Annotated in this window: 43 protein-coding genes and 7 pseudogenes; 19 read left to right on the top strand and 31 right to left on the bottom strand. The window is 58.4% G+C overall.

What is annotated here, in order from left to right:
• Positions 1-1,118: ISL3 family transposase (locus tag AOQ71_RS02085; protein ID WP_205668186.1), on the bottom strand; the 1,118-nt coding region annotated here is incomplete at its 3' end.
• Positions 1,119-1,148: 30 nt separating this feature from the next.
• Here AOQ71_RS02085 and AOQ71_RS02080 point away from each other — a divergent pair.
• Positions 1,149-1,860, top strand: a pseudogene (locus AOQ71_RS02080) (IS256 family transposase); the annotation flags it as partial.
• A 59-nt stretch (positions 1,861-1,919) separates the two neighbouring features.
• A pseudogene (locus AOQ71_RS02075) lies at positions 1,920-3,103 on the top strand (IS256 family transposase).
• Positions 3,104-3,157: 54 nt separating this feature from the next.
• On the opposite strand, the gene AOQ71_RS46955 reads toward AOQ71_RS02075, so the two are convergent.
• The gene (locus tag AOQ71_RS46955; protein ID WP_283809558.1) at positions 3,158-3,304 is read right to left on the bottom strand and encodes a transposase family protein; all 147 of its coding nucleotides are present in this window, start codon (positions 3,302-3,304) and stop codon (positions 3,158-3,160) included.
• 216 nt (positions 3,305-3,520) lie between these two features.
• Between AOQ71_RS46955 and AOQ71_RS42310 the strand changes: the two are divergent.
• Positions 3,521-4,085 (top strand): annotated as a pseudogene (locus tag AOQ71_RS42310) (IS630 family transposase); the annotation flags it as partial.
• Between the two features lie 90 nt (positions 4,086-4,175).
• Here the strand turns inward: AOQ71_RS42310 and AOQ71_RS02060 are convergent.
• The 8 genes and pseudogenes from AOQ71_RS02060 to AOQ71_RS42300 all read right to left on the bottom strand — a co-directional run.
• Positions 4,176-5,261: a cache domain-containing protein gene (locus AOQ71_RS02060; RefSeq protein WP_057741078.1), complete on the bottom strand. Its 1,086-nt coding sequence runs from the start codon at positions 5,259-5,261 to the stop codon at positions 4,176-4,178.
• Positions 5,262-5,271: 10 nt separating this feature from the next.
• The gene (locus AOQ71_RS02055) at positions 5,272-7,242 is read right to left on the bottom strand and encodes a glycosyltransferase (RefSeq protein WP_057741076.1); all 1,971 of its coding nucleotides are present in this window, start codon (positions 7,240-7,242) and stop codon (positions 5,272-5,274) included.
• Positions 7,242-8,399, bottom strand: a complete 1,158-nt coding sequence (locus AOQ71_RS02050; protein ID WP_162268300.1) for an HlyD family secretion protein — start codon at positions 8,397-8,399, stop codon at positions 7,242-7,244. Before AOQ71_RS02050 ends, AOQ71_RS02055 begins: the two co-directional genes overlap by 1 nt.
• A 1,185-nt stretch (positions 8,400-9,584) precedes the next feature.
• Positions 9,585-11,177, bottom strand: coding sequence for a putative bifunctional diguanylate cyclase/phosphodiesterase (locus AOQ71_RS02045; RefSeq protein WP_057741070.1), 1,593 nt, complete (start codon positions 11,175-11,177; stop codon positions 9,585-9,587).
• 634 nt (positions 11,178-11,811) lie between these two features.
• Positions 11,812-13,215 carry a GGDEF domain-containing protein gene (locus AOQ71_RS49560; RefSeq protein ID WP_057741067.1) on the bottom strand — a complete coding sequence of 468 codons (1,404 nt, stop codon included), beginning with the start codon at positions 13,213-13,215 and terminating at the stop codon, positions 11,812-11,814.
• Positions 13,216-13,515: 300 nt separating this feature from the next.
• Positions 13,516-13,839, bottom strand: coding sequence for a hypothetical protein (locus tag AOQ71_RS02035; protein ID WP_057741065.1), 324 nt, complete (start codon positions 13,837-13,839; stop codon positions 13,516-13,518).
• Positions 13,840-14,249: 410 nt separating this feature from the next.
• A pseudogene (locus AOQ71_RS02030) lies at positions 14,250-15,313 on the bottom strand (Mu transposase domain-containing protein); the annotation flags it as partial.
• A gap of 336 nt (positions 15,314-15,649) precedes the next feature.
• A pseudogene (locus tag AOQ71_RS42300) lies at positions 15,650-15,982 on the bottom strand (IS110 family RNA-guided transposase); the annotation flags it as partial.
• On the opposite strand from AOQ71_RS42300, the gene AOQ71_RS46945 reads away from it, so the two are divergent.
• From AOQ71_RS46945 to AOQ71_RS02015, 3 genes and pseudogenes are all read left to right on the top strand, one after another.
• Positions 15,926-16,108 carry a hypothetical protein gene (locus AOQ71_RS46945; protein WP_245316640.1) on the top strand — a complete coding sequence of 61 codons (183 nt, stop codon included), beginning with the start codon at positions 15,926-15,928 and terminating at the stop codon, positions 16,106-16,108. The pseudogene AOQ71_RS42300 and the gene AOQ71_RS46945 overlap by 57 nt on opposite strands.
• A gap of 153 nt (positions 16,109-16,261) precedes the next feature.
• Positions 16,262-16,531: pseudogene (locus tag AOQ71_RS02025) on the top strand (transposase domain-containing protein); the annotation flags it as partial.
• A gap of 829 nt (positions 16,532-17,360) precedes the next feature.
• Positions 17,361-17,858, top strand: a complete 498-nt coding sequence (locus AOQ71_RS02015; RefSeq protein ID WP_057741058.1) for a GGDEF domain-containing protein — start codon at positions 17,361-17,363, stop codon at positions 17,856-17,858.
• A 611-nt stretch (positions 17,859-18,469) separates the two neighbouring features.
• On the opposite strand, the gene AOQ71_RS46940 is transcribed toward AOQ71_RS02015, so the two are convergent.
• The 4 genes from AOQ71_RS46940 to AOQ71_RS02000 form a co-directional block, all read right to left on the bottom strand.
• On the bottom strand, positions 18,470-18,823 hold the full coding sequence (locus AOQ71_RS46940; protein ID WP_283809557.1) for a transposase family protein: 354 nt from the start codon (positions 18,821-18,823) through the stop codon (positions 18,470-18,472).
• A gap of 577 nt (positions 18,824-19,400) precedes the next feature.
• Positions 19,401-19,952 carry a GNAT family N-acetyltransferase gene (locus AOQ71_RS44650; protein ID WP_245316629.1) on the bottom strand — a complete coding sequence of 184 codons (552 nt, stop codon included), beginning with the start codon at positions 19,950-19,952 and terminating at the stop codon, positions 19,401-19,403.
• Between the two features lie 34 nt (positions 19,953-19,986).
• Positions 19,987-21,177 (bottom strand): hypothetical protein, encoded by a 1,191-nt coding sequence (locus AOQ71_RS42280; RefSeq protein ID WP_157083328.1) that lies wholly within the window; start codon positions 21,175-21,177, stop codon positions 19,987-19,989.
• Between the two features lie 9 nt (positions 21,178-21,186).
• Positions 21,187-22,671, bottom strand: coding sequence for a coproporphyrinogen-III oxidase family protein (locus tag AOQ71_RS02000; protein WP_057741056.1), 1,485 nt, complete (start codon positions 22,669-22,671; stop codon positions 21,187-21,189).
• Positions 22,672-23,680: 1,009 nt separating this feature from the next.
• Between AOQ71_RS02000 and AOQ71_RS01995 the strand changes: the two genes are divergently transcribed.
• Positions 23,681-24,247: a peroxiredoxin gene (locus tag AOQ71_RS01995; protein WP_057741054.1), complete on the top strand. Its 567-nt coding sequence runs from the start codon at positions 23,681-23,683 to the stop codon at positions 24,245-24,247.
• Positions 24,248-24,354: 107 nt separating this feature from the next.
• On the opposite strand, the gene AOQ71_RS01990 is transcribed toward AOQ71_RS01995, so the two are convergent.
• On the bottom strand, positions 24,355-25,695 hold the full coding sequence (locus AOQ71_RS01990) for an IS5 family transposase (RefSeq protein ID WP_057741052.1): 1,341 nt from the start codon (positions 25,693-25,695) through the stop codon (positions 24,355-24,357).
• Positions 25,696-26,407: 712 nt separating this feature from the next.
• On the opposite strand from AOQ71_RS01990, the gene AOQ71_RS01985 reads away from it, so the two are divergent.
• From AOQ71_RS01985 to AOQ71_RS01965, 5 genes are all read left to right on the top strand, one after another.
• A complete protein-coding gene (locus tag AOQ71_RS01985; RefSeq protein ID WP_057741050.1) occupies positions 26,408-26,629 on the top strand; it encodes a hypothetical protein in 222 nt (73 codons plus the stop codon).
• 15 nt (positions 26,630-26,644) lie between these two features.
• Positions 26,645-27,067 carry a hypothetical protein gene (locus AOQ71_RS01980; RefSeq protein WP_083513859.1) on the top strand — a complete coding sequence of 141 codons (423 nt, stop codon included), beginning with the start codon at positions 26,645-26,647 and terminating at the stop codon, positions 27,065-27,067.
• Positions 27,068-28,710: 1,643 nt separating this feature from the next.
• Positions 28,711-29,400 (top strand): response regulator transcription factor, encoded by a 690-nt coding sequence (locus AOQ71_RS01975; RefSeq protein ID WP_057741046.1) that lies wholly within the window; start codon positions 28,711-28,713, stop codon positions 29,398-29,400.
• 10 nt (positions 29,401-29,410) lie between these two features.
• Positions 29,411-30,895 (top strand): type II and III secretion system protein family protein, encoded by a 1,485-nt coding sequence (locus AOQ71_RS01970; protein ID WP_430648598.1) that lies wholly within the window; start codon positions 29,411-29,413, stop codon positions 30,893-30,895.
• A gap of 10 nt (positions 30,896-30,905) precedes the next feature.
• Positions 30,906-31,571 (top strand): CpaD family pilus assembly lipoprotein, encoded by a 666-nt coding sequence (locus tag AOQ71_RS01965; RefSeq protein ID WP_057741043.1) that lies wholly within the window; start codon positions 30,906-30,908, stop codon positions 31,569-31,571.
• A 41-nt stretch (positions 31,572-31,612) separates the two neighbouring features.
• Here the strand turns inward: AOQ71_RS01965 and AOQ71_RS01960 are convergent, their stop codons facing one another.
• From AOQ71_RS01960 to AOQ71_RS42010, 11 genes are all read right to left on the bottom strand, one after another.
• Positions 31,613-32,650: an EscU/YscU/HrcU family type III secretion system export apparatus switch protein gene (locus AOQ71_RS01960; RefSeq protein WP_057741040.1), complete on the bottom strand. Its 1,038-nt coding sequence runs from the start codon at positions 32,648-32,650 to the stop codon at positions 31,613-31,615.
• Entirely contained in the window at positions 32,647-33,468 is an 822-nt protein-coding gene (gene sctT / locus AOQ71_RS01955) for a type III secretion system export apparatus subunit SctT (protein ID WP_057741038.1), read from the bottom strand. Before sctT ends, AOQ71_RS01960 begins: the two co-directional genes overlap by 4 nt.
• A gap of 11 nt (positions 33,469-33,479) precedes the next feature.
• Entirely contained in the window at positions 33,480-33,755 is a 276-nt protein-coding gene (locus AOQ71_RS01950) for an EscS/YscS/HrcS family type III secretion system export apparatus protein (protein ID WP_057741036.1), read from the bottom strand.
• Positions 33,756-33,757: 2 nt separating this feature from the next.
• Positions 33,758-34,423, bottom strand: coding sequence for a type III secretion system export apparatus subunit SctR (gene sctR / locus AOQ71_RS01945; protein ID WP_057741033.1), 666 nt, complete (start codon positions 34,421-34,423; stop codon positions 33,758-33,760).
• Positions 34,416-35,294 carry a type III secretion system cytoplasmic ring protein SctQ gene (sctQ, locus tag AOQ71_RS01940; RefSeq protein ID WP_347336671.1) on the bottom strand — a complete coding sequence of 293 codons (879 nt, stop codon included), beginning with the start codon at positions 35,292-35,294 and terminating at the stop codon, positions 34,416-34,418. Before sctQ ends, sctR begins: the two co-directional genes overlap by 8 nt.
• Positions 35,295-35,527: 233 nt before the next feature.
• A complete protein-coding gene (locus tag AOQ71_RS01935; RefSeq protein ID WP_057741031.1) occupies positions 35,528-36,061 on the bottom strand; it encodes a hypothetical protein in 534 nt (177 codons plus the stop codon).
• Entirely contained in the window at positions 36,037-37,395 is a 1,359-nt protein-coding gene (sctN, locus tag AOQ71_RS01930) for a type III secretion system ATPase SctN (RefSeq protein ID WP_057741029.1), read from the bottom strand. Before sctN ends, AOQ71_RS01935 begins: the two co-directional genes overlap by 25 nt.
• Positions 37,392-38,015 carry a type III secretion system stator protein SctL gene (sctL, locus tag AOQ71_RS01925; protein ID WP_057741027.1) on the bottom strand — a complete coding sequence of 208 codons (624 nt, stop codon included), beginning with the start codon at positions 38,013-38,015 and terminating at the stop codon, positions 37,392-37,394. Before sctL ends, sctN begins: the two co-directional genes overlap by 4 nt.
• Positions 38,016-38,020: 5 nt before the next feature.
• Positions 38,021-38,461, bottom strand: a complete 441-nt coding sequence (locus tag AOQ71_RS01920) for a nodulation protein NolU (protein WP_283809556.1) — start codon at positions 38,459-38,461, stop codon at positions 38,021-38,023.
• Positions 38,462-38,642: 181 nt separating this feature from the next.
• The gene (sctJ, locus tag AOQ71_RS01915) at positions 38,643-39,509 is read right to left on the bottom strand and encodes a type III secretion system inner membrane ring lipoprotein SctJ (protein ID WP_057741024.1); all 867 of its coding nucleotides are present in this window, start codon (positions 39,507-39,509) and stop codon (positions 38,643-38,645) included.
• 9 nt (positions 39,510-39,518) lie between these two features.
• Entirely contained in the window at positions 39,519-40,034 is a 516-nt protein-coding gene (locus tag AOQ71_RS42010) for a nodulation protein NolB (RefSeq protein WP_245316628.1), read from the bottom strand.
• A 190-nt stretch (positions 40,035-40,224) separates the two neighbouring features.
• On the opposite strand from AOQ71_RS42010, the gene AOQ71_RS01905 reads away from it, so the two are divergent.
• Positions 40,225-40,917 (top strand): nodulation protein NolW, encoded by a 693-nt coding sequence (locus AOQ71_RS01905; protein ID WP_162268299.1) that lies wholly within the window; start codon positions 40,225-40,227, stop codon positions 40,915-40,917.
• 108 nt (positions 40,918-41,025) lie between these two features.
• A pseudogene (locus tag AOQ71_RS44645) lies at positions 41,026-41,142 on the top strand (IS630 family transposase); the annotation flags it as partial.
• 432 nt (positions 41,143-41,574) lie between these two features.
• Here AOQ71_RS44645 and AOQ71_RS01895 read toward each other — a convergent pair.
• The 3 genes from AOQ71_RS01895 to AOQ71_RS01885 all read right to left on the bottom strand — a co-directional run bounded on the left by AOQ71_RS01895 (position 41,575) and on the right by AOQ71_RS01885 (position 46,485).
• Positions 41,575-43,173 carry an outer membrane protein gene (locus AOQ71_RS01895; protein WP_245316626.1) on the bottom strand — a complete coding sequence of 533 codons (1,599 nt, stop codon included), beginning with the start codon at positions 43,171-43,173 and terminating at the stop codon, positions 41,575-41,577.
• 1,901 nt (positions 43,174-45,074) lie between these two features.
• Entirely contained in the window at positions 45,075-45,281 is a 207-nt protein-coding gene (locus AOQ71_RS01890) for a hypothetical protein (protein ID WP_057741020.1), read from the bottom strand.
• Positions 45,282-45,717: 436 nt separating this feature from the next.
• Positions 45,718-46,485, bottom strand: a complete 768-nt coding sequence (locus tag AOQ71_RS01885) for an outer membrane protein (protein WP_057741017.1) — start codon at positions 46,483-46,485, stop codon at positions 45,718-45,720.
• Between the two features lie 672 nt (positions 46,486-47,157).
• Here AOQ71_RS01885 and AOQ71_RS01880 point away from each other — a divergent pair.
• Together AOQ71_RS01880 and AOQ71_RS01875 are read left to right on the top strand one after the other, a co-directional pair.
• Positions 47,158-47,751 carry a hypothetical protein gene (locus tag AOQ71_RS01880; protein WP_083513857.1) on the top strand — a complete coding sequence of 198 codons (594 nt, stop codon included), beginning with the start codon at positions 47,158-47,160 and terminating at the stop codon, positions 47,749-47,751.
• A gap of 582 nt (positions 47,752-48,333) precedes the next feature.
• Entirely contained in the window at positions 48,334-48,681 is a 348-nt protein-coding gene (locus AOQ71_RS01875; RefSeq protein WP_057741014.1) for a hypothetical protein, read from the top strand.
• A gap of 210 nt (positions 48,682-48,891) precedes the next feature.
• Here the strand turns inward: AOQ71_RS01875 and AOQ71_RS01870 are convergent, their stop codons facing one another.
• Both AOQ71_RS01870 and AOQ71_RS01865 read right to left on the bottom strand, forming a co-directional pair.
• Complete coding sequence (locus AOQ71_RS01870) at positions 48,892-49,170, bottom strand: hypothetical protein (RefSeq protein ID WP_057741012.1); 279 nt, start codon at positions 49,168-49,170, stop codon at positions 48,892-48,894.
• Positions 49,171-49,541: 371 nt separating this feature from the next.
• Positions 49,542-49,784 carry a hypothetical protein gene (locus AOQ71_RS01865; RefSeq protein WP_157083327.1) on the bottom strand — a complete coding sequence of 81 codons (243 nt, stop codon included), beginning with the start codon at positions 49,782-49,784 and terminating at the stop codon, positions 49,542-49,544.
• 143 nt (positions 49,785-49,927) lie between these two features.
• Here AOQ71_RS01865 and AOQ71_RS01860 point away from each other — a divergent pair, with 143 nt between their 5' ends.
• From AOQ71_RS01860 to AOQ71_RS01855, 3 genes are all read left to right on the top strand, one after another.
• Complete coding sequence (locus tag AOQ71_RS01860) at positions 49,928-50,116, top strand: hypothetical protein (RefSeq protein ID WP_245316624.1); 189 nt, start codon at positions 49,928-49,930, stop codon at positions 50,114-50,116.
• 191 nt (positions 50,117-50,307) lie between these two features.
• Positions 50,308-50,484, top strand: a complete 177-nt coding sequence (locus tag AOQ71_RS50120; RefSeq protein WP_083513856.1) for a leucine zipper domain-containing protein — start codon at positions 50,308-50,310, stop codon at positions 50,482-50,484.
• Between the two features lie 979 nt (positions 50,485-51,463).
• Positions 51,464-51,844: transposase (locus tag AOQ71_RS01855; RefSeq protein WP_162268298.1), on the top strand; the 381-nt coding region annotated here is incomplete at its 3' end.

Below are 51,844 nucleotides of genomic sequence, written 5' to 3'. Positions count from 1 at the left end.
ATTTGTCGTTTGATGGCTTTGATCCTGCTGATCTGGCCTTCGACCGGACTGGTTGTCCAGGAGGTAGTTATTGCCGCTCGGACCGCATCGATGTCGCGCGCGATGCCGTTGGCGAAGCTCTTGAGCTCGCTGTTGGCTGCTTGCGTGATCCATTCATCGAGCTCGGCGATGTCGCTACCACTGAGAAGGGACACAAACCGCTTCGCTAGATCGGCCGCCGTGGCGAGTTCCGGAGCTTGCGCAAACAGATGGCCGAGGAACAGCCTGGCTTCAGCATCGATCTGATCCGGATCCTGGCTCAAGTACCAAGCACAGCGACGACGCGTGGGAGCTTTCCAGGTCAGGTGTGGTTGTACTGTTCCTCCCGCGTCCGCACGTGCACGCCTGTCCGCGGCCCATCGCGCGACGGTCACCCGACTTCCAGTATACCCCTGTTGCTGAAGCTCTCGCCAAAGCTGCTGGCCCACCTGGCAGCCGGAGGCCCACCGCGCTTCGAGCCACGCCTCGAAGGGACCGATAAGATGTGAAGGTCTGTAAGGACGCGAATGCTCCGGTTCGCCGCCAGCGGCTAGCCAGCGCTGTACAGTGCGTCTGTCGACACCGAGCAGGTGGGCGATCCTGGATGTCGGGCAACCTTGCTCGCGTAGGCGACAGATTTCATCCCAGCGTTCGCGTCGCGCAGCCTTTCGATCCGCCCGCAACTGTGCAAGGCCGGGCGGCGCCGTGGAACTGCCGGTCTTCGGTCTTTGCGCGGACGCCATGATTTGTACGGCGGCGGCTACGTTGTGACGATGGCGGCCGACCGCGTGGCGCAGGGCGTCCCCCAAACTGTTGAGCAGGTGCCAGCGGTCCGCCACCTGCACCGCGTCGGGCGCGCCGCAGCGTGTGCCATCAGCATAAAGTCCCGCACGATCGCGGGCGACGACCTTGATTCCGGGCCAGCGCTTCAGCCAGCGCGCAACACTGTCGGCGTTACGATCGGGAAGTAGGTCAAGCACGCAATTGCGCTCCAGATCGCAGATGATCGTTCCATATCGCTGGCCACGACGCCAAGCCCAATCGTCGATGCCGACAACGGTCGGGGCAACGAAATCCGGCAAGGGAGCCGAGTGAATCATTCGGAGCAAGGTATCGCCACTGACCGGCACGATCTCGTGCTGGTCGCCGCGATCGGGGTTGACGGCGAAGGCAACAAGCATCCGCCGGCTCTGGTGGAAGGGGCGACCGAGAATGCCGCAACGGTTCAGGCCCTGCTGGACAACCTGATCTCGCGCGGGCTCGACCCGACGGTGCCAAGACTGTTTATCGCCGACGGCGCGAAGGCGTTGTCGAAGGCGATCCGCCGCACCTTCGGTTCGGCCGCTGCGATCCAGCGCTGCCAGATCCACAAGGCGCGCAACATCATGGAACGCCTGCCGAAAGAGCATCATGCGGCCACCCGTCGGGTGCTGCGCCAGGCCTGGGAGCTCGATGACGCCGACAAGGCCGAAAAATTGATCCGCAATCTCGTGCGTCGACTCGACCAGCAATGGCCCGGCGTAGCGGCCAGCATCCTCGAAGGCCTCGACGAAATCCTGACTGTCGTCCGATTGAAGTTGCCGAAGGAGCTTCGTCGATCGCTCGCCTGTACCAACATCGCCGAGAACATGATGGGCACCATTCGCCGCGTCACGCGCAACGTCAAACGCTGGCGGATGCCGGTATGGCCTTGCGATGGGTCGCGGCCGGCATGATCGAAGCCAACAAGGGCTTCCGACGATTGAAGGCGCATAAGCAATTGTCGGTTCTGCGTGCGGCTCTTCAAGCTCGCCACAATCGCATGACGATCAACCCCGTTGCCCAGTCACGAGGGCCGCGTAACATTCATTCCGGCGACGTCGGCCCGACCTAGTTCAACAACGATCGGGACATCCCCGCCGATGGGTCAGGTGATCCAGATCGACGAAGCCCGGATCAAGGATCATCTTGGCGAGATGGTCCGCGGGACGGTGGAAGAGACGTTGAACGCCATGCTCGAGGCGGAAGCCGACCGGCTTTGCAGGGCGGGCCGGTACGAGCGCAGTGAAGCGCGGCAAGATACTCGGGCCGGCAGTTACGATTGGACGCTGCAGACCAGTGCTGGCGAGGTCAATCTGAAGATTCCGAAGCTGCGACGGCAGACCTTCGAGACCGCGATCATCGAACGCTACCGCCGGCGGGAGAGCTCAGTTGAGGAAGCCCTGATCGAGATGTATCTGGCAGGCATTTCTGTACGTCGGGTCGAGGACCTCACCGAGGCCCTGTGGGGCACCCGGGTCAGCCCGAGCACGGTCTCGAACCTGAACAAGAAGATTTACGCCAAGATCGAGGCCTGGCGGCGTCGGCGCATTGAAGGCGAGCATCCCTACAGTACCTCGATGGCATCGTGATGAAGCGCAGCTGGGCTGGCGAGGTCCGCAACGTCTCGCTTCTGGTCGCCAGTGCCGTCAATTCGGAAGGATTCCGTGAGATCCTGGGCGTCTGCGAGGGCGCCAAGGAAGATAAGTCCGGCTGGTCGGCGTTCCTGCGCCACCTGGTCGACCGGGGGCTCAGAGGCGTGCAACTGGTCATTTCCGACGCCTGCAGAGGCCTTGTCGAGAGCGTCGCCGATTTCCTGCCTGAGGCGCGCTATCAACGCTGCATGGTTCACTTTTACCGCAACGTCTTCAGCCATGTGCCTTCGACCAAGGTTGGCGAGGTGAGCCACATGCTCAAGGCGATTCATGCCCAGAATCGTGACGCGGCCGAGCGGAAGGCGCAAGCGATCGTCGCGGATTTGCGCACCGCCAGGATGAGCAAGGCGGCCGATCTCATCGCGCAGAATGTCCATGAGACCCTGACTTACTACGCCTTTCCGGACATCCATTGGCGGAAAATTCGGACCAATAACCCTCTTGAGCGCATCATGAAGGAAATCCGCCGCCGCACCCGTGTCGTCGGTGCATTTCCCGACGGCCAGTCCTGTCTGAACCTCGCTGCGGCTCGCCTTCGTCACATCGCCGGAACGACATGGTCGGCGAAATGCTACATGAATATGAAGCCTCTCTTCCAACCACAGACCATGCAAACCGGAGCCGTCGCCTGAAGAATGTGCGAAAGATTCTGGACACTACCGACGCGGGCATTGCGGATTCGCGCATCAAAACCGCCGCGCGTGAAGCCGGATTTCGACAACCCGCCCCTGCCACGGCAGATCGGCTAACCGTCGCACGTAGTGGCTGTGGACGCGATCCATCTGGTAGCCGCAACAGGGACAGAGTGAGACCGCTGACTTCGGCCGAGCCACGAGTACCACCCCGTCGGTCTGGGGAAGAATCTGGACAATCGAAAGCTCGGAGGAAATCAGCGAGCAGAAGGCATGGAGCAAGGCGAATCACGGGCGTCGACTGCGATTCCGACCTTATGCCCTTATTCGAACTGTCCGTGAATCCCGCACCCTGCACCAAATATGCGGAAGAACCCCTGATTGTCGCTGAAGTCTCACCCTGATCGCCGCCGCCCAACGGCCAAAGCCGCCGATGTGGTTGGCCTCTATGTCGCCCCGCCAAACAAGGCCATCGTCCTATGCGTGGACGAAAAGCCCTCGACCCAGGCCTTGGAACGAGCGCAGGGCCATCTGAAGTTGCCCAATGGCCGCGCCTTGACCGGCCAGAGCCACGACTACAAGCGGCATGGCACCACAACACTGTTTGCGGCGCTTGAAGTCGCCACCGGAAAGATCATCGCAACGCATTCCAAGCGCCGTCGCCGTGTCGAGTTTCTCGATTTCATGAACAGCCTTACCGCGGCCTTTCCGGGTCGAAAGCTTCACGTCGTCCTCGACAACCTCAGCACCCATAAGAAGAACGAAGATTGGCTCAAGGCGCATCCCCTCAAGGCGCATCCCAATGTGCAATTTCACTTCACGCCCCACCAGCGCGTCCTGGCTCAATCAGGTCGAGGTGTGGTTCTCGATCTTACAGGAGCAGTCGTTGAGCGGCGCCTCATTCACAAGCCTCAAACAGCTCGAGCAGCACATCGATGCCTACATCAAAACCTATAACGACAGAGCTGAGCGCTTCGTCTAGACCAAGAAAAAGGTCCAGCGCCCCTTCAAAAACAAACGTATCACTCAGCTATGATTCCGGGTACTAGTCTTCTCCATCCGGTGCTTGGATTCAATTGCGACCAGAGTGCCCCATCAGCTTCGACTGGATACGAGCTAGCGCGTCACTGAGCCTCGCCGCTTCGTTAAAGCGTGTCTCCGAATATGGCGGGCGGGCGGATGGATCGTGCAAGAGGGCCTCCGCTGTATTCGAGAGCCGGCGGAGCGGCGTCCTCAGCCACTGCGCCGCACAAAAGAGTAGTGCTAGTGTGGCAACGGCACAAACACCGAAACTCCTCCAGAACGATCGGATTAAATTACGGCTGGTCGCAAGCGCCTCGTCGGTACTCTGCCGAACCAGAAGAGACCAACCGAAGCTTGGAAGGTTTGCGAAGCCGACCGTCGGAACGATTACTGCGAAGTAGTCCCTGCCGTCAGGCCAGCGCTCGCGTAGAGACGCAGTCGTCACGCGACTAGCCGCAAGCGCGGAGCCGATGTTGAGCGGCTTGTTGATGAGATCGGGCGGGCCAAACAGGACGGTTCGATCACCCGAAAGCAGCAGCACGTCAATGCCGGGCACTTGCAACGAGTCCATGGCTTCTGCGACCCATTTCCAGTCAAGGTGCGCGCCGATGACCCCGGCAACGGAGCCGGCGTGGCGCAACGGCGCTGCCAGGTCGATAAAGCGATAGGGCTCACGAGATGCAGGCAACTGGGTGGCCAGCAGTTGAGCGGCATGCACATCGATAGCCGCCGGCGAGACAAGGCCCCGCTTAAACCAAGGTCGCTGTGCAACGCTTACTCCTTCGAGCATGCCGTCTTTAGCCACGAGAATGGTCCCTTCGAGATCCGCAACGCCGAGCCAAGTGTAGCGTCGATCAAGGCGGCTCAAGAAGTCGATGTGTTCTCGCGCACTCTTAAGATCTGCCGGGTCAATGAGCTCAGCGGACCGAGCTACATCCATCCAAACTCCATAGAGCCGGCGGGCCAACAGCGCGGAACTCATTTCGCCGCGAATCCTTAGCGCGTCGAATTGCAACTGCTCTCCCCGTTGCTGTAGCAAGGCCGTGTAGATCGTTGCGGTCACCACGGCAGGCACCAATATGAGCAAGGTGCCTCCACAGAACACCAAGGAGAGTAAGCTCGGTCTTTTCGGCATCTCACGCTCCTCAACTCGTTAGAGCTCGCGCCAACTCGCGGATCATTTGCAAGAGGTTCCCTCGATCGGCCCCTGGCATGGCCGATTCGGTATGAAGCTTCTTGATAATTTTCGCCCTTTGCTCAGGAGTTGGAGAGAACTTGATTCGATAGCCATCACGGGTAGTCGCAGCAACATGCGCGTCCACTCCGCCAATCCCGGGCAGGTCGAGCTTTCCTTCTGCTCCGGCGGAAAGCCCGGATGGACCGCTGATTCGAGCGCCCCCCCGGCCCAGATTGAGAAGCCATCCGCGGTGTTTCTCACCTTGGATCACCAACGTGATGGGTTCTGGGATCTGGCGCTGAGGTCGATCGTATCGCGGTCGTTCGATGCACACCACGACTGCCACGAACAGCACCAGTATGTTGTAAACTGTCCAGAACATCACGATAGCCGTGCCGTCGCCCGCTGTTGGGGACGTATTGAAGACGAAATCGGAGTTCAACGGCACGATCAGGCCGCCGAGCGTCAGTGCGAGCAGGAGTAGAAACGGTCGCATCAACGCCCATTGGACAACGACCTTGGCACGGTCGCCGCCTTTGGCCGTCACCGAGAATTTATGCGATCCGCTGGTCAGAAGCCCGAGAGCAGCTGCCCGGCTGATGGGCCAGGCCGCGATCAGTTGAGCCGTATCGTTGAGAAGCGGGACAAACAACCCTTTTGAAAGCCAGTTCAGGGACACCAGAACCATTAGGTAATAGGGTACATAATAACTGATAATTTCCACCAGCGACGCGTTCACGATGGTGATACCGAACCACCAGTACAACAGGGGGCAAATCAAGCTGGCAAGCCTGAAGGGAAAGGTGCTGAGCCAGTAGAGCAATGAATCGAGGATACCGATTCGATGCATCAGTCCAAGGCCTCGCATGCCGAAGGGGCTGTACGAGCCGCGGACAATCTGCATCAGGCCAAGGCACCACCGTCCACGCTGAGTAATATACTCTTTCAATCCTTCGGGAGCCAAACCTTCAGTTAATGCCTCGTTAAGGTACGCAGTTTGCCAGCCGTTCTCCGCAAGCTTAAGGGTGAGCAGGAAATCCTCGGTTACGCTTTGTGTTGGAATCCAGCCAATCTGCTCGACGGCCCGGACCCGCATTACGGATGATGTCCCACAGCAGATGGCAATCCCCCAAGCGTCCCGCGCTGGCTCGACGTTGTCAAAGAAATGACGTTGTTCATCCGGATATGCGGTGCTTATTCCCAGGTTATGTTGGATCGGATCAGGATTGAAGAAGTGCTGCGGTGTTTGCACGAGCGCGACGCCTGGCTCGTGAAACAACGCTAGTGTCCGCTCGATGAAGTCCGCATGGGGAACGAAATCTGCGTCAAGTACAGCGACAAAGACCGGGGGGGCAGGATCGCGGGCGCGCACGCGAAGTGCGTGGTTGATGTTCCCCGCTTTAGCGTGCTCCTTATCCAAGCGTGCGAGATATCCGATTTCGTACAGCTCGCAAAGTTGCCTCACCCAATTCCTGGCGCCGTCGTCGAGAATAAAAATCCGAAGCCGTGGATAGCGGATTTCGGTCGCGCCAATGATCGTGCGCTCGAGCACTTCCGACGGCTCGTTGTAAGTCGTGATGAAAACATCGACGCGCGGCGCTTCTCCAGGCAGCCACCATTTGGAGTACTGGTTTGCTTCTGCCGACCGCTCTTTCACCCGCGACAGTATGAAAAACGCGATGGTAGAGGAAAGCATCGTCAGAGCTTCGAGTATGGCGAATCCCCAACTGAACAGCGCGTCCGCAGTCCAGTCGAGCGGTGCCAGTGTTTCGGTGAAGCGCCAAGCCATATAACGCCAAGACAGTACGGTAGCCGTCCCCAGGAGAAGAGCGCGCCAATACCACTTCAACGGATTAAGCAACGGAAGGACGGTAAGGCGAAGCCCAATTATGAAGGCGGCGCCTGCGAAGGCAGCGACGAACGGCGACAGCAGAAGCATCAGAGTCCGTACCGCGTGATAAAGCGACGGAATTGTGCGATTGGGCCGGCTGTGAAGATAACGCGTCCAGTACGTCCAATCGCGCAGCCGAGATCTGCCTCTCCTGCAAGGTCTGGAACAGTCACGGTGACATCAAAGCGCTGGAGATGTTGTGCACTTGGACCCACAGCAAGATTGGTGTAAAGCGAGGTCGCCCCGGATCCGCCAAGGCGAGTTATGGTTCCATTGAAAACACGGTCATCGCGAAACAACCGAAATTGCACGGCAGTTCCCACCGAGAGACCGTCGTAGAGAGATTCGCTGACGCCCGCAGTGACGATCAGTGTACTGCAGTCGACGATCTTGATGAGATCCTGGCCGCGGCGCGCGTATTGGCCATCGTCTATTAGTATGTCCCAGACTAGGCCAACGACGCTGGCATTAAGAGTAGCGAAGCTCAAACTATTGACACGAAGACGCTCGGCATCGATTTGCCCGTCGAGCAGTACAATACGTGCCTTCACCTGCTCCTTGTCGACATTCAGCTCGGCCAGCCTCTGCTCGAGCTCGCGGATACGTTGGGCCGAGGAGGGAGCGTCGTTATAGGACTCCCCGATGAAGACGCCGTCGCGGGCGGACGTAAGTTCCGTCTCTAAATAATTCACTCGCTGCTGCGCACTCTCCAGTTCTTGCTGAGCGACGTCGTAAGTTGCGCGAGCGCGATCCAAATTCGCCACCGTCTGTACACCACGCGTGCTTAGCTCATTTGCACGCTTGAATTCTGCGTCCGCTTGACGAAGTCGCGCGGCCGCAGCGTCTTGAGCTGCTTTCGTTTCGGCAATTCGAGCCTCAATCTGCCGAACCCTGCCGCGCTGGTAATCAGTTGATTGAACATCGAAGCGAGACCGGGATGCGGACAAGGCCTCTCGCTGGCCAACGAGACGGTTGAGCTCGATCTGCTGATTCGTGCGATCGCGATCAAGCTCAAGAAGTCTCGCGGGATCGAAGCGTTGGTCGTTCAATTCTGCTATAAGCTCGCCGGGACTAATGCGCGCGCCGATGCTCTTTACGGCAAGCGTCACTGTTCCTTCGATCGGGGCCCGAACGATGTAGAGTCGAGCATTGAGTGTAGCATCCGCCGATGTTCCAGCGAAGTGCTCGCCGATAATAACGTACAATCCAACTGCCAACAGGGCCAAGCCGACGATTGCACGTACGAGCCTCATAAGAACATTCCAACTTCATTATGATGGGAAGGTCGCGCAGCGTATTCCCCATCCGGGATAAGCATATACTGAGCCTACGGTCGAATTGTTCTCCCTAAGCGACCCTCCGCCCTGCTTTGGATTGCCAAGTCTGGTGCCGCTCGGATGCGAATGTTAGCGGCTCAGGCCTTCATTGATCAGACTAGCAGGCTGGTAAAGAATAGCTTTGTGATCTCAGCGGTAGGAGGATCCGTATCGTCAGAAGTGACAATGGTCATAAATTCGTGCCTGCAATTCCAGCAACGCCAGAGATCTTGGACCTCCCGCGCGCCAATGCGTTCATGCCACTCGCGGTGGACCAACGCAGAGCCACATTGAGGACAGTTTTTGTGACGTGCTATTGAGACCGACTTCATGTGGCAGCCCGTGTCGTTGTGCCAAAAGGCATTGCCGAAGAAGCATTATTGTGGCCGCCGCTTCGTGGGCGGCTGCGGTGGATGGACTTCTCTGTTCAAATCCTGTGCCAACTGCGACAGCTTGATTAGTAAAGGATATTTTTCAAGGAAGTGTACCAGACCGACTGCATGTCAGAAATCGGACGATCTATGTTCCGTTCTAACGCAAGGTCGCAAATCAGGCTAAGTCTCGTTTTGGAAGCCTTGGGTGAATCGTTCGGGTGTTGAGTAATGCGGGCTGGGAGGTGTCGCTGATCATAAACGGCTTGATCAGAACGTCTCCACCTGACCGTACAACCGAATGCTCGAGGAAGTGCGCTTTGGATCGGGTGCGCTCGGCACTCCCTGGCGCAATCAGGAGTCGTTAGGAGACCAGAACGGTCAGCTCCGGCGTTTCAGTCGGAGAGGTATTAGGGGCGTTGGTGACGGATCTTTGAGACGATATCCAGACTTCTCATATCTGATCGCCGCTCGCGGATGCCCCTATGCGTTGACGTTGGGCAGGTGCAAAACGGTGTGCACGACAGGCCGCTATCAGTGATCGAGCCAATGTGATTTCCTAAGAGCCCACGCCCAGTCTAAGTGAATGCGCCTTCCCTGAGCAACAATGCAATTGCCGGCAACGTCAAATTCAGTGCGGCAGATCTACAGGCCTCATTCTAATCAAGCGCCTCCCGAGCACGCTTGAACTCGACGCGTCGACTCACGCATGTAGGTTTCTTGCTCCATCTTCAGTAACCGGTCCGCGGCGGGCTTGGCGATCAAGCAGCGCGGGGATACCGGTGGCTTGAACGGGACCACTGAACAAGTAGCCTTGTCCTTCTGTGCAACCATTGGCCACCAGATAGACGAGTTGGCCTTCGTCTTCGACTCCCTCGGCCGTGGTCCTCAAACCAAACCCTTTAGCAATGTCGAGTATAGCACGAACGATCACCCGGCTGTCGGTGCTCTCGTCGAGATGCGACACGAAGCTGCGATCGATCTTGATCCTGTCAAGACGAAACGAAAGCAGCTGGCTAAGCGTGGCATAAGCTGTTCCAAAATCATCGAGCGCGATGCGGACGCCGGCTTGGCGAAGTTCGTCAATCACGGTCTTCGCAGCCCCGTTTCGTTCCACGAACGCGCTCTCGGTAATTTCAATCTCCAGGCGGCATGGACTAAAGCCGGTTTGCTCAAGGATTGATATAATGCGCCCTCCAAGCGCGGAATCCCGCAATTGAACAGGCGAAATGTTGAAGGCAAGCGAGAACGTCTTCGGCCACGCAGTGGCATCAAGACATGCGCGGCGAAACACCTGATCTCCAAGAGCGTTGATGAGGCCAGTTTCTTCTGCAATTGGAATAAACACGTCGGGCGGGATATGCCCTAATGTCCTGTTTTCCCAACGGGCCAACGCCTCGAACCCGACGATGCGATTACTTTCGAGTGAAACCACCGGCTGGTAGTGGGGCTCGATAATATCCGCCGCGATAGCGCTCCGAAGCTCACGTTCAATATTGATGCGCCGCTCGACATGTATGTCAATGTCCGGTTCGAAAAAGCGAACACGCGACCTGCCGTCGCTCTGCGCGCGATAAAGCGCGCGTTCTGCTCGCCTGACCAATTCGTGGGGGTTGACGCCATCAAGCGGAGCGATGACGATGCCAATCGCAAGACTAAGCCCGGCTGCGCCAGTCTCAATCGCGAAAGTATCGGCGGCGGACGCCACCATGCGGCGCGCCAGGTTGGCGGGATCTTCGAGGGAGCTAATGCTGGGGAGGACGATCCCGAATTCGTCGCCTCCGATTCTCGCCAGGAAGCCATCCTTGCGCAAGATGTCGATAAGCCTTGTGGCAAGTTCGAAGAGTGCCCTGTCCACCGCTTCATGGCCGTGCGTATCCTTGATCCGCTTTAAGCCGTCGAGGCCGAGCATCAGAACAGCTACTTGATGCGTGTAGGTGGCGAGGCGAGCGCACAGATCAAGTTTCTCATCAAACAGGCGGCGGTCCGGCAAGCCAGTCAATGGATCGTGTCGCGCCAAATCGCGGACGTCCACTTCTGCAATGGTTCGTGCGTCAATTCCGCAGGCGAGTTCTCGGTAGCGCCGAACACTAAAGATTGATAGTGCAATGCTCAGCAAGAACGCGACGAACACAATGAATATAAGTTCGTCGAGTACCGAATCCACATAGCGCCGTCCCAGCTGCGCCAAACGGGGGCCAAGCCCATAGAGATGCGCTAAGAGTGAAGCGAGAACGACGCCGCCGAAAAGAGCAATGAAGTCTCTCGTGGCAGAACGGCGCCAATCGAAGTGCAATATTCGCAATCGTGGAGTTGAAATTCTCATCTCAGTCAGTGAGGTTGGTGCCCGCAGCGCGGTTGTTAACTGAGAACGAGATGTTGCGCCGATTGCCGAACTTCAGTTGCGGCTTCGGAAGCTGCAATGAGCCATCGGGTAGCGATAGTTGCCGGGCAGAAGTTGTGTTCGAGCGACCTGCAAGTTCGCACATCGTTAGCGCGGCCGAAGCAACGAGTTACATCTGCCACTTGAACACCCTGGAGCGCGAGCGGCTAGTTCACGTGGGATAGCAATCGGCGCGACTAAGTTCCTGTCAGTTGTGCTCCCTGATCCCGACATTCTGCCGAGTGCCTGGCCAGCGGATCGGTAATCGCGGCGCGTGCCAAGGGCCGGCCGCCTTGGTGAGGTGAGGCGGCTGCTGCCAGTTGAGCGCTCGACGGAACAATGGCCGTCAAGCGCTATTGTAGCAAGCAACGACATGACAGCTCCCGGCAGCAACCTATTGCGGTGCGAATCTACCTGCAAATGTTGCAATGGATGGACCATGACCGAATAATTGTTAGTGGAGTTGCGGCTTTGACTCGGAGAATGATAGCGAGAACGGGCGTCGGGGCTCCGACCACCAGAGACGAAGTGAGCGATGAAGGATAACCTAGGTGACAACCACGCGGTTGCGACCTTCAAATTTTGCACGATAGAGTCGCTGGTCGGCGACGTTCAAGAACCCGTCGAGCGTGTCTCCATCGCGCCCGAACTCCGACACTCCAACACTGATGGTGACGCCGACCGACGGTTCGGCTCCGACGTCGAATGCGGTGCGTTCGATGGCCGACCGAAGGCGCTCCGCGACCACGCAAGCCGCGTCGAGCGTCGCCCCCGGCAGCAGTACCATGAATTCTTCACCGCCCACGCGCGCGACAGAGTCGTAAGGCCGGATTGCCTCCAGACACTTTCGCACGAATACGCGCAGGACCTCATCGCCGACGCTGTGACCACGCGAGTCGTTGATATCCTTGAAATGGTCGAGATCGAGCGATAGCAGAGCCAACGGAGCACCGGTCCGTTTGGCACGCGCGATCTCTGCGCCGATATGCTCGATGAAGTGGCGCCGATTCCCGGCACCGGTTAGTGGGTCGGTGGCGGCGAGTCGCTCCAACCTTTGATTGCTCATTTGCACTTGCTGGAGTGCTTTTTGAGTGTCAGCCATCGATTTGGCCAGGCGGGCGGTCATTTCTTCCTGGCTATAGATGGTCGCGAACGATTGCGTTGTTCGGAAAGCTCGGACGACGCCATAACTGAGCAGAAAAAAGCCGCCAGCAAAGATCGCGTGAGCCAGCCACCACATATGATTCCACGGCGCGGCCAAAATGAATGCGAGCGACGATAACGCAAACCATGTGACAGAAACGCCGAAAACAAGCATCAGCGGTGAGTGAATCCGTCGCATGAGCAAGGCCGCGACGTTCAGCGCGCTGAATAGCAATGCGCCACCCTCCATGGACAGGCGGACCGCCGGGTGCCCAGCATAGCGTGAATAGGCGATAAGTGCGACAGCTAGGTCCACCGTAAGGAACAGGCCAATCCACATGAGCCACGCGCGCGTGTCCGAGCGCTTCTTAAGCTCGTCTGACGGCTGGTTGTAGCTGAGTAGACCGACGAAGAGTAAAATCGACATCGCCAGACGCGACGCCGGCCCATAGAGCAGAAACAGCCAAATATTGCGATGTGCCATCCCGGTGAAGGCGCCGTGCAGTGAATAGATCAGCACGAATGCCAGAAAACCAAGGGTCAACCACCGCAACAACGGCTCGCCTGAAGACCGATAGCAACGCCACGTCACATATGTGACAAACAGCCCCTCGAGGGTGGCGACGGCGATGGCGAATTCGTGGAACAGGTGGTCTTCGAACTTCAGCGCGGGATCCTGCTGGAAATAAAGGTAAGCGATGAACTGAGTGGGCAGCAGGGCGAAACCCATAATGAGAAGGCTCGTATACGCCTGTGTGATCAGCCGCAGCGCGTTGGGCGGCTCGTGCAACATAAGATTGGTACTCATATGCTATACCGTCATCCCATGATGATCCCGCGGGGTCCTTTCATGAACTCGCGGGCCTTTCTTCAGAGCACCTGCAGTCCTGTTGGACAACCAAAGTGAAGGCATCATGGTTCGTCTCCGGCGAAGTCATCCAACACCCCGGCACGGGTGATCATCGCTGCACGGGCGTGGGAGTCACATGAGTTGCCTTTCCGTCCATCGGCTGCACTCATCCGAGAAGGGCGGCGACGCCGCCAGGATCGGCTTGCCATCCAGGAGCGGCCAAGTCCGCCACCGCGGGACCGTCGGTGCCGTGGCGGGTTATATGTTCGAGCCCACCAGGTTCAGCCCACCCGCTCCGCTAAAGGTAAGGGTATCGTGCGTGTTCAGGACAGTATCCCAGTTGCTGCCCCGAGTCGTCACGATCTGGGACCCGCTCGAAAACGCGCCATCGGAAGATGAGGAAATCACGAGCCCGTTGAGGAAGGGATTCTGCGCACTGCCGTACTCAATCGTCTGCTTGCCACCCACCGGTAGCGCCGTTGCGACGATCTGTCCGGACTGGTTCGGCTCTGAGCCAACGCGTGTGACGGGCAACACCGTAAGTGTCAGGCCGCTTTGATTGAAGAGTTTCTTGTATGCCATCTGTGACCTCCGTTACCTGCCGCGTGTCCCCGCGCAAAATGCGGGACAGAGGTTCCGCTATATACATAAGCTGGCTCTGCTAGGCCCCTGCCAGATCTTGTAGGCCGCCAATATTTGGAACCTGTCAGATAGTTTTCATCATCTAGAAAATGCGGTGCCGCTTCGGTGTAAGCACCTATCTGCCCAGTGTTTGCGGGATAGGCAACAACCCCGCTTGCTCGACACTGGCCAAACTGGTCGCTCTGGAATGCGGTATAGTAGTCGACGCAGACACCATCGGCACGCCTTTGTCGTGGGCGACTTGATCGAGCATGCGGTCGGCACCGGCGCGCCGTCAAGTGGAAGAGCGGCATAACGGTGCTCATTGAGCAACAGATTGAGGCGCGCGGTGTCGATGGTGTTGGCCATGCTCATGCGGCACCTCCGATCTTGGCGGCTCCGATGAGGCATTCGTAGGAGGCAAGCGGCGTGAGCTGCACCACGACGTTGGGCAGCTGCGCCGGATCCGGGGCGAAGTGAGCGCGCAGCCGGTTGAGGTCGGGGAGTTGGCCGGCGTCAGCTGATCGGCGAGTTCGGCCTCGCAGCCGCGGTCATGAGCGAGCGCGAGGAGATCGACCATGATCCGGCAGGCGTTCTTGTCCGGCAAGCGCTCGCGCAAGCGATCGAAGGTCTTCCGATAGGCATCGCGCGGGAACAGCCGATCTCGGTAGACGAGATTGAGCAGCGCCATTGGCTTGCGCCGCAGGGAATGGATCACGTGCCGATAATCGACGACCTGGTCGTACTTGCCATTGGGATGCGGCCGCCCACGCGGCAGGGTGACGAGATGGGTGCCGCCGACGAAGACGTCGAGACGATCATCGTAAAGGCGCACCCGCAGCCGGTGACCGATCAGGCGCGATGGCACCGTGTAGAACACCTTGCGCAGGGTGAAGCCACCGGGCGATGTCACGCGGACGATCACCTCTTCGTAGTCGGAGGTGCGGCGATCGGGCAGCTCCTGCAACACCACGCGCTCGCTATCGATCCGCTTGGCGTTGCGGGCATTGCGGCGGCTGACGATCTCGTCGATGAAGCCGTGATAGGTGGCAAGATCGTCGAAGTCGACGGTTCCGCGCAGCAGCAAGGCGTCCGCGATTGCTCGCTTGAGATGACCGTGGGGCCCTTCGATCGAACCATTCTCGTGAGCAACGCCTCGGTTGTTACGGGAAGGTCGCATGCCGTAGTGGGCACAAAGGGCCTCGTATCGCTGCGTCAGATCGTCCCGTGCATCGCGATCGAGATTGCAGAATGCGGCCGACAGACTGTCGGTCCGATGCTCCCGCGGCGCCCCACCGAGCGACCAGAGGGCATTCTGCAGGCCTTCGGTCAAGGCAACGAAGCTCTCGCCGCCAAGCACAACGTGGGCGTGCTCGAACCCGCAATAGGCCAAACGGAAGTGATAGAGACGATGATCGAGCGGGGCCCCCGCGATCGGGAAGCGTGCGATGTCGCCGATGGAGGCCAGTACACTCGATGCGACAACCGAACTCACGCCGGGGATCATCATCAGCTTGAGAGCCCGTGGATCGTCCAGAGCCTGCTGGGCCACGACCTTGTCGATTTCCGCGAGTTGCTTCGTCACGCGTTCGAGTTCCACGATCAGACGCCGGAGCATTGCACGCTCCTCCGATGGAAGAGGCAGACTGTTCAGCCAATGCTGTCCGCGCTTGCCGAAGAGATAGCCTTTGTAGGGCGGGATGAGGTTAGCATGCAGGATAGCCTTCATGCGTCCTTTAATGCGGATGATCTTCGCCAAGACGCCAGCGCGCTCGGCCATCTGGCGCCGGCGGCTGTAGGTGTCCTCGTCAGCAACCCAGACCTCCGGCAAGAAGCCGGCAGCATGCAACTTTGCCAGGGTCCCAGCATCGACCTTGTCCGTTTTGACTCGCGCATAGGCAATCGCCCGAACGAGCCTCGGATTGGCGACCGCGACGCGCTTAACGTGCGGGCGCAGAATACGTTCGACCGCCGCGCTGTTGCCCGTCACCTCGATGACCACCTCATCCTCGAGGCCGAGTGTCTTGGCAAAGGCGACAAGCCGATCGTGGACGAGATCTACGCGGAGCTGTCGGATTATTGTTCCGTCCTCCAGGATCGCCACCTGGGCGAACGATCGGTGGATATCGATGCCGACGATTTGCATGCTTGGTTCTCCTTTGTCTCAGGAGCCAGTGGCTTGCACGACATCTACGGATCCGCGCTCGCAGCGCAGCCGGGCAAGTCGTAGGGGGCGGCCAAGTAACAAAGCGAGCTCACAGCTCATGGTCATGGCGGCCTGCCACCGTTTCGTGCTCCAGCGCCCCTATCCCGGCTTTGACAGACTAATCCGGACGACCAGTCCTCTCCACCGGGTTTGAGCGCTGAAAACATCATGCACTTTAATAATTGCGCTGAACGCGCATTGAGAGGCATCGCCCCGGGAAGGCGCAACTGGACCTTCGCTGGCAGCCTACGTGGTGCCGACCGTGCCGCCATCGTGCTGACGATGATCACGACCTGTCGCCTCAATGACGTCGACCCAAAGGCCTGGCTTGCCGACGTCCTCGCCCGTATCGCCGATTTTCCTACATCACGGCTGCACGAACTACTGCCCTGGGAATGGAAGCTTCTGCGCCAAGCCGGCAACTCCGACGATCAGCAAGCTGCCTGATCTTCACCCAACGCCATCACATACAGCTCGCCGTGCCCGCGCGCACGCGTCAATCTGGCGGCATTCCTCGTAGGCGTACCGAGCAACGGCACCACCCGATCATTGAGCAGATCGGCCGCCGTGATCGGGGTCTGCCTGGCCGATTTGCAACAATTTTACGCATTTAGATCACGGGGCGCTTACCGCGATCATGAACTTGGCAGCAATTGACGTGTGCGAGGGTGGCTACATTGTCGGAGGCCATCAACATGTTAACCAAATTAAGACTCATCGATCCGACACTGCCGGATAACGTCGCTCGTCGTCTTGAGTCGATGCTATATGCTGCACCGTTGTCTACAGCCGCATACGTGCTCGGCCTTGTGGTGCTGCCGATTGCGCTATGGCTAAGAACAGGCGATCCTGTAGTTAGCTCATTGGCGATGGCTACAGTGTTATTGATCGCGCTCCGCATTGGATTCGTCAAGCTGTACAGGTCGACACCCGCTTATCTGCCGACCTTGCTCGCGTTTGGCGTCGTCTATTCAGTGTTGCTGGTCGCTCTCATTGTCCGAGCATTCTTCCTAGGCGATGACGTTGCCATCGCTCTCGTCGTGATCGCCGCTGCCGGATACCTGGCGGGCGTGACGATAAGAGCCGCCGCAGTGCCGGCGTTGGCGATACCACACGGCTCGGTGTTGTTTGCGCCGCTAATCTTGGTCGCTGCGGTAGCCTGCGAGTCCCGTTACTGGGCGGTAGCGATCTTGCTTACATGTCATTGGATTGGGACGCTACAGCTAATAAATACGACGCATGATCGATCCGTTCTCAGTTGTTGGCGGAGGATCGTATGTCGCGCGTCGCGATCAAGGACGCGTTAACAGGCCTTGCAAATCGCGCCGCATTCGACGACGCTCTCGCTGAGCGGCTGTCTTCGGGGGCTGCAATTATCGCGATGATTGATCTTGACTGCTTTAAACCGGTCAACGACACATACGGTCACGATGCCGGAGACGAAGTGCTGAAATCCGTGGCAGCCCGAATTGTGGCCCAACTTGACAATCGGCACCTTGTTGCCAGACTCGGCGGCGACGAATTCGCCATTCTGTTCCACCCAGCACTCGATAGCGCAGATGCGACGCGCGCTGCCAAGGAGGTCGTGCTTGCACTCCAAACTCCATTCGGGATCGCCAACGCCAACGTCACGATAGGCGCAAGCATCGGTGTGGCTGCCGCCATTGATGGAGAAGACTCACGCGCACTCAAAAGACGCGCCGACGATCGTCTCTATGACGCTAAGCGCGGAGGACGCGGACGCGTTTGGTCGGACCTTGCGGTGCTACCGTAGCTTAATTGCCTTTTCGTCTCGTTACGCCGTAGGTCAAACGCTTCGCCGGCCTGAGCACATACTTGACGTGCTCCCACGGAGTCTTACCAAGCATTGATAGCCGGTTAGCCACACTCTCAAAGGGCGGCCCCAGGGTCGCGGTCATCGATCCGTGACGTCCCCCGATTGGGCGCTCAGCGACGGTGCGATCGCGTAAGTAGAGGACTTAGCTTCCCGCCCTCGCTACTTAGATAGCAGCGGTCTTCACCGAACCGGACATCAGCCAGATTTGTGGCTGCAAGCTCTTGCAGACTGACTGACTGAACCAGATTCAGTCATCTGGGTTCTGGCACACAAGATTTACCATGGTCTTCTCCTAGTCTGACTGAGTGTACGCCGGGAGGCCGGCAAGGATAAATGGTGAGAGTCCGTTACGATGAAGGAGTAGCGCCCCATGTGGGCCCCAAGCCGTGCGGCAGCGTCCGTGAGGGCGCTGGCGAAGCGTCGGCAGGGGAGCATGCAGGCCAGCCATTGAGCGGCGAAAGAAGATTGTCCCGGGAGCCGACGCTGTACTCAGAGCGGAAGGCGACGCGGACAGGTGCAACAACGCGAGCACCTGGACGTCCCCGGCGTTACTCGGAATCATAGCTGAGTGATACGTTTGTTTTTGAAGGGGCGCTAGCCAGTTTGCGCGACAGGCGTGAGCCGGACTTACCGCCGATCGCAAAGCCGATCGCCAGCTGGCTCTCGCCGAGGCGGGTTGTGCGTCTTGCTTTCGGTCGCACCGTTGCTGGTAGCCGCTCGGTGAATATCCGACGCGGGCATTGCGGATTCGCGCATCGAAACCGTCGCGCGTGAAGCCGGATTTCGACAACCCGCCCCTGCCACGGAAGATCGGCTAAGCGTCGCACGTAGTGGCTGTGGACGCGACCCGTCTGGTAGCCGCAACAGGGACAGAGTGAGACCGCTGACTTCGGCCGAGCCACGAGCACCACCCCGTCGGTCTGGGGAAGACTCTGGACAATCGAAAGCTCGGAGGAAATCAGCGAGCAGAAGGCATGGAGCAAGGCGAATCAAGGGCGTCGACTGCGATTCCGAGCTTATGCCCTTATTCGAACTGTCCGTGAATCCTGCACCCTGCACCAAATATGCGGAAGAACCCCTTCTTGTCGCCTTCCGCTCAGTTGACAGCGTCGGCTCTCGGGAAAACATTCTCTCGCAGCTCGATGGCTGGCCTATGCGCTCCCCTGCCGACGCTTCGCCGACATCCTCGCGGACGCCTGCGCACGGCTCGCGGCCGATGTGGGTCGCTACTCCTTCATCGCAGTGGACTTCCACCACTACTCCTTGCCGGCCTCCCGGCGCACCAACTGTAATGCTAGTTCCATCGGCCTTGTGGGCGTCACAAGCTTGATAACGCCAATAAGGGACCATCTTCCAAGTGACCATCTCGTTGTTTTGTCAATCGGTGCGCGGCTTTCTCTCTCTAGGTGGGACACGCACGACACAAGGAGCACCTCACGTCGTTTTAGCCTGCCATGAAGCTGCCTCATGCGCGCGAGCTCACTTGGCCAATTGGAGAGCTCCAGCCTCGTCTGCCAACCGCTTCTCGTAGAAGATCACTGCATATCCGTGCAGCGTCCCCTCCCTGCAGCGAACATAGTCCGCGGCCTCATAAAGCCTTTGAGCACCTAGTTGGATCATTGTCGTGTCCAGCACGATCCGCTTGAAACCCGCAGCAACGGCTCTCGATTCGAGTTCACGAAGAAGTCTCCTTCCAAACCCTCGCCTTCGAAAGGCCGGATCGACGCGCATGCGCTTCAGCTGTGCGACATCAGCATCCACAGCCTTCAATCCCCCCATGGCGACGAGTTGAGAACCAATATGGGCAAGTAAGAAGTCACCGCCCGGCTTGATGTATACTTCCACGATATTGCGCAAGTCATCCTCCCACGTCCCTTCCGGCCCGCGCACGCCACCATCGTCCGATGCGGCTCTATGCAGATGCCATACATCATCGGCATCTCCTAGCTCGAACCGACGAAAGATCACCTCGCCTTGAGACGTCGACATCGATTGCCAACTGGCCTCGACGGCCGCCGTCTCTCCCGCCATCAACTTTTCTCCTACGCAAATAGCACCCCCATGCTTACTGAGGCGCCGTCGGCAACAGTCTCTGCAAAAGGACAGCGTCGATACTTTCCGATGCCTCAACTCCGACAACCGGTCGACCGGGCTCAACCGTATACTTCAAAGCCGTACTATGGTGCATCAAGGTAAACCGATCCAGCGCACGAACACAGGAGGCCCGCAGCATTCGGATTTCACTGTTGCCGTGCTCTATCACGGGCGAAATGGTTGCATATCGAGGGAAGTCCGCTTTTCCTTCCAGCCAATCCGGTTTGAGCCACGCGTCTTCTTTGTTTGGCGACAACCAGCGGAATACCTTACGAATGTACGCTTGCGGGTAGTACTCGGACAGCCGATATACATCCGAAAAAAATTGCGGTTTCTGCAGGAAAAGCTCTTCGCCGATCAGCAGCACTGAGGCGGCCACAATACGGCCCGAGAATCTGCCGCTCGGGCCAAGCCGATCCTTGTAAGGATTCTTTGCGTAAAACACGCGGAACTGGCCAAATAGATCCGGCGACATATGTTCGTGAAAGCGCGTCAGGACATTATTCGCTGTCTCGAGGTGCTTCATGCATAGCGCAAGACATTGATGGGCGTCAGCGTCAGCCACATCTCGCAACTCGAGCAGAGCGTCGATTGCCAACTGCAATTCGCTTTCGATGAGTTGGTGGCCTAAGCAAAAGTCTCGTTCCTCAACCCCGGCCGCTCCAAGGCAGTAGACACGCGGATCGGTCTGCACCGGATTCGTAAGTATCATATCCTCGTAGGAGAGGACCTCAATGCCAGGCTGCCGCTGGCGCGATAAGCGGGCAAGACGACTTAAGCCCTCCCCCACCGTCAATTCGGCATCCCCGGGATCGAGGCCGGCAAACGCCGACATGTGATAAGCACAATTGGTGAGATATTGAATGTCTGTCTTGGCAACCTCGAACTCGGAGTGCGGCAGCCCCCGCACCAGCGCATCATAGTCCTTGTCCGCTACAATCGCGCTAATACTGCGACCGAGGACCCTAACCGCTTCATCCGGCCGCTCGCTGCATTTGATCTGCGCAATATCGTGTGGCAGTTCATCGACGACAAAGTCGCTGAATCGCCCAAGCGGTCGTTTTCGTTGTCGACGATCAATGCGATCGGTCAAATGAGAGAACATGTCTTGCGCGCAGTTGTGCGGCGATCTTTGGGCAAGAGGGGAAATACTGGCGAACATAGCGAGCACTCACCGGCCCTGGCTGAAAATCGCTTGCATTTCCGCAGTCGCCCCGTATCGGGCGGCCGGTGAGTAGTCGTGCTTCTCGATGAGATCAGTTCGTTTATCTAAGATCCTGCTGTCGGTTCGCGCGACCCGCTCAAGCACCTCGTTGGAGAAAAATTGCAGCGATACCGCTCCCGAATTGATAATGCCAGCGGTGGTTAACGTCAGCACGCCTTCGTTTGAAATGCTGATGAGTCCCGCCTCAGTTAGTTTTTTGATCTCGCGACGAAAGTATTGTTCCATGGACACTCCAAATTCCTTCTCGAAGCGGGAGAGCGGAACTCCACTACTTCGCAACGCGAGCATCACTGTTCTGCGCATCAGATCGTCTTGCGTCAGGACGACACCTTTCCACACTGGCTTCGCGCCAGACTCAACCATGTCTAAGTACCGATCTAAATGTGCCTCGTTATAGAATTGGCACTGACTCATGTAGCCAAACCCGCCAACCCCAAACGGGACCAGATTATTGTCGTTCCAGGAATCGTATTTGCGACGCTGCTGAACAGAGTGCGGCTGCGACTTCTTTGTCCAATAGAAGATCGGGCCATGGCGATAGCCAAGTCTCGTGAGGATGTGCTCTGCCATGAAATGCATGACGATGCGCTCCTTCGCCCCAGCGAATTGGTATCGTCCTTTGCTCAAATGGCGAGCTACGGGGTCCGTGGATTTGAACAACAATGGGAAGATATTGAACTTCTCCACGCCCATATCCAAAAGACCGATGAGCGAGTCATACCAACTTCGAAGCGTTTGCTGCGGCAACCCATAGATAAGGTCTAGCGACAGATTCTGAACACCCAGCTTATTCAGCAATTTAACCAGTTGCCTAACCTCGTCCACACCGTGCCCGCGGTTCAATATTCGCAATATATTCTGATCAAGACTTTGAACCCCCAGCACGAAGCGGTTTACGCCGTTTTTGAGTAGGGTGGATATGCGCTCTGCTGCGTCCACCTGCTTTCCAAGAGAGGGATGTAATTCGAAACTCACTTCGGACTTCGATAGATCAAAGCGCTGATTGATCATGTCAAATAGCGCTTTGAGTTGTGGGTTGGTCAAGATTGAGGGGGTGCCACCGCCAAAGAAAGCTGTCTCAATAGACCTACCGGCGAGCGCCGCGTCCGACCAACTCATTTCCTTGTCGAGAGCCGCCAGGTAGCGCTCTACACGTCCGGAACGCGGATTGATTTCCTTAGCGAAGTGACAGAACGTGCAATACTGATTACAAAAGGGTATGTGAAAGTAGAGGTCAATCGATGGCGTAATCTCACCTAACAATTTGTCGGCATTCAGCTCGCCCATTGCTTTGAGAGGCGGATATGTGCCGACAAGATAATCGTTGTAAGTCTCAAGGTGCAGTTTTTGCGACCTCAGCATGTCGAGGTTAATGTCGTAGGAACGGTCGATCGCGAACTCAAGGGCCTCGGAATAGCTAGGCGCGAGCATTCTTTGGACTCCTTTTGCTTCCGTGTGACGGCGGGGCGCGACGACACATAAGTGTCAGAGCGGCGACTGTCTGTTTTGGGTCGATGAGGACCCGCGCAATTCGAGCAGCGCGGATTCTCGGCCCCGCTCCACGCTGGTCACATGCTGCGTTGCCATCTTCTTCGCGGGCACCAAGGTGACGGTCATAGTTCGGCACGGATAGCGACAGCAGCACCCCCATGGCGCAACGCCTCCCAGACGGATCACGCTCACGGGGCAGCATCCATCGCATTGATCTGCGACCAATCGAGTACACGCATTTCAAAACCTGGACACCGAGACCACCACATGTTGCGAAACTTCCTATTCGTATCCAGCAATTGGCGTGCCATCAAAGACGACCCGCATGTCTTGCTTGCTAGGCTCTGCAGGAAAGCCTACTTAGCGAGTAAACGTTCGGTTCTGGACACAAACGTCTAAAACCGAACACGGCTGAACACGACGACACGAAAAGTGTTGACCGATAATGGTCCCTCCCAGCCCTGACTCAGGGCGTCTGCTGGAGAATTGTATCTACAACGGCGGGGCTTACGACCCTGAGCACTCTCCTTTTGTAGGCGATTTTCTCCGCTCCGCTCTATGGCAAGAGGCTGAAGTTACGTTTCATCCGGCGTTGGCTAATGGAGAACCGCCAGTGCCACCCCTTGACACTTGTCTAGCGCTGTGCGTGCGCTGCGCAAGATCACCTCGTGCCTCGACCGCGATGACGCTCGCCGAATGCGGCGTCGACAAAAAGACGATTTGGAAGAAAACTTGGTAGAATAGCTGCGCTTGATGAACGTCACTCATTTCTTGCACGTCTTGTCAGTCTCCCTCCAGCCTCCCCTCGGCAAGGCAATGAAAGGCCGGGCAGATTCACCCAGCCACGGTCTGGGTACAGACTCAGCAGTCTTGAGAACGAATGGCATCTAGCTTGCTTCGCTGATGCCCGAATTGTTCCCTTCACCCGAATAGAGTACGTGAGAACAGAATGCTTGGAATTGGAAGTAAGTTGCCGTCGTTCGAGATTACCGGCGTGAAGCCCGGCTTTCACGCGCAGGAAGAGGACGGTCAGAGCGCGTTTGAGACGCTGACTGAAAGGAGCTTCCCCGGGCAATGGAAGATCATCTTCTTTTACCCTAAGGATTTTACCTTCGTCTGCCCGACAGAAATCGCCGAGTTTGGCCGCTTGTCCAAGGATTTCACCGAGCGTGATGCGGTCGTGCTCGGCGGCTCGACCGACAACGAGTTCTGCAAGCTGGCCTGGCGGCGCGAGCATAAGGACCTGCATCATCTGCCCATATGGCAGTTCGCGGACACCAAGGGCGAGCTGGTTGATGGACTTGGCGTTCGGGCGCCCGAGGGGGTCGCCAACCGCTATACTTTCATCGTCGCCCCCGACAACAGCATACAGCATGTCTATGCTACCTCCCCGAATGTTGGCCGTAGCCCAAAGGACACCCTCCGTGTGTTGGATGCGCTGCAGACCGACGAGCTCTGTCCGTGCAATCGCGAGATTGGCGGGGACACGCTGAAGGCCAGCAGCGTCATACCATGAACTGAGGAGGTGAATGTCCAGCGGGCGCTTCGCATCAGTTCGGCGAGAGGCTTTCACCTGTTCACGCTGTTATACGCGGCCTGTTGTCGACACAGCGAAGTCGTCCGTTAAAAAACCGATTTGAGCGGTAAGCGGTCGCTGGCGGCCGTGATGAGAGTGGTCAAGATCAGGCACCAAAGATCCCTCAACCAGGCGAGGATGCGGCGGAAGTTGTGACCGACGGCCGAAAGGATAACGTTGACCACATCGCCGAGGCGGCCCTTGAGGTAGCAGCGGCCGAGGTGACCATCGGTCTTCAGGTGTCCGATGATGGGTTCGATGGCAGAGCGGCGGCGCAGCTCGCGCTTGATGACACCGAAGACGCCGCGCTTCTGGCCGGAGATGAAGACACGGCGCGGGTTCTGCGCGTCATGGCCGCGGTATCCCTTGTCGACATAGGCCCGCTCGATCGCACAGCCGGTGAGTGTCTCGGTGCGGTCGATGACGTCCCGCAAGGTGTGACCGTCGTACGGGTTATCGGGTAGCGCCCTGGCGTGCAGCACGAACAGGCCGCCGGGAGCACGGCGGTTGTTGGTGACGATGGAGGCTTTGACACCGTAAGGCGCGGCTGCTTTGCCCTTGCCGATGCACTCGACCTCCGGGGCATGGAAGGAATACAGCTTCCAGCCGCGCTGGCGCTGCTGCTGCGAGCGGATCTGGGAGGCCCGGCTGAGCGGGAGGGCGAACGCATTCTCGAGCACGGCCCGACCTTCGATCTTGCGGCGGATATCGCGGATGATCCGGCCCAGTCGGCTGCGCAGAATACGCAACTGCCGCTGATGCCGTTTGAATTGCTTGGCATGAGCGTAGCGCCCCGCCATCATGGCCGCGGTCTTTGCAATGCGAAGATAGGACTGCCGCAGCCTGATCCCGTGCTTCCTCGCCAGACGGTTGAGCCCCTTGATTGCCGCGTGCAGCAGTTTGGCATCGGTCGGGAAGGTGATGGCCTTTGGCTGCACCGTGGTATCGACTGTGACCCGCTTGAGGTCTTGGCCGCGTAACGCGCCGGCCTCGTGCGCCACCCGCAGGCTCTCGGCCAAGAGCAGCTCCAGCTTGTCGCCGAGCCGCTTGCGCCAGTGGCTCAGGTCCGAGCGCTCGTGCGGGAAGGCGTGCTGGAAGAACTCTTCGCCGGTTAAGTATTGGAAATATGGGTCGTGGACCCAGCGCTCGCACACCCCCTCATCGGACAGGCCGTAAATGTGCTTGAGCAGCAGCAACCCGATCACGAAGCGGGTCGCTATCCCGGGCCGGCCGTTCTCGCTGTAGAGCGGCGCAATCTCCCCATCGATCCAGTCCCAATCGATCTTGCCAGCGAGCTGAACCAGCTCGTGCTTCATATTGATGATCTGGTCCAGCCTGGCCCGGAACAGGTCGTCCGATCCCGTCGCTTTGGGCTTCTTCGGTCGCATCGCCACCTCCGATGCGAGGACGGAATCATGACTGGCGATTCGATGGAATCCTCAAAACGAAATTGCAGGGTTCCGATGCTCGAAGCATCAAAACCCTGCAATCCCAAAACTGGCCACAACGAATAATGCGATCCCAGCTCAATCGCTTAGCCGCTCTTCACGGACAACAGCGAACCCATCGCGCGCAAGCGTCGCACCTTCCCCACTGCGAACCTCCCTTCGGGCCTTGTTTTCCATAAGCCGCTGTTTGTGCGGAAAGACTCGCAGATTGAACGACGAGTGATAGCTCGGTGCTTGACTGGCAAATGATGACAGCGCAATCGTCTTACTCTTATTCTTGAGTGCATCGGCTCGAAAATTGTCGGCTCGAAATGCGCAGCGCAGAATGAAGACGCTCTTCCGAACCTAAAAGCCCCCCAATATCGGAAGCGGTCGTTGGGAAAGACGGCTTCAGTCCCACAGCTGGTGCTTTTTTTGCGCAGACTAAGCTCAATACCTTCCGTGAACGTGCGCACGTTCTCAAGTTGGAAAGCGCACCCCTTCTTCCATTTCCGTGCTGCCGCTGTTTACGGTGCGTGCGCGCGTCCTTGGCCGCTGCGATCAGCAGAACATCGGCAACTGCGTTGGAATACTCCTCCCTTGAAAATTCACGACTCTGGACCAGATACTGGATCGAGGCTCTATGGCTATCAGCAATCCGAGGAGGGCGATTATGGCAATCCAGATCGTGATGGACCACACCGGCGACAGCCGTCATCCTTTCAACGCCGACGACGCACAAGAACTGGCGAAGGCGAAGCAGCGGTTCTACGAGCTGACGAATATCGGTTTCACCGCAGCGGTCCGGACCGGTCCAGGTCAGGTCTCACAGATCCGATCGTTCGACCCAAACGCGGAAGAAACCGTTTTCTTCCCCAGGCTGGTTGGCGGCTAAGTCGGCATTCCTGCCATGTTCGGCTTCCGATCGATGCCGCCGGGCGGCCGTTCTCGGATGCGCGCGATGCGGGCCCTTATCATCAGGCACGGCGCCGAGCGGACGCCGGAGGGTCGGTCGCTGTGCCTCTTGCAGCAATGGCTGTCGCCGGTGCAGCGGGAGCAGTTTGTCCAAAAGGGCTACTTCGAGGTCGTCGGAAGTGACACCGGACAGCGCTATAGGATCCACCTGGGGGCCTCGGTGAACGTATGCGAGATCGACGAAAGAGGCTGCCCGGGCGAGGGGTTATGTTTCTCGCCGGCCGGCGCTCTGCCGATCGGAGACGTCATGCTCGCCCAGAAGATCGCGCTCGAAACAGGCGAACGCGACGTGCGTGCCGTGGCCAGGCGGTTCACTCCGAGCGGTTTCCATTTCAGGCCAACCCGACCTCTCGGCTGACCGCGCGGGCGGCGTCTCGTAAGAACGCTAGCTCCAAACAGGCAACCTTCGCGAGCCGCAGGCCTGCTGGGATTCTCCCCGGATGCTTGGGATCAGGTATATCAGCGATCGCCCAACGATCCGACCGGATCACAATCATCACCTGATCGTGTGACCACGTCCCCAATTCGGTCGCGCGCGAATGCGGTTACCGGATTTGCGATGGCAAGGGCACCGATCGGGCACGTCAAGATTGACGCCGTTTGTAAGCTGGCTGATCCGTGTTGAAGCACATCACGGCCCGTTGTCCGTCTCCACTGAGGCGAGAGGGAACTGTGATGCCTAGCGGCGCGAAAGAAGGCTCCTCTGGTTCGATCCAAGACCAGCTGGTTTGATCTATTCTAACTATGAACGCTCAAAAGGACTTGAATCGTACATTGCGTCAGATTGTAGGATTCCGAACAAGTGTCGCACGTTTTCCGGAAAAGGTCGCGCCCCTCTCCGGTCGCCCCAAAACTTCAAGCCAGACAGAATGTCTCAAAACCCCAAGCTCGCCTCGCTTCATCCCGTCACGCTCCTCGACAAATACACTCCACCCCCCAGTGTGGTTTATGCACCGCTGACAGTGTGTCAGCTTCGGCCCACTTACGGCTGGAGCAGGCGTAGTGGTTCGACGCCGGGGCCCGTTGTCTTCGCATCGTCGTCCCCGGATGAGCGAGCGGCACCATCAACGCTCGATATCCATCCGGTTCGCGGCCGCTCATCAGAATCGGTGCAATGCGGCCGGCTAAGCCGCCCAAGGCGCATGCTTCACAACGCCGATGCGGGATGTGCCCGCAAGTCGTTCGGCGCGCCCGGCGGGTGCACCGTCGCCATCCCATCGGAAGTGACTGAAGGTCTGGCCTGCCGGCGTTCGGCACCTATCGAGGGGCCTGTGCTTCGCAGCCAGAGGCATGGGATAGCGGCGCGATAAGGATTGAGCAACTTTGGGGCCTGCAGATGTGACGACAGATCGTCTGCGCGGCGATCGAGACTTTCAACAGGATCTAGCCGCTCGCCGTCTCGGCTCAAGGCCGAATGGGTGAGTCCGCTGGTTCAGCGCGGAACGTCTATCACCCGCGAGAGGCTGGCAAATTGGGCGGGCGGCGATGCACATCACCTACATCATCGCTCGTCTGCCATCGAAACAGCCGCAGTAAGCTGCGCTCGCTCATCAGGGCATCAACCGCAATGGGGAGATTTAAATCAAGACTCCGGGAACGCATGTCACCGATCCGAAATGTAAATGCATTTCATCCAAAAAATCGATTTCACCAATCGTGCTCTCGCAATCATACCTCATGATGTTGGTGACAAACTCCCAAATTGTCGTAGCCAAAAGCGAGGGTGCTGCCACTCGATGCATTTGATTGATTGCCGCCTAAGCCCCTGTGGCAAGACCAGATTGGACGTCACCAAGATGCATTCGAGCCACACCGGGAGATCGAAATTGCGAATCGAACTGACAATGGATCGGATCAAGTGTTCGATTGGCTGGCACTGCTCTTCTTCATCTATTCCGGCTGCCAAGGTTTACGGGCAAGCCGGACTTTTCAATTTCGCTCGGGTGACGTTCGGGATGACGTGCTCGGTGGTTTTGGCATGACTTGAGAAGAGGGGATGAAATGCGAACGCTACTGGTTGATCATGAGACGGACCCAGCGCGTGTTGTACACCAAGCGCTCTCGGATTGTGGTTTTGCCGTTGATCTAGCGTGTACGCTCGATGAGGCAGCCGCCGCCTTTGGCTGTGCCCGCTATGACATCCTCCTCCTCGAGTTAGTCCTGCCGGACGGAGACGGTTTGGAGTGGCTGAAGCAGTTGAGGCGCGACGGGTATTCGATGCCGGCGGTGATGATGAGCAGCCTTAACGAGCTCGGTAGGCGGATCGCGATTTTCAATGGCGGTGCGGACGACTTCCTGCCCAAACCCGTGTCTCCTGATGAACTCATCGCCCGGATGCGCGCCGCTCTGCGCCGAGCCACGCAAATGACGTCGCCCGTCGTTACCTTTGGAAACTTGAGATTCGATCCGGTTGGTCGGCAAGCATCCGTCAATGGCCGGCCGCTGAAGATTGCGCGCCGCGAAGTGTGCATTCTTGAACATTTGCTCAGCCGTGCAGGGCGTACCGTGGCGCGCGCGGCATTGGAGGATGGGCTCTATGCATTTGACAACGAAGTCTCGACGAACGCGCTTGAGGTCGGAATCTATCGGTTACGTGGTCATTTGAGCCAGTCCGGTGCAACGTTGCGGATAAAGACCGCGCGCGGGATCGGCTACGTCCTTGAATTGAAATCCGCGGCCTCGGCCGCGTAGTCAATCGAACTTGAAAGAAAAGACCATCTTGAACGTCATTCTTGACAAGCATGCTAGCGCCAATGGTGGACCGATCGTTGCCAACGCCTTCTCGTCGAGCTTTCTGCCTTATCTGTCGCATCTTTTGTGCGCGGTCGTTCTGCTATCCCCACTTACGGCCGTGGCCCAGATCAAGGGCGATAATGGAGGAGGAACGCCACGTCCGGTCCCTGATGCCATAACCGGGACACTGAACCTTTCCCCTTCGATTGGTAAGACAATTCATCTGCCCGCGCCAGCCGCGAGCGTCTTTGTCGCCGATCCTGCGATCGCGGATTATCAGGCACCGTCGAACAAGACCGTTTTCGTTTTTGGCAAGAAATCGGGACGGACCAGCCTGTTCGCACTGAACGAGAACGGGGAGGCTCTTGCTGAGCTACGCGTTGTCGTTTCGCAGCCGATCGAGGATCTGCGCGCCACGCTGAAAGCCCAGGTCGGCGACTATCCGATCCAAGCCAGCTATACCCCGCGCGGCGCCATCCTTAGCGGCACGGCACCCAATGCTGAGATCGTTGACAGCGCCGTGAAAGTCACCGAGCAGTTTCTCGGTTCGGGTGCACTTGTCCTTAATAAGATCCAGGTGGCTGGATCCCTGCAGGTCAATTTGAGCGTGCGCGTGGCCGAGGTCTCCCGGAGCGCCATGAAGGAGCTCGGAGTCAACCTCTCCGCATTCGGTCAAGCTGGTCCCTTCACCCTCGGCTTGGTCAGTGGCAGCGGTGGAGGTGGCGGCGCCGCGCAGGGCGGCGGTACGGCGAGGATTGGATTCAACGCTGGCGGTGTCAACGTCAGCGCTGTACTCGACGCACTGGCCAGCGAACACCTCGCTTCCGTCCTTGCTGAACCGAGCCTGACCGCAATGTCCGGCGAATCGGCAAGCTTCCTGGCCGGCGGCGAATTTCCTATTCCGGTCTTGCAGGACAATCGGCAGGTTTCCGTCGAGTTCCGCCACTTCGGCGTTAGCCTGGAGTTCGTGCCAACCGTTCTTAGCAATAATCAGATCAATATCCGCGTGAAGCCTGAAGTCAGTGAACTATCGTCACAAGGCGCTGTCACCGTTAACGGCATTTCCGTGCCGGCTCTCTCCACCCGACGTGCCAATACGGTCGTCGAACTCGCAAGCGGCCAAAGCTTTGCAATCGGTGGGCTAATCCGGCGTAACTTCAACACTGACATCACGACTTTCCCTTGGCTCGGCGACATACCGATTCTTGGTGCGCTGTTTCGCTCGTCCCAGTTTCAACGGGAGGAGACGGAACTCGTGATTATCGTGACGCCTTACGTCGTGCGGCCAAGATCGAACACGCGGCCGATGAGTGCCCCCACTGACCGCGTCGCACCGCCCTCAGATCTCGCGCGCACTATGACGAACCATTTGGCAACTCGGCCGCCGGGTCGCAGTGCTCCCGCCACCAGCGTACCGAGCGCGACTAGGGGCGCCGGCGACAACACCGAATGAGGATCAGCCAATGACCTTTCGCATCGTATGCCCCCTAATCGCTCTCGCGGCGGGTCTAGCCGGCTGCACAAGCACTGCACCGACCTCTGTCGATCCGGCTGCGCAAGCGACCCTGGTTCAAGAGGAGAAGAACGTTTTACTGTTACAGAGCCTTCGAGGGGCCGAACGGCAGCGTCTGCGGGAGTTCATAGTGACTACAAGTCGCGGTCGGCGTGACGCGCTCCATCTCAACATTGCCGGCCCACCTCAGCTCGGAGTGCAGATAGCCCGTGAGGCCCGCGCAATGGGGGTTGACCCTCACAATATCCGCCTGTACGGCCCACTCATTACCCGGCGCGATCGCTTTGCCGCGCGAATCGAGGCGATTACGTATGAGGCGTACCCTCCCGACTGTCCGTCGATGTCGATCGTCGGTCCGTCAGTGAACGACAATTCTTTCGACCCGACGCTTGGCTGCTCGATCCGCACCAACCTTGCTATCATGGTCAACGATCCCCGTGACTTGATTGGCAATCCGGCCGTCATACCGAGCGACGGCAATCGTGCGGCTATCCCAGTTGCCACGTACAAAAGCTTCGCGACGGGCAATAACAGCAACTTGGGACAGGCAGCTAACAACAAGTCGCCATCAGATCTTACGTCAGCCGGCACTACGGCCGGACAGCCGTCTCAATAGCGAGGACGTCCTTCTGTCATGCGATGTCATTCACAAGATGACTAGACTTGGCCGGCGGCAAGGAGAGCTCTTGCGACAGACTCGAAATACTGGGTTGGAATGGGGTTACCAAGCTTGGCGCTGCGAATCAGCTCACGGACCACGGCGTGGTCATTGACAATAGTGAGATGAAGGGCCCGCGCCTCATCAAAGAGCCGTGAAGCGGCTTCGCCCTCGCCGCGGCAAACCACGACAGGCACGCCGGTTTCGCCACGAACGTAGCGTACCCCGACCAGCATCTCCTGCCCGGTCAAGATCAATGTTGCGCGATTCACCCCGAGCGGTGCCTCGCGCGCCTGCTCCCGACGGAGCCGACGGTGTTCCCGTTTCACCTCCGGATTACCTTGCTGCTCCTTGGACTCCCGCTTTGCCTCGCTCTCGGTCATGCGCATGCTGCGCAAAAACAACCAGCGCTGGATGAGAAGATCGATCAATCCGCCGATGAGAAAGGCACCGCAGGCAATGCCGATCAACAGTTTGACTTCCATGAAGACGAAGCCGAAGCAGCCCATGCCGCAAGCCGGCAGATAGACCAGTGTCTTCCACGCACCGACAACGACAAAGAAGAAGATCGCACCGAGGCCGATGGCTTTGAGCAGGGTCTTCCCAAGCTCGACGAGCGAACGCATGGACGCGATGCGCTTCAATCCCTGTATGGGATCAACGTTCTCGAATTTCAGCTTTACCGGCTCGAAGGAGAAGATCATTCCACCATTGGCCAAGACTGTCGTCAGAATTGCCCCGACGACAATAGTTGCGAGGAACGGGCCAACGATTCCCAGAGCGAGTTCGGGCAAGGCGCCCAGCGCCAGCTGGACCGCAACATCGAACGGCTTATCCAGCAGTTTGTCAGTTAGCATGAGCGCTTGATGGCACTTGTCCTGGATGGAACTGGCTTCCAACCAGAGATAGCCGAGACCTGCGCAGACGCTGACGGCTCTCACTAAGTCGGTACTGTGCGCAACCTGTCCTCTCTTGCGCGCATCGTTTAGCTTCTTGTCGGAGGGGGGGAGCGTTTTCTCTTCGCTCGTATCGCTCATTTAAGTCGCCTTTCGATCCTCTCCAACTCGCGGTTCGACTGGCTGATCTCTGATTGCATGTATTCGATGAGAAAGACGGTGTAGGTGACCATGACGATCGCAAAGCCGATATTCTTGATCGTCAACGACAGGTCCTTCGGGTTGAATTGCGGCGCAAAGCGTTGGAGTAACATCGCTGATATATCGACAAGCAACAGGAAAGCCACCACAGGCCCAGAGACCACAATTGTGGTACGTATGATGCCGTCGATCACGCCGAACAATTCAATGGTTCCTTGCACGCTCACCGTGGGCCGGAACTGATACACTGGCAAGATCAGATAGCTGCCATAAAGCACGCTGATCATAGTCTGCAGGCCTCCCGATACGACGAAGATGGTGATCGCCGTGATACCGAGAAACAGTCCTGTCGCCGAAGCCTGACTGCGTGTCGCGGGATCTGCGGGCGCGACCACGCTGGTGATGCCTCGTTGGGTATCGATGATTTCCCCGACAGCCTGGAGGCTCCATAGCGGGATGCTGAGCAGCGCACCGATCACGAGGCCAACACACGCCTCCTTCAAACCCAGTAGCGTGATCTTGATCAGACGTGTGTCCGGATCTAGCGCTTTCAAGCCATCGCCGATCTGCGCCAAGTACGGTAGTTCGATCGCAACGGCCAGGCAACCGCGGATCAGCGCGCCAATCTGCGAACGCGTAAATACAGGAAGGACCAGCATGATGCCCGCGGGACGGGCCGCACCAAGGCCGGCAGCAACGATGAGTTCGATTGCCGCCTGGATCAGGCCTTGCGTCTCCGCGCTTGACAAGTCAGACATCGCGACGACTGCTAGTAACTCGCCGTGAGTCCGGGAAAATCGGTGAAGATCTGCTTGGCTTGTTCGATGAGCGGGGCGCTCAGCACCGGAGAAAACAGAGCGATAACCGCAACGACGACGAGAAGCTTCACAGTCAGAGGCAAGGTTTGGTCCTGGAGCTGCGTTGCCGCCTGGAGGATACCGATGATGGTTTCGGCAACCGCCGCTGCAATGAGTGGAGGCAGAACCCAGATCATGAAAAGCACGAGCGATCGGCTCATGTGAGCGAGAATAGTTGTGTCGTCCATGCTCAACCTCCCGGTGTTGTGTAGCTGAGCACCAGCCCGTGCATGAGACGCGACCAGCCATCGATCGCCACGAATAGAAAGAGCTTGAAAGGGACAGATATCACTGTCGGAGATACCATTGACATGCCCATGGCCATCAGGATTGTCGTTACGATCAGATCGATCGTGATGAAAGGTAGATAGAGCAAAAACCCAATTTCGAAGGCCCGCTTGAGTTCTGAGATGAGAAAAGACGGGACGAGAATCACAAAATCATCAGCTGTGGCTTTGCCGCGCATCTCCTCTGGCCAGACACGTTCGGTCGAGGACAGGAAGAAGCCTCGCTGATCTTCATTGGTGAACTTCTTGAGATAGCCTCGGAGCGGCTCCTGCCCCTCTTTCGCAGCACTTACCCAATCCTCGAGCGTCTGATAGCGGAGCTGCAGATCGGCGATTCGATTGTAGCTCTGCTCAAAGACGGGGGCGCTGGTGAAGGCGGTGAGGATCAATGCCGCGCCGTATAAGACGATGTTCGGCGGTATCGACTGGGTCCCAAGAGCATTCCGAACGAGGAAAAGAACGACAGATACCTTTATGAACGCCGTGGTCGTGACGACCGCGAAGAGCAACAAGCCGAGCCCGGCCGTGACCGCAAGAAGGGCCAGGATTGCTGGTTGAACGTCAGTCATGGCCGCCTAACCCGCCACGGAGCCTGATGCCCAGCTCGTCCCCAATACGTACGATGTCGCCACCGCCAATTCGGCGGCCGTTTGCAAGGATATCGACCGGGCCGTCGACCGGCCGGCCGAGTTCGAACACATGTCCTTCGCCGATATCCTTCAATGCTCTCAGCGTGATCGGCCAGCGGCCGCATTCGAAGACGAGGGTGACTTCGATGTCGTCGAGATCGGCCTCCGAGGGCGGATGCTGCGGTTCGGGGGGTGTTGTCATATGTGCATACTCCAGAGGTCGCGGTACCGACCGAAATGGTCCCCGCAGGATCAGGCGGTTGCCGGCGACATCCGCCACGGTCCATACCCGGCCCGCAGTGAGAGTGATCTCACCACGGGCGAATGGCATCACGTCTGGCAGCAAAGCATCGCCTGCACTTGTTTTGCGAAGAAGCGAGGCAGTAGTTCGGAGCGTACCAATTTCTCCTGCAACGATGATGGGAAGCTCTTTGGAAAGCTTGCGCGTTTCGCGCGGCAATTGACCGAAGAGCTCGCCTAAGGCCTGGAACGCCGGCGGTATCGGTCCATCGAGAGGCGAGAAGAGAAAGAGGCGACCTTTGCTCTTGAGCGAGCCGTAGACGATGCCGAATTCGATATGAGGCCCTCTCGTCTCGGCCTTTCCAACACGAAAAAGTTGCAGCCGCTGCTGAATCTGATTCTCCAGAGGTGCCAGCAACGGTTCGAGTGCAAGTTCGAGAACGAGCGAACGACTTGGCTCGGAAGGCAACGCTAGGCCGCTCTGTACTGCCGAGATTAACGCCTCGGCAAGTGCATGGGGTATCGACAAAACGATCGTTTCATCTCCGACGCTCCAAACGCAGTCGAGCATCGATATAGCTGAAGGTTCCACCTGCCAGACAGGTCGTTCCAATCGCACCGATAGCGGCTTACCGCCAAGGCTGGTTTGCAAAGGCGTGCGGGGTCCGGCGATTCTATTGAGCCACGAGACGAATGTATGGGTCAGAATGAGTGACGGCTCGTAGGTCGTGTATTCGACCGCACGATCTGCAGGAGGCGGGTCTACAAGACCGCACGCTTGCGATGCAAGAGAACTAGCGCTCATCAGATTGAACCGTCTGCCATTTTGTGAGGCAAAGCCCGCCCATAACGAAGCGAGACCTCATCATCGGCCTCTATCTCGGCTGTAACCTCCGCATGGGTGTCGGCCGCCCGCTGGACGTCGGTCTCGATTTGCCGCCATTTGTCAGTTGCCGCGGAACATTTGGCCCAATGCGCCCGCCCTTCGGAGGCCGCTGTCTCGGCCTGCTTTTGAGCGCTACGGGCGTCCTCCAGCGTCTGGCGTTTCGACGTGACCTCAGTTGCGAGCCTCTCAAAGATGAGCTCGCGACGATCGAGTTCAACGACGGACACGGTACCGAGCGATGTCAGCTGCTCGTAAACCTCCACTTCCGCCTGTGCGCGACGTTCTTCTGCAATTGCAAGTTCTCGCCCTGCGCGCTCTGCGGCCAAGGCCTCGATGCGGCATTTAGCCTCCAAATTGGACAACTCAGCGCGAGCACCGCGCTCACGTATTTCCTTTACGTGTCGCAATCTCGAAGCGTGAATGCAACTCATGCGGTCAGACGGCACATCCATGTGACGGTCTCTTCAAAACTGGAGGCATCGTTTTCACCCTGACGCAAGAACTTGCGCAGGTCGTCGATAGAGGCGATGGCCCGGTCCGTCAGCGGATCGCTGCCTTGCTTGTATTCGCCGACCTTGACCAAAAATTCGGCCTCTGCGTGGCGTGAGAGCAGATCGCGGAAGAAGGACGCCGCATTGCGATGCGGCCCAGATACGACTGCATCCATGACGCGGCTGCGGCTCGACAGTACATCGATAGCGGGGAATTGCGCGCGAGCCGCGATAGAGCGTGAAAGAACGATATGACCATCGAGAATGCCGCGCGTTTCCTCGGCGATTGGATCGCCCGTACCCTCACCTTCAACAAGCACGGTATAGAAGGCTGTAATTGAGCCTCGTTCATCCATGCCCGCACGCTCCAGCAAGCCCGGCAGCATGGCAAAGACAGAGGGAGGAAAGCCCCGCCGGGTTGGTGGCTCACCCGCAGCAAGCCCGATTTCGCGCATCGCGCGGCTAAAACGCGTCAATGAATCCATCATCAGAATAACGCGCAGGCCTTGCTCGCGAAAATATTCGGCGAGCGCGGTTGCAGTATAGGCACATTGCGCCCGCTCCATCGCCGAGCGATCGGAGGTCTCAACGACGAGGACCGTGCGGCGAAGGGCTGCCTCCCCTAGATGCCGCTCGATGAATTCACGCACCTCGCGCCCACGCTCGCCGATCAGGGCAACTACGGTCACGTCGGCAATCGCGCCCTTTACGATCTGTGCCAATAAGGTCGACTTGCCGCAACCAGGCTCCCCATATATGCCGATGCGCTGGCCCTCGCCGCATGTCAGAAGACCGTCCAAGACACGGACGCCGAGTGGCAATGGTCGCTCGATGATGCGCCTCGTCATTGGGTTTGGAGCTTGGCCGCGCAGCGGACGAGTTTCTGTGGCCTTGACTGCGCCCTTGCCATCGAGAGGACGGCCGAAGCTGTCGATCACCCGGCCAAGCAGATAGGGCCCCACCGGCACTTCATGCATTCGTCCCGTAGCGACGACTTCTGCGCGGCCGGACACGCCCAGCAAGTCACCGATCGGCGTCAGCAACACGCCATCCGGCAATAAACCGATCACCTCGGCCTCAAGCGAAAATCCGGTGCGCGGATCCTGCACGACACAGAGCTCTCCAATCCGCGCGTCCGGCAAGACTGCATGAAGGAGCGTGCCGATCGCGCGCGTGATCCGTCCGCGTACGGGACGCGTGTCGACATGTCTTACTGTCGATCGCAGACGCGATAGCGCCGCGTGCGCACTCCCCTCGCCATCGCGATGAGCATGGTTTGCCGCCCGCGTTGTCACAGTTCGCCTGCCTGAGGAGGTAGCCCAAGCCCAAGACGCAGCGCGCGGAGCTGTGCGGCAAGTCCGAGATCGACATTGCCGAACTCACTCCGCAGCACGCACTCGTGCTGGGAGAGCGCCGGATCCGGAACAATTCGGACAGTGGGCCGGCCCTCCCGTCCGTCGCACGCAGCAAATTCGCGTGCAAGCGATTCGGCATTCATGGCCGACACATGAAGGGAAAGTTCCGCTCCGCCACATTTTCGCAGGATCGCGTGACGAACCGTTCTCATCAACATCTCGCCGGGATCGAAGGCGCCCAGCAGATCAGTTACGATCTCCATCACGAGCTGTGGCAACTCCTCCTCTAGAGCGGCGTTTCTCCGCGCCACTTCCGAGGTCGCCTGCGCGACAAGCTGCGACATTTCCTCGGCGCCGGCCGTCACCCCCTCGGCGCGGCCGCGCGCTCGCTCCAGCTGATAAGCTCTGCGCGCCCAGCCACGAACGCGCTGCAGATGCCGCTCTGCCGCGGCTCGCGCCGCGACGGCCTCCTGCCAGATTTCGAGATCCTTCGCTTCTATGAGCGGGCCAAGCGGGCGCATATGCGGAGCTAATGGCGGCGCGGAATCGTCGGCTGTCATAGCACCTAGCCTTCCGTCGCCAAATGGGCCAAAACCAAGGAGAACAATCGGCTTGCGGCTTCGCGATATTCGTTTTCTGGATGATCGGCGGCAGTTCCGACCGCTAAGCGTAGAAGCACGCGGCTGCGGTCAGGCGCTGACACTTCGTCGAGCCAGGCGCCGAGACAGGCATGCCCATCGTCATCAATCTCTTGCGCGAGTTGTTGTGGATCGGCAATGACTCTGGTTGAAACCGCGTGCGATGCATGTCGGATACCGAAAGCCTGCACTTCCTCACCGACACGCCCGATCAGCACGGCGACATGCTGTTTTGAGATCAGCTTTATCAGCGAACGGGCATGCCAAATGCTGCCGGCGAGCAGAGCGGCCCGTTTCGGATCATGTCCGAGCAGAAGATCCGGGCCAGATACAGCTCCATTCAAGTCCATTTCGTTGTCAAGCAGCAACCGCGCCATCCTTATCTGCAGCCGGGAGCTTTTCTGCAGCTGTATCAACGTCGCAGCCGATAGGTTCGCATCAAGTCGTGCGGCAAGGCGGGTCGGATGAACCGAGGCAGCGAGCTCGCACGATGGCGATGGACAACGCCGCTCGGCGGACGCCTTCGATGGCTCCATGTCGAACGCTGCCCTAGGCGGCATTTGGGTTAATCGCCTTGCGAACGACCTCGATAGCGGACGCCGCCGAACGTCCGCCAACCGCGGCTACCTTGGGAGATGATTGCCTGCGCTGCCGTACACGAGCGCTCAGCAAGACGTAGGACAGCACACCGAATACCGCGCCACCGAGACCCGTTCCGACCGCAAGCAATGGCGTTGAAATCAATCCAGGCGCTTGGGCGATTGCAGCCGCCGGCGCCGGCCGCTGTTCGAGTGCAGGCCGCTCGACCGACACAAACACCACAGCCACCTTGTCGTAGGATAGGCCCTCGATGCTGTTGGCAACGAGCATCTTAATCTGCGGCAGCAGGATTGAGAGATCGGCCCTGGAGTCATGCCGGATGAAAACCGACGCCGAAGATGGTGTGGCGTCCCGTCGCAGCAGGTCGTTCTTCGGCAGAACAACATGGACGCGCGCTGACAGAACACCGTCGATATCGCTGATCGTACGCGACAATTCCTCGCTCAGGGCATAAACGTAACGGGCGCGCTCCTCGGTCGGCGAAGCAATCAGGCCCGCGGCGTTGAACACTTCCCCGAGACTCTTGAAAGAGTGGTGCGGCAGGCCTTCGGCATTCAGCAGGTCGATCGAAACGGCAATTTGGTTCTGCTCGACCTGGATCGTGCTGGTCCCGTCCTTGGCCGCAACGCGGACCGAATCGACCCCGTTCTTAAGGAGGACCGCAAGCATCTCATTCGCTTCACGTTCCTGAACTTTAGTGTAGAGATCAGCTTTGCAACCAATAAGAGGAAGAAGGAGCGGCAGTAGAGCCAGGGCGCGATGCCGCTTGTGGGATGGGCGCTCGTGGCCGCTTTCGCGACAGATTGAACCAATCATTCGCCCCACTCAGCCCGCCGATATCAGCTTGTTCAGTGATGAACTAATGCTGCCAATGCCATTCGAAATGAGCGTTACCTGAATGACGCTGTCAGAGACATCCTTCAGATTCGTCATCATCGCCTCGAAGTTATCTACGCTGTGAGGGGCGCTCGACAGACGTGTTTCCGCCGCGCCCGGTTGCCGCAAAAGGGGCTGCGACGCCGACCCAGGCTCTACAGCCTTCCCAAGAGTGGCCCCACCGCCCGCCGCGACGTGTGGAACTGCATTGACCCGATACAGCGAGGAAAGATTCTGGAGGATGCGCTCGCCCAGCGGACTAGCCTGCGTTGTTGTTCGCCAAACTTCGGATGCCGGGGGAACAGGCGCTACTTCTGTCACTGGAGGCGTAACGCCCTGAGACGCAGACACCTGCAAAAGGCTCTGTTGGAACTGCACCTGCTCGCTGACCTCTGTTGGCCTGCAGGTCTTGGACAGACTTTCGGTCAGGTTGGGTGAAATCGGCGCAGCGCCTATTATCATCATGGAGGGACCTTGCTCTCTTCGAGACGTGATGAGACCGGCCGTTCAAGACCCATCTACAGCCCAATGTCCTAGAGAGGCGAGCTGACGACAAGCTGACGAATTCGCCCCCTCCCGGCGTCATCTAAAGATCACGTTTGGTCTCCAAGTTTGCGTGACTTCACTCCCGTTGGCTAAGTCAAAGAAAGCGAGAATGCTCATCCGATCCATGATCCCGTGCGTTTTGAACGCAGTTCTGTGTTTCGGGGTTTTCATTTCGACCGGAACACAGAAGGTGCTCGGCGCTCCCCTGTCCCTGCCCTCGGCGACCTATCGCTATTCGGTTTTGGATCAGGAGCTCCCTGCCGCGCTGCAGGAATTCGGCAATAACCTCAATATCAGAGTTAGCATCAGCGGCGAGGTGAAGGGACGGATTCGCGGGCGCATGCCGGATCTGGCACCGCGCGAATTCCTCGACCGTCTGACGAACCTCTACAATCTTCAGTGGTACTACGATGGGCTCGTGCTTTACGTGTCTGCCGCGAAGGAAGCACAAACTCGTCTGCTTCTACTGGGCCCGATCAGCTTCGAGGCGTTCACGGCCGCCCTCGATGCGCTCAATATCTCCGACGAGCGGTATATCATCAGACCTGCGCCCGGAGATGGCCTGGTGTTGGCGTCCGGTCCACCACGCTTCATCGCACTCGTGGATGAGACGCTCAATGGGCTGGTGGCCCAAGCGCAAGCGCGACCACACGCTATCGAAACGCCTCAGCGGGACTCTGTGCTGATGTTATTCCGCGGTTCCTCGGCGACGATCATTCGAGATGGTCGACCGGAAGGCCCCTACTCTTTCGACACCCCCCGCCAGGAGGGCGTGCCTGCGCATGCGGTCGGCCAGAGATGATATAAGAGCAGGTCGGCCGCTATTCGCCCCCATCTTGGCATGGTAACGTGACTCTATGATTGCGAACTTGGGACTCAGGACACTGGAGCAATCGCCCAGCTGAGTGAACCGATTTGGATTGAAATCGAGAACGCCTTCGCCAAGCTCAAGGCACTCTTGCGCAAGACCGCGGAGCGAACAGTCGATGGCCGCTGGAGTGCGATCGGCCGCAGCATTGACCGCTTCACACAACTACTTCAGATAAGCTGCAACATGATGGGCGGGTGTGCCATGCCGATCCAGCGCATTGCGCGAGATAGGCAGATTAACCGCCTCGATCCCGAGCACGCACCTCGCGCAATGGCACCCCTCTATCGCGATCTCAACGAGCGATAGTCCGCTGGCGCGATGTCATGGGCCGGCGCCCACAATGTGCTGGTCTCCCTTGGCTACCGCGACAAGCGCTCAAGATCGAACCGTTCGAATTGGACAAGGCTCGCGCGCACAGAGCACGGTTGATGAGCCTCACTCGACGCGCCTGTTCGCTACTGTCATCACCGGACCAGGTTCCCCGATGCCAATTTAATCGGCGCCAAACTGGCGCCGAGGTCGGTGTCATTACCAAAGCTTCGGAAAGATATCGAAGAGGCTTGGAGCTTGGCCTTAGGTGTGATCTTTTCAATCGAACCTATAGGACGCCTGAAAGAACGTACCCCAGCGCTCCATGCTGAACTTCGAAAACTGAGTATCGCTGATCATTCCCGGGCCACGACAGCCTGTGCATCTCACTTCGCTGTCCTTTCTAGTCCACATTGCCCAATAGCGCCTGCCAACGCCGACGCTGAAGTTCTTGGTGATGAAGTATGACAAGACGCCTTCCACCTGGACCCCGCCACCACCATTGCCGCGTTGCTCAGCGAAGGTGGTCGCGTCCCGCAAGAGATGGTTGTCACGCCCCTTGAAATCGGTCCAAGCCAGGTAAGCGACGTCCGCGCTCAATCGCCAGCGCTCGGTGAGCATGGTTTCGGCGCTTAGGCCGACACGAGCTGCATTCCACTGAGTATTCTGGCTGCCAACGATCCTGTCGTCGCCTCTCGCAAGACATGGCCTTCGGAGGTTAACCGTTTCTACGCATCCGGTCGAGTCGGAGCTCTGGTCGTAATAGGTCCAACCGATAAATCCCCCAACCTTGTAGTTAGCGCCGCGCAGGAAATCGTAACCCGCATCGGCGGTGTAATAGCTGAACCTCCCGTTTGCTTGGTCTGATACCGAGTTGACGTAGGGCAGCGTTAGCGCTCCCCAGCGGAGGCTCCAATCTTCATCGTTATCGTTTCCTTTATCGAAGCGCCCAAGGCCAATGTTGCCCTTCAGGAACACTCCCCACGGGCTGTCGGCCCGACCAAATAGCTCCCCGGAAAGTCCGTCGAGGCCGTGGTAGGTGAGCCTTGATACAAGAATGTTAGGATCTATAGTACCGATCCCGCCGGGCACACCGCGCAAACCGCTGGCGTTCCATTGGAATCGCCCCCGGCTGAGCCAGAGCCGGGAGCCGCCTTCGAACGACCAATCGGCCGTGTAAGCAATCGGCGGCGCACCGGCGGGTTCTTTCGCGTACAGCGGCGCATCGGACCATTGCGCCGTCCACGGGTCGGCGCCAAAGTGGTAGTTCAACCCGATCTTTCCGATGTGATAGTCGCTGGACAGGCTGGTTGTGTTCGCCGGAAGAATCGCGAACGGCGGATCCTGCACCGTCGGAGGCGTTGCGACACTCGGTCCGCCGAAATGCAGATAGTCATACTCAGCTGTAACCGACCATGCAGGCGTAAGCGCTTGCTCCACGCCCAGGCCGATGACGCCACCTAGGCGACCATAGTCGAAATGGGTTTTCGCGTGCGGCAAGCGGTCCCCCTCGTAGTTATTGACGACGTCGCCCTGATTGTTTTGCCAAGCCACGCCTCCCTTGAGATAGGCCAGCGTGCGGCCCAGCGCGCCGAACGCGTAACCGACGCGGCCGGTCGCGGTCGCAAAGACGCTCGGACCTGCCTTGCAGTTTGCACTCACAACAAAGCCGGAGGCGGCGAGGCAGGTATTTGTGCCCTCGGAGACAACGCCGCTGGCGTCGAGTTCGACACCAAACACCCAGCCGTTCTTCTGCCAATTGTAGCCGATCTGGCCGCCTGCAAGGAACGCCGGCGTATCGACGATGCCGCCATAGATCGACGGGCCATAGGAATTGCTGAAGGAGGCGGCCGTACCCGCCGCCGACCTGCCCCCCAATATAGCCTCCGGACCAGTTCCACACCGCCGCGGGCAGTTTCACTTCTGGCTCAAGATCTGCCGCGTTCGCTGCACCGCTTGCGACGAGCGCCATTGTCGTGGCTCCCAAAAAGAAGAACTCCAGATCGCATCCAACACTTCCCTGCATTTTCTCGCGCACGACCGAGCGCCCTTAAGTTATCGCCGCAGCAAACCGCCGGCGCGGACCAGACGCTAACAGCGACGCGCGCCGAGTCCGTCCCGAAGACCATCGCACTGCGATTGATGATGATGCCGCAAAGAGAGCAAGTCGCGTGCCGAAGTGAATTCGCAGGCTTTGCAGGCACTTCCTCGTGGCGGTGTGGCGTCAAGTTGCGGACATTGTCTCAATAGCGACAGTCGCCTAAGGTCGAGCCGCTGATCCCGGCAAGCGCAAACGATATGGCGAGCGCGGCGTTCAGTTGACGGGCGGAAAATGCTTAATTGCAGGTCCAATGACGACCGCGCGCTTGAGTTCGACAACATCGTTGCGGGGCGGCGATTGTGGTGAGGCTCTTTAGCTACAAACCCGTCAGAGGAAAGCGCGAAGGGATTCGACTTTTTTGTGTGCCACGCGTTAAAAACGCAAGAGCAAGATATCTGCGAGGGGCGCCTGCATCTCAACGTCACGGCAAGGGCAGCATAAGGCCGGATGATGTTTGGTTGTTTACACCTGGGGGCGTAGCGCATGCGGGATCGCGGGCCTTGCGGACGTCTGGCACCTTCCGCTTAAGGCTTTCATAGCAGTGTGAACAGCTCAGAAATCGGCCAAAAACTCGCGAAAGTAGCATTGAAATGCACGCCTCGATGATAAAGCCGTCGAGTTGTGGACCATCGGGAGCGCCCGGGCCTTAATCAGTGCAATTCGCCAGAAGTGTTTTCGTCAGCAAGCAAGAGCTAAGGCCGTGCGAGGCACGGACGAAGAGGGGCTAAGACGTGCCCTTGCAACCTTCTAGATGGCCGCCCCTCAAGACTGCGGTAGGGCCCATGAGCCTCTACCGAATCACTAGGTGCCATACAGACGCACTCAGGACAAGCGGAGCATGCATCCTGCGCGGCTCAACGAAATGCGGGCGCGTCAGCTTCTCGACAGCTTGCCCCGGGCTCGGATGATTTTGGACCTAAGGCTACCGTAGACCCGCAGAACTTTGACCAACCATCCGATGTAACGGCTTGGTCGCAGGTGCAACGCGCCGTGTCGGAAGAGCAGCAGGCGGGCCAGGCCGGCAAGAGGGCTTCGAGCAGCATTTGATCGAGGCGAGCCGAGCCGGCCGCGATGCTCGACCGGGGCGCGCGCTAGCCTTTCCGAGTGTGTCTAGCAACGGCCGGCAGTCGCTGGAGCGAGTCGATGGGTACACTTGCCCGGGGGACCTCCTGCCATCATGAAAGGGCCTCTGCAGCGACGAGCATAACACAGCTGAGTTGAGAACCGCGAAAAGGCCGAGGAACTCTAGTCTGGAAAGCGTTGTAATTGACCGGCAGCAGCGAGATCGCAAATTCAGCTGGAGTGTGGAGCAGGGCCGGCGCCTCGGTGCCGCAGCCGGCTAAGTCAAGGGGATTGTCATACGGGCCCAGTGGGGCAAGCGGCCTCTTTATTCCGAGGTTGCTCCGATATCTTGAGGCTTGAGGACGCCCCCGTCGATGACCGCCACCCGGGCGACGCCGTATGTAGCCTCTCTTCTTGGCTTTAACCATTGGCTATTCGCAAACGACAGACCGAGCATTGTTGCTCGGCTGGACAGTAAGTCGCTGAGCGATGGCGGTGACATACACGAGTTCGAAGCGCGTAATAAGAAAAGACCGATTAAGGAACTAGAGGTGCTCTCTTATGTATGCCCCGCTGAAGACCCCAGGTTGCGGCAATGAATCGGGACCGCTGCTTCCTAGCCGCCGCCATGCCTAAAAAACGGCAGAACCTTGCGATCTTCTTCGCTGGCGATCGTTGCAAGTAGCTCAAGCTGTTTGGCCAACTCTGCAAAGCTCTTCGAGATGCTAATCAGAGTGCTCAATCGCTTTGGCGAAATGTCACCTGCTCCTGCCAGAGCCTTATAGTGACTTGAGAAGTCGCGGCATTCGTCGGCTGTCAGCATGGCCGGATCACCTGATGTCTATGGACGCGCCAGTCACCTCGGAAGGCGCCATGTGTTACTTTGCTTTTCGCTCAGCGGCCTCAAAGAATCTCAATCCAAGCTCTGTCAGGTGACCTGTGTCGCGGTCAAAGCACCTGAAAATTTGTGCTGCTTGCTGCTTGATCCAGAAACCAAGTCATCGGCTTTCCACATCTCGGACAAGGCTCGCGCCTGACGTTCATGGCGTCTGCCCGCAATCTTTTCGTAGTGGCGAGGTGGCGTCCATTGCGGCATCGTAAAACAACGAGGCTATCTAGAACTTCTCATTGACGACGCGGATTATTGCAGCATCACGCAAGCGAACCGCCTGAGATTCCCCCGCCAAGCAGACCCGGCAGATCACGGCGATTGCAGCTGCAGTCCGCGACGAGCTCGACGAGAAGTCTGTTCTTGCAAATCAATATGTCGCGGGAACGGGAGCACCCCAGCGATAGTTCACGCGGACCATACCGATGTCGACGTCCTGACCAATACGGGCCGTTCCTGCAAAAGCCCCCACCGGTACACCCACTATTCCGGTTGAAAAGAAATCCACGTCCCGATGGCTCAGGAACAAGTGATCGTACTCAACGCCGACGGACCAGTTCGGAGCGAAGCCAAATTCAAGGCCCGCACCGACCGCTCCGCCCCAGCGGGTTTCGCTACCGTTGTTGAGGGTGAGCCCGGTCCCAAAATCGTAGACACGGTATTTGTCCCGGACAACCGCAGCGCCGCCTTTTACATAGACCAAGACATTATTCCAGGCGTAACCGATTTGGCCCGTCATTAGACCGAATGCATCGAACTTGGCTTCATCCTGGACGCCTGCGAAAGCGAGATTCGCGTTGGAGCCCTTGAAATTGCCCCAGTTGCCCTGGGCCTCCAGGCCGAATACCGAGTTCGCTATCTGCCAGCGGTAGCCGATCTGACCGCCGACGGTACCTCCGGTCGCATTCTGGCATCCCATTGCAAGGGGCGGAGCGATGACGAAACCGCCGGCATTGACCACGTCCCAGCACTGATGGGCCGAGCCACCACCGCCATTGAGGCCGACGTAGAAACCAGTCCAATCGTAGATCGGAATGACCGCAGGGGACGTTTTGGTGTAGGGCCGTGGGGCCAGATCAGCGGCAGCGGCAGGAGCGGCCAGAGCAATGACGACCGTGCCCAGCAGGACTTTTCTCATTCTTCTTCACCAGTTTCGAATTCCCTAACGGTTTTGTCGCGCACGAGTGGCATGCGTCCGTCATCTCCATCAAGTGCAAACGTTGGTAGTTGACTGTGCCCTCCCATAGGCTTGTCGAAGAAGAGTATTGCCGGGCCGGTAGCGATGCTGCATGCCGCCTGCCGACTAAGTGGCCCAAAAGGCCGGTTGGATACCATTTCCGTGTGCAACGCATTTCTCGCGAAGTCCAAGCTCCCTTGCAGGGGAAAATGCACGCTTCAAGGCTTTGAAGCTCTCTCTGTGACCGTCGGATATCTATTATTGGAAGCGCCGCGCTGAAGAAGGGCCACCCAGCATTCGCGCGCATACCGATCGTGTTTATCGCCCCTAGCAGTTTAGCGAGAGACCGGACGCTTCGTTATTGAGGCGGAGTTGCTCATTCAAGGCTCCAGACAGGGTAATGGCGCCAAGTATCGTCAGATTTCGCTGCACTGGCGGGCAAATGGGCATCGGCAGGAACAGCATCGTCTTCACACGTAACACACACGCCGAGTCACGGTTGCGCACTCTTCCGGCCAGCCAATTCTGATAGGTGCCTCTTCCTGGTAGGTACCCCGCGGGTCTTTCGAGGATACGATCCGTCGATTTAGGACCCAACTGCGTGGGGTAAGAGAACTGCGTGGGGTAAGAGAAATGACTGAAAGGCGCATGCTTTGGTTCGGTGTCGGTCTCGTTCTCTGCTTTGGTCTATGGCTGGCTTTGGCGGGTAGACTGGCCGGAAGCAACGATGGCGCTCGTGCCGCCGACAGCGCCACTATCGACAAAGTTAAGTCAACTTGGCGCGCGCAGGATGCTGATACAGCCGAGCAAATCTTCGCCAAGGTCTCGACGGTAGCACACTTCGTTCCCAGGGAATTGGAGCTTGACAGAAAGACCGACACAGGTGAGCCGGTTGCGGTTTTATGGGCCAAACGGGGTGTTAAAATAGAGAAAGATTATACGTTCGCTTTGGAGTGGGCACCGGATGGCACAGGGAGGCTTGTGACGCCGTGTGCAAAACCGATTGAACCAGGCTGGCGGTCGTTCGCACACTCGCTTATCGCTGACGAACTAGCAAACAACGAAAGGGGCGTGAACCGCCGCCGTTTACATGATTTTACGAATGTCAATTTCGTGACGACAGCGCAAAGCAAGCTGGGCGATCATCCGCGGCGTGGTACTTGCAGGATCAGCGCGACTGTTGGAGGGCACTATCTCCTGTTGGAGGGCACTACCTGCCGAAGGTAGACAATCAACCGGCCGCCAAGGGCAGCCTGCGACCGCGTGGAGCTTGTTTCAGGGCCTAGTTATTAGACACGCAACGTCATCATTTTCGAGAAGTACGAAGGGCGGGATTGGGGGCGCAATCGTTCCTTGGCCAAGCGTATCGAGAGCTATGCCCCAGGCTCCCGGTTTGATCCTGCAAACCGAAGGATCAGGAAGCGTTCGATGCTGCACGGAAAGCGTTGACAAGATGACAGCAGAAAACAAACTCGCGGTGCGGGGCCCGATCATGGATAGCGAAGACGAATAAACCCGCGATAGGCTGATACGTGCCATCGCATGCGCAGAGAGACGCAATCGATACAGAACGCGACGCCGACGCTATTTTTGGGCACGATGCCGTTTGCGGCGCGCGGGCAGCGCGGCGATTGCGACACTATCATCCTCTTCAACCGCGACTGCCGGCGCTGCGGTACCATGGACGGGGGAGCCAACGCGTCCATTTAGCCGGTATTGAGCGCGAGCATCGTCCAATTTTTGAGCGGTCAGCCTCGTTGCCGGCCTTCGAAACGAGCGATACTGGGTGCTGGCGATCGAAGGCGTCCTTTGGTATCGCTCGCTCTCGCCAAGAACATTCTTGCCGCACTGACGGGCTCGGCCTTCGGCGGCTTGACGATCGCGCTCGACTTGCTCAGCCAGATCTGTACCGTCATCGTGTCTCGGATAGACATCGATCCCGCTCTCATGCATCGCGTCGCGGTGATCGGCTCGTGTACGCTCGACGTTCTGCGCACAAGCGGTGATAAGCCTGCTTTCAACCTGTGGGATGGCCCACAGCAGAGCTATCTGGATCTCGTCCTGGCGGGCATCGTCACCGAGCTTCTAGGTCTTGTCGCCGTGATCGTGCTGGACGGTCTCCTCGGAGCGTTTCAAACGGCGCGCGCGGTGACTTGAGATCAGAGAATCAGCAATATTTCACAATACTGGTGGTACCAACAAACCACGTCATCGGGTTACAGGGATTGATCACGCGGAATAGGGTCCGGATCAACTCTTGGTCGACATTGACGCTCTAGAATCGCACATTGACCGAAGCCTGGTTTAGTCAGTCGCTACAAATATGCCAGTCGGGGCGCGAACGACTGCTGCATTTTAGTGCGTGCTTCATGTTTTCCAGGGGCGCACGCAATCCGTTTGATCGTTGAGATATTTCAGCATGACATTGCACGCGCGCTCGGCTTCGGCAAGACTTTGGAACGGCGAGCCGATAACTCTGATCGCGCAACGGCGCTGGTCAAACGGGCGCCATGACGCGACGTAGCCGAGCCTTCCGCGAAAGCCGGCACCGGTGGGAGTTTCAAAACTGATCACGAACGAATAACCGTCGCCGTTTGCGCTCCATATCTCCATGTCTTCGACGGCACGATGGAATTGCAGGCTCATCAGGGTCCGCTCGCCGGACGATCGGGCGGTCATCTCCCCCTCACCGCTCCAAGTTTTAACTTGAGGTTCTTGCCGCGGAGTTCCTCGTAGCGGGATTGGCGCCGGGAAACCCGTTCAGCCAGCATGGAAACCGAACCGTGATAACCCCAGCACATCGCATCATCATGCAACCGGGATCATCTCGCTTAGCAAGCAGCATCGAGCGCGGGGTCCCGCGCTTTCGTTTTGCATTTTGCCGGCTTCTCGCCCCTCCAAAAACGATACAGCAACGCCAGTCCGACGTCTCGCGCCGGAATTTCGCACGCGGGGCAATTGCGGGTTGCTCGCGGCGCAATCGGAAGCGAGATGATTTTAGCCAGGTCCCGATTGGTTCAGCCCGCGGGGATCTCAGCCGCAGAGTCCTTCCGGCCTTCGCAACCGCCCTTGAGGTATTCGCCCCTCAGTTCGTCATCATTGACCGCGATCATGGCGTCGGCATCGTCCAGAGCGACTTGCAAAGGCACATCTGCTTCAAATTGTCCTTCGGCATTGGTGGCACTTTTCTTCGATCTGGCGGCACGATCATGCACACGAAGGGCCGTTTCCCCAGCTACAAGAAATGGTGGGTCGAACAATCTTGACGCATGGAGCCTAAATCGCCATTGGGAGCGCAGTTGGAAGAGACGCGCGGCCTCTAAGAGGCCGCATTCTCTGTGATAAGCAGGATTTGAAAGCGTGGGCGTATGGCAGCGCAATCAGAGGCGAGAGGAGGATTTCGATGTTCGAGGCTAAAGACTACCGCGTGTGTTGCCACCACTTCGTCACGCCGACCAACCGCGTTGTCTATCCGGCGCAGGAACCCTTACTAACCTACTCTGAGGCCCTCCGGCACGTGCAGGCCGAGCAGGCCAAGGGCCACATGGTGGCCTGGGTCATCGACCGCGCCGGAGCAAGCGCGACCGAATGAAATTGGTGGTTCGACGGTATTCGTCCGATGTTGATTGACCGCTAGCCAGTGTGCGGCGCTTGTCGACATCAATGTCTCATCCATTCGGTTCCGATCGGGGAAGCTAAAGGTGTCGAAGCTTTAGCAATCCACAAGAGAAATCGAATGGACGTCCATGAGAATGCTCGGCTCGCCGCGAGGTCGAGAGCGCATTGTTCGGCTGGTGCAGAGCGGGCGGATGCCGGAGGCCGCCGCACGAGCCGCAGGCGTCTGTCTGCCCGCGGACCGCTCGGAAGTGGATTGATGGGTATTGCCGCGAGACCGTAAGGGGACTGAGCGATCGTTCATCACGGCCGCATCGTCTGCGCAGCCCGACGCTCCAGCCGTGATCAACCGAATCGAGGCTTCGCATCGTTAGCGCATGACAGGCAAGCAGATTGCCAAGGAGGTCGGTCGGCGGCGACGGTGAGCCGGGTGCTGCGCCTCGGCCTCAACAAGCTCAAGCCACTGGAACGCCGCCCCGGTGCGCCGCTACGAGAGCGAGCATTCCAGCGAGCTCATCCATATCGAGTTAAGAAGCTCGACAGGTCGCGAGGCCCGGCCACCGCATCACCCGGGCTCGCCAGAAAGGCGAAAGCCGCGGCGGCACGAGTTCGTCCATGTCGCGATCCATGATGCCTCGCGCCTATCCTTCTCCCAGATCCGGCGTGATACGAATTTGTTGCTCAGGAAGAGCAAGAGGAATCGGCTTTGGTTTCGAGGGAACAATAAGTGTCGGCGGTTTCGAGGGGCTTGTTGCCGCGATATCTGATCGTAAGCGTCCACACAGGCCACTTTTCGGGTTAGGCCTGGGGTGAGGCTCGTCAGTTTTTCGACAGCTTGCCTGTGTACAATTCGGTTTGAAGCTAGCGGCGCGTGGTAGGGACAGCGCTCCCCATCGTGTGTGGGCCCCCCGGAGCGCCGAGTCACGTCGCCGCTAACTTTACCTGATCGTCTGACGTTAGGCACACAATCGACCTTCCTGAATCAGGATTCTCGCTCAAGCAGGCTTACGAAATATTTTCAAAACACATTTTGGGCTTAGCCCAGCGAAGAGCTGTGCTTGCGTACAGAGGTAGGGAAATTCTAGTTCCGGTTGGTCCACACTTCTGTCCCGGTGCAACTTCGAACGGACTTAACTTCTTCTGGAGGAAATAAACAGTCGTCCGTGAAGAGCGGCTAAGCGATTGAGCTGGGATCGCAATATTCGTTGTGGCCTGTTTTGGGATTGCAGGGTTTTGATGCTTCGGGCATCGGAACCCTGCAATTTCGTTTTGAGGATTCCATCGAATCGCCAGTCATGATTCCGTCCTCGCATCGGAGGTGGCGATGCGACCGAAGAAGCCCAAAGCGACGGGATCGGGCGATCTGTTCCGGGCCAGGCTGGACCAGATCATCAACATGAAGCACGAGCTGGTTCAGCTCGCCGGCAAAGTCGACTGGGACTGGATCGACGGCGAGATCGCGCCGCTCTACAGCGAGAACGGTCGGCCGGGCATCGCGACCCGCTTCATGATCGGGCTGCTGCTGCTCAAGCACATATACGGCCTGTCCGATGAGGGGGTGTGCGAGCGCTGGGTCCACGACCCGTATTTCCAGTACTTCACCGGTGAAGAGTTCTTTCAGCACGCGTTCCCGCATGAGCGCTCGGACCTGAGCCACTGGCGCAAGCGGCTTGGCGACAAGCTGGAGCTGTTGCTGGCCGAGAGC

The sequence above is a fragment of the Bradyrhizobium manausense genome (assembly GCF_001440035.1).
Classification (GTDB): domain Bacteria; phylum Pseudomonadota; class Alphaproteobacteria; order Rhizobiales; family Xanthobacteraceae; genus Bradyrhizobium; species Bradyrhizobium manausense.
Note: the sequence above shows the minus strand (reverse complement) of the source record. Positions and strands in the feature narration are given on the sequence as shown.

Excerpts from the sequence above, each read along its gene's own strand:
- sctR (WP_057741033.1), bottom strand. The coding sequence starts at position 34,423 with ATGACTGACGTTCAACCAGCAATCCTGGCCCTTCTTGCGGTCACGGCC.
- AOQ71_RS42280 (WP_157083328.1), bottom strand. The coding sequence starts at position 21,177 with ATGTTCGCCAGTATTTCCCCTCTTGCCCAAAGATCGCCGCACAACTGC.
- AOQ71_RS01880 (WP_083513857.1), top strand. The coding sequence starts at position 47,158 with ATGACTGAAAGGCGCATGCTTTGGTTCGGTGTCGGTCTCGTTCTCTGC.
- AOQ71_RS01905 (WP_162268299.1), top strand. The coding sequence starts at position 40,225 with ATGCTCATCCGATCCATGATCCCGTGCGTTTTGAACGCAGTTCTGTGT.
- AOQ71_RS49560 (WP_057741067.1), bottom strand. The coding sequence starts at position 13,215 with ATGAGTACCAATCTTATGTTGCACGAGCCGCCCAACGCGCTGCGGCTG.
- sctL (WP_057741027.1), bottom strand. The coding sequence starts at position 38,015 with ATGACAGCCGACGATTCCGCGCCGCCATTAGCTCCGCATATGCGCCCG.
- AOQ71_RS44650 (WP_245316629.1), bottom strand. The coding sequence starts at position 19,952 with ATGGCGGGAGAGACGGCGGCCGTCGAGGCCAGTTGGCAATCGATGTCG.
- AOQ71_RS01980 (WP_083513859.1), top strand. The coding sequence starts at position 26,645 with ATGTTCGGCTTCCGATCGATGCCGCCGGGCGGCCGTTCTCGGATGCGC.
- AOQ71_RS01885 (WP_057741017.1), bottom strand. The coding sequence starts at position 46,485 with ATGAGAAAAGTCCTGCTGGGCACGGTCGTCATTGCTCTGGCCGCTCCT.
- AOQ71_RS01860 (WP_245316624.1), top strand. The coding sequence starts at position 49,928 with ATGTTCGAGGCTAAAGACTACCGCGTGTGTTGCCACCACTTCGTCACG.
- AOQ71_RS01960 (WP_057741040.1), bottom strand. The coding sequence starts at position 32,650 with ATGAGCGATACGAGCGAAGAGAAAACGCTCCCCCCCTCCGACAAGAAG.
- AOQ71_RS01965 (WP_057741043.1), top strand. The coding sequence starts at position 30,906 with ATGACCTTTCGCATCGTATGCCCCCTAATCGCTCTCGCGGCGGGTCTA.
- AOQ71_RS02000 (WP_057741056.1), bottom strand. The coding sequence starts at position 22,671 with ATGCTCGCGCCTAGCTATTCCGAGGCCCTTGAGTTCGCGATCGACCGT.
- AOQ71_RS01890 (WP_057741020.1), bottom strand. The coding sequence starts at position 45,281 with ATGCTGACAGCCGACGAATGCCGCGACTTCTCAAGTCACTATAAGGCT.
- AOQ71_RS42010 (WP_245316628.1), bottom strand. The coding sequence starts at position 40,034 with ATGATGATAATAGGCGCTGCGCCGATTTCACCCAACCTGACCGAAAGT.
- AOQ71_RS02060 (WP_057741078.1), bottom strand. The coding sequence starts at position 5,261 with ATGCCGAAAAGACCGAGCTTACTCTCCTTGGTGTTCTGTGGAGGCACC.
- AOQ71_RS01975 (WP_057741046.1), top strand. The coding sequence starts at position 28,711 with ATGCGAACGCTACTGGTTGATCATGAGACGGACCCAGCGCGTGTTGTA.
- AOQ71_RS02035 (WP_057741065.1), bottom strand. The coding sequence starts at position 13,839 with ATGGCATACAAGAAACTCTTCAATCAAAGCGGCCTGACACTTACGGTG.
- sctJ (WP_057741024.1), bottom strand. The coding sequence starts at position 39,509 with ATGATTGGTTCAATCTGTCGCGAAAGCGGCCACGAGCGCCCATCCCAC.
- AOQ71_RS01990 (WP_057741052.1), bottom strand. The coding sequence starts at position 25,695 with ATGCGACCGAAGAAGCCCAAAGCGACGGGATCGGACGACCTGTTCCGG.
- AOQ71_RS02015 (WP_057741058.1), top strand. The coding sequence starts at position 17,361 with ATGTCGCGCGTCGCGATCAAGGACGCGTTAACAGGCCTTGCAAATCGC.
- AOQ71_RS01950 (WP_057741036.1), bottom strand. The coding sequence starts at position 33,755 with ATGGACGACACAACTATTCTCGCTCACATGAGCCGATCGCTCGTGCTT.
- AOQ71_RS01995 (WP_057741054.1), top strand. The coding sequence starts at position 23,681 with ATGCTTGGAATTGGAAGTAAGTTGCCGTCGTTCGAGATTACCGGCGTG.
- AOQ71_RS01985 (WP_057741050.1), top strand. The coding sequence starts at position 26,408 with ATGGCAATCCAGATCGTGATGGACCACACCGGCGACAGCCGTCATCCT.
- AOQ71_RS01870 (WP_057741012.1), bottom strand. The coding sequence starts at position 49,170 with ATGAGCCTGCAATTCCATCGTGCCGTCGAAGACATGGAGATATGGAGC.
- sctQ (WP_347336671.1), bottom strand. The coding sequence starts at position 35,294 with ATGCTCGACTGCGTTTGGAGCGTCGGAGATGAAACGATCGTTTTGTCG.
- sctT (WP_057741038.1), bottom strand. The coding sequence starts at position 33,468 with ATGTCTGACTTGTCAAGCGCGGAGACGCAAGGCCTGATCCAGGCGGCA.
- AOQ71_RS02055 (WP_057741076.1), bottom strand. The coding sequence starts at position 7,242 with ATGCTTCTGCTGTCGCCGTTCGTCGCTGCCTTCGCAGGCGCCGCCTTC.
- AOQ71_RS01935 (WP_057741031.1), bottom strand. The coding sequence starts at position 36,061 with ATGGATGTGCCGTCTGACCGCATGAGTTGCATTCACGCTTCGAGATTG.